The sequence below is a fragment of the Wolbachia endosymbiont of Trichogramma pretiosum genome (assembly GCF_001439985.1).
Classification (GTDB): Bacteria; Pseudomonadota; Alphaproteobacteria; order Rickettsiales; family Anaplasmataceae; genus Wolbachia.
The window spans coordinates 1-57,671 of record NZ_CM003641.1 but is presented as its reverse complement, the minus strand read 5'-3'; the positions used below and the strand labels follow the sequence as shown (position 1 = coordinate 57,671).

The following is a 57,671-nucleotide window of genomic DNA, read 5'->3' as shown; positions in this document are numbered from 1 at the left end:
GCGTGTAAAGTAATGGGATATGCAAGGGATACATTTTACCGCTTCAAAGAGCTATATGAAACAGGAGGGGAAAAGCATTATATGAGATAAACAAAAGCAAACCATTACTTACCAATAGAGTACCAAAGGATACAGAAGAAGCAGTAGTTAAAATAGCAGTAGAGTTTCCAGCATATGGACAAGAAAGAGCAGCTAATGAATTAAAGAAAAAAGGAATTCTAATATCTGCTAGTGGTATAAGGTCAATATGGCAAAGAAACGATCTCGAAAATTTTAAAAAGAGATTGAAAGCCCTGGAAGCAAAGGTGGTCCAAGACGGTATAATTTTAACAGAGGAGCAAGTTGCTGCTTTAGAAAAAAACTAAGGAACAAAAAGAAGCCAATGTTAGAAACAACACCCTGGATACTTAGGTAATCAAGATGCCTATTATGTAGGCAATATCAAAGGTATTGGAAGAATTTATCAACAAACTTTTATTGACACCTACTCTATAGTGGCCTTCGCTAAGCTTTATACGGAGAAAACTGCTATCACAGCTGCAGATCTTCTCAATGATAGAGTTATACCATTTTTTGATAAACAGAAAGTTCCATTGCTACGCATTTTAACTGATCTTGGTACATAGTATTGTGGTAAACTAGGGAATCATGCGTACCTGTTATGTTTGAGAGTAGAAAATATTGATCATTCTAGAACCAAAGCTTATTCTCCACAGACTAATGGTATATGTGAAAGGTTTCATAGAACTATGCAAGATGTAAGAATTCACCCCCTCAATCACATCATCTATATAAGTTTTGGTGATATTGCAATCAACCGCCCATAAATGAGCTCGAAGTAGACTATCGTTGATTAAATCTGCAGTCCTTCTCACTGACAAAAAGCCCATTTTGAATCATTTGAACATGTTCTATTTCCCCAAAGGCTATAGCCGTTTTGATGAATTATCGTTGTTACTTCATTTTCACTTAAGTGGTTTGCTCGAGAGCTTTTATCGCCAAGTGTAAAATCAATAGGCCTACTTATTCCAACAATACCATTTATCTCTTTATTTGAAGGTGAATGCCGAAATCCTTGTTAGCTATCTACTTTCGCTATTAAACCAGCTACAAATGGGCTTGCTGGCAAAATTTCTTCTTTTCTTTCAATAAGTACCTTTACCCATGGATCAACTACCTAAACTCTTAAGATGCCCACACTTTTTCTCCATTTTATTGCTTCTTCATCATTGGTATTTAGTGCATCTGCTACTATTATAGCTCTTAATTTTTCTACTATAGGAATTAATGCTGCAACCAATGGATTTTTGCCATCTTCTAGTAGTTGGTGAGTAAACTGAGGTGCAATTAGTATACTAGGTAGCACATGAACTATACTTTCACTGCTGAGGAATGCCTCTATCCCCTGATACTCTCCAGTCTCTTTATCAACACCGCCAATTATATTTTGGATAGTTTCACTTTTTTTTTAAGCTTTGAATCGCTGTTTTCACTTTCTTTAACTCGAATAACTACTACTGTTGCACCAATCTGGGAAAATATTCCATTTGCTACAGAAGGTAGTGTTCCACTCTTTCCAAGCTTTGCTGCTTCCTTTAAGCTTCCTGAAATTAACACTGGTTTATTTAGCGGAATTTTTTTCTCATCAGCTTCAAGTGCAGTACCAATTACACCTATCACTGATGATTTAGCTGTACGTACTGTCTTTGCTCCTGAGGTTACCTCAATAACATTTACTCCGTGTAAAAATTCTTCAGCCATTTCTTTATATTTTTTCCTAAAATCATCGAGCAAAGTCTTTAGCTCATTTTCACTCTTGACTTCTTCAATCTTTCTCTTGGCTAGATCTTCAAGCTCTTCACATTTCATTATTTCTTTTACTGCTTTTTCACTTTTGCTTCAATTATTCTTGCCATTTCAATAACCTTAATACCACGGACTTTTGCTAAAGGTTTTATAATTTCTTTATCCTTTTCATCTATAGATTCTGGTGCTGCTAGAACGCTTTTTGCGGCTTCCGCTTGAATCTCATAAGATTTAGCTTTTTGGTGAGAATGACCTTCATATTGGTGAGTATGATTATCATAATAGAAACGCATACTATCAAATGCACAAAGCTTCGCATTATCCAGTAACTCCTTTTGTATATCTTCTTTAGTACGCTGAGCAATTTTTCCTCCTTCTGTTAAACAATAGCTTTTTTTTTGCCAATAAAAATTCTTTGGCGCTTCATACCAATCATTTCCTGTTGGCTTATTTTCAAGTGTTGTTGTTTCAATCTGCTTGTGGTTTTCAAAACGTATATAAGTAGTCACAAATTCCTCCTCATTGCCATATTTGATCAGTTAGTTCTAATCCTGAACATTGCCAAGCCCTGAGCGTCCTTTCCACATCTACCTCAAGTCCTGTGGTGAGAACATTGCTACGTATGTTATAAAATCCCCCACTGAATAAATTGATCATAGTTGTGTACATAATTTGATGCAAGCATACCTTGACTAACTTGTGTTCTAGAATGATGATGTATGAAGTAATATTACAATTGTTTTTCTTGCTGGAATTTCTATATTCCCAAATCCGGCTAACTTGCTATCAGAACTCGTGTATTGGTAAACATTTTTCCATACTATTTTTAAAATACCTGATTTATTAGAATTAGTATTATCAGGAGTTCCCACAAATAATCCTACTCCACCATACTCCGTACTAGAGTATGGTGATCCAACAAATTCTATTGTTTTATTTATGTTCACATTGGTTGTATTTGTTACAAATACTACTCCAAGTGGAGCATAAGGATAATAGTATATCTCATCATAACTACCAGAAAAACTTTTTGTGCATAACTCTCCGTAAATAAATGTTCCTTTACTTCCCTCTATAAAACTTAGTTGTCTTGGCCGATAAAAACTAACGTAATCTGTATTGTATGTATGGCTACCTGCTAGTAGTTGTAACATATAGTCAGTTTTGTTATATCACTACTCCACTTTCCAAGCTCTGTCGTAAAAGTTACGTAGCCAAAGTAATTATTTTTTTCTGCCAAGTACACCAAAATAGTAATTAACAAACCAGATGATAAAGATTTAGAAAAAAATAAAGATGTAAAGATTGAAGTTCCTGTCCTTGGTTACCTCAGCCTTGCTGATGCAGTAAAAACGTGTAGAAAGCAAGGAGATCCAAGTAGCACAGTGAAGCAAGCATCAGCTAATGAGCATTGCCAGCCATTGGCAAGGACTTCAGCTTAATGTTTTTAGCAAAAAGAGATATAAATAATTGCTCTTGTAATACTTAAAATGTAAAATAGATTTACTTAAATAAGTAGATCTATGAACAATATAAGAAATTTTTCAATAATAGCACATATAGATCATGGGAAGTCGACTCTTGCTGATCGTTTGATAGAAGAATGTAACGGTCTTGAGACAAGGGAAATGACCAATCAGGTACTTGATTCAATGGATATAGAGCGTGAACGCGGAATCACAATCAAAGCACAAACGGTAAGACTCAATTACACTGCAAATAATGGTAATAAATATTGCTTCAACCTCATGGACACACCAGGTCATGTTGACTTTTCATATGAAGTCAGCCGAAGCTTAGCTGCATGTGAAGGCTCACTTTTGGTAGTAGATAGCGGCCAAGGAGTTGAAGCTCAGACTCTGGCAAATGTCTACAAGGCAATTGACAATAATCATGAGATAATAGTTGTGCTTAATAAAGTCGATCTTCCTGCTGCAGATCCAGAAAGGATAAAGCTTCAGATTGAAGAGGTAATCGGAATTGATGCAACTGAATCAATTTTGATATCGGCAAAAACTGGTCTTGGGGTAAAGGATGTACTTGAAGCTATAGTGACAAAATTTCCCGCTCCTCAAGGTGATACAAATGCTCCACTGCAAGCAATTTTAGTTGATAGTTGGTATGATCCTTACCTAGGAGTAGTAATTTTAGTACGAGTTAAAAATGGAGTACTAAAAAAAGGCATGAGAATCGTTATGATGTCTAATAATGCGACATATCAGGTCGATAATATCGGTATTTTCACTCCTAAAAAAGTTATGACTGGTGAACTTTCAGCAGGTGAAGTTGGTTTTATAACTGCTTCAATGAAAGAAGTAGCAGACTGCAAAGTAGGAGACACTATTACTGAAGAAAAAAGGCCGTGCAGCAAGGCATTACCTGGCTTTAAAGAAGTACATCCTGTAGTATTTTGCAGTATTTTTCCCAATAACACAGATGATTTTAAATATTTAAGGGAAGCACTAGAAAAATTACATTTAAATGATGCTAGTTTTACATTTGATGCTGAAACGTCAAATGCGCTAGGTTATGGATTTCGTTGCGGTTTCTTAGGAATGCTACATCTTGAAGTCATTCAAGAAAGACTCGAAAGAGAATTTGATTTAGATCTAACAGCAACTGCACCGAGTGTTATATATAAAGTTGCAACACAAAATGGTAAAGTTTTAAATATCCATAATCCAAGCGATATGCCAGACCCTACAAAGATTGAAATAGTGGAAGAACCGTGGATCACTGCAACTATAATGGTACCTGATCCATATTTAGGAGAGATTCTATCTCTGTGCGAAGAGAGGAGAGGAGAACAGCAGGATTTATCTTATGTTGGTAATACGACAACAGCACTACTGAAGTATAAATTACCGCTGTCTGAGGTTGTTTTTGATTTTTACGATAGACTAAAATCAATTTCCAAGGGATATGCAAGTTTAGATTGGGAAATATCCGATTATCAGGAAAGTCAGATAGATAAATTAAGTTTTTTAGTTAATGGAGAACCTGTGGATGCGTTAGCCTTCATTGTTCATAAAAGCAGGGCAGAAAAAAGAGGCCGTGAAATATGTGCACGTTTGAAAGACTTGATACCACGCCAGCAATATAAAATCGCGATTCAAGCGGCAGTAGGCGGAAAAATTATTGCTAGAGAAACGATTAACCCGTATAGAAAAGATGTAACAGCCAAGCTCTATGGTGGAGACGTTACACGAAGGATGAAGCTGCTTGAAAAGCAGAAGAAAGGTAAGAAAAGATTGCATTCTGTGGGAAACATAAACATCCCACAAAATGCTTTTATTGAGGCTTTAAAAATAAATGATTAGTATATATCCAAAAACATAAATTTAAGGAACTAAGTGATATTTCTCAATAAATTTACTGACATTGATATGGGTAAATTTGAAATAGCTATGTGAATCTGTAAGACACTATATAAGATACCATACAAAGAAATCATCCCAGTGTTAAACACTGGGATGACAGAGAGCAGCTCAATTGCTCCACTCAATCAGTAAAATCAGATATATGTAGACACTAGCTAAAACCATTCCAACAACATTTTAGTGAAACTTAACAAGCTTGTCTATAGTTTTGGTGATGATTCTTGGAGTATTTGGAGAGACTTCTGAGCCCAGTCTATTTAACCGCTCTATAGCAAACCCGCTGTTCTCATTTATTATGAAATCACATAAAATATTTTCTATATCTTTAATAACACTTTCATGCTTTCTCAGAGGATGGTTATTCGGATATCTATGAATGGTTTTGATGCTAGAATACTCAAGGAAAGCTTGATCTTTAAAAGCAAGTTGTCTCAATTTCTCTTTGAATTCTTTTTCTTTATCTCTTGCTAAAAGGCAAGACTTTACCAGTGATTTTATAATCGAGTTTATAGCCTGATGTATTTCAGAATGCACTACAACTTTGATGATATTTTCTTCCACTATGCAATCATAAGTGCTTTTTTCGCTCTTTAATGACTCTATAAGCATTTTGCTATTTTGCGAATTCAATTCCAGATTCTCTTCACTTATAGGAGTCATTATAAAGGTATTCTTATTCACCCTGACGTAAAATTGTGGCAACCCTTTAGAACAGGCAAATGCTACATCCTTAGACTCAAGTGCGTGATTGTATGAAGAAGAAAGGGTGCTTGCTATAATGCTACTTGGCACTGTCATTCCATGATTACTTAAGTGATTTAACACATTCTCAACATCATGATATGTAAAACCTGTATCTCTTATCAATTCAACAACTTCTACGCGATTGTGTTGTTTATACTCTATTGTCACTTCTTCTGTAAAAAGAGTTTTAGCTGCTATATGCTTATCAAGCACTGTGAAAATCTTGATGAAACTCTCTAAATCTTGTTTATTAATTAATTCAATACTAATTAAGTTCTTGCTAACGATTATAATATTTTTTATCATTTTTCCCCACTAAAAAACTCATCAGATGAATTATATTTTTAATTCATTAAAAATTGTTTAAAGTGGGTATGCCAACAACAGTAAGACAAAAATCACATAAAATCTTCATTATGTGCTACATTACATCCCTCGTGTTCATCACTGCCGCTTGTGTAAGCTGTTTCATTAATGCTATCTTCATTGTTATTCAACATATTATCCAACTTTCCTTCTTTTTCAAGATCCATCAATTTGTCACATCCAGCAATATGATGTACATAATCACCATTTTCATCAGTAATAAAAATTTGTGGAACTGTCCTGACGTTATATTTTGATTTTATACCGTCAAACAGATCCGAGTTTCTAAGTACATCAATTTCTTCGTATCTCACACCTTTTTCATCCAATAACTCTTTTGCTTTCTTGCAGAATAGGCAATACTTCTTCACATATATTACAACTTTTCCTTTAGGATTTTTCACGATTTATCTCCATAGTTTATAAAATAAAACTATTATATATAAAAATATATATAAAATATCAAATTGTATGAAAATTATTTACAACTGTGAGCAAGGGATAAAAGATAATGTGGCACTAACTTTCGGAAATTTCGATGGAGTTCATTTGGGACATAAATTTGCAATTTCCAATCTAAAGAAGGTAGCACAAGAAAGAGGATTACCCTCTGCAGTTTTAACTTTTGAGCCTCACCCATCAACTGTTTTATTTAGTAGGAACAATTTTAGGTTGATAGACCAAGAACAAAAAAAGGAACTAATCAGCAGCTATGGTATAGATTACTTGTATATTATTAATTTTAGTAGAGGTTTTTCTGAGGTTAGCTGCGATGACTTTATTGGTAAGATTTTGATAAAGAAGTATGGTGCTAAACATATAACTGTTGGAGAAAGTTGTACTTTTGGTCACAAACGATTGGGTAATATATTAACTCTAGAAAAATATTCTCAGATGTATGAATATACTTTAACTAAATTAGAGCCATTGATAATCGATAGAAAAATTTGCTCTTCTTCCTCAATTAGGGAGTGTTTACAAAAGGGCGAAATAGAAATTGCTAATAAATTACTTGGTAGGTCTTATCAAGTTTCTGGTATTGTAACAAAAGGTGCATGTAGAGGTAGAGAAATAGGGTTTCCAACCATAAATATTCCGATAGAAGATTACATGATAAAACCTAAGCTTGGTACATATTACGCCAAAGTTGCATTTTCTGAAAATAGTTCAAGTTGGCTATATGGAGTAGTCAACATTGGTATGAGACCTACATTTAAGGACTTAAAAAAACCTATAGTAGAAATGCATATATTTGACTTCAACGAAAATGTATACAATTTTAAGGTTGACATACAACTTTTAAAATTTATTAGGGAAGAAAAAAAATTCCGTAGTATTAATGAGTTAACAAAACAGATAGATCGTGATATAATGAAGGCTTACCAGTCAAAGATAAACTTATGAAAAGGATATGTTTAGTTATTATATTGATAATAGTATCATTCGATCAAATAAGTAAATTGTATATAAACTCATTGATTGATGAGGGGGAGTCAATCGAGATTACTAGTTTTATGAAATTAGTTGAAGTTTGGAATTCAGGAATTAGCTTTGGAATGTGTAGTACTCTGCGGCATGGCAGCTTCTTTTTTTCGTCATGTTCAATATTAATAATTAGTATACTTGCATACTTGATATATAAATCTAATGATAAGTCAATTTACCTTAGTTTTTCCCTGATAATTGGTGGAGCGATCGGAAATGTAATTGATAGAATCTATTGGGGCGCTGTATATGATTTCATATATTTTCATATCAATGATTGGTATTGGCCAGCCTTTAATTTAGCTGACCTATCTATAGTTTGTGGAATGTGTACATTGTTATATAAGTGGTATATATACGATAGGTCTATCCCTAAGAAAAATGAGGAATGAAATAATGCTGCGCAAATTCTTTAGTTTTTTTATACTATCTGTGTTTTTTTTTATTTGTCCAATTTCTTTGGAAGCTAAAATCATAAAGCATGCTAAGCTCAGTAACGGATTGGATGTTTATGTAGTACCTAATCACCTAATTCCAGCTGTTTTTCATGCAATAATATATAAAGTTGGGGGAATGGATGACCCGATTGGCAAAGCAGGATTGGCTCACTACTTTGAACACTTAATGTTTGAAACTACAGGAAAATTTAAAGACATAGAATCCACTTTGGGCAGCATTGGGGCCCAATTTAATGCTTTTACTACTAAAGAATACACCTGCTACTACGAATTAGTTCTGAAAAAAGATTTACCACTAGCAATGGAAATTGAAGCAGATAGAATGGGCAATTTTAATGTTACTCAAGACAAAATAGATAGAGAAAAAAATATCGTATTAGAAGAAAGAAAGATGAGATTTGATAATAATCCTGAAGCTTTACTCTGGGAAGAAATGAACAGTGCATTTTATCGTAATGGCTATGGTAGGTCTGTTATTGGTTGGGAGAGCGATATTAAAACTTACAATCAAGATGATATAACAAGGTTTCATGATAACTATTATCATCCAGGTAATGCTATACTGCTCGTTGTTGGTGATGTAGAATTTGAAGAAGTAGCGGGATTAGCAAAGGAAAAATATGGTGCAATTAAAGCTGAGCCTGTAGTCAAGCATTATCCGAACCAAGATTCAATACATAATGCAGATATATCGGTGATTTTAGAAAGCACTGAAGTAAAAGAGCCAGTTTTATACTTTCGCTATAGTGTTCCTTTATTTGAGCAAATAAGTGAAACTCTTTCTGTTGATTTGGCAGTCGATGTTTTAGGGAATGGCAAGTCTAGCAAGCTATATAAAGATTTAGTTCTAGATAAAAATGTAGCAGTAGAAGTGTTTGCTTGTTATAATAGCCTAGCTTTTAGTAATGGTTATATTGAGATTCGGGTAACCCCAAAAAGCGGGGTGAATTTGGATACTGTTGCAAGAGAGTTAGAAAATTCTATTAATCACTTTACCTATGAAGAAATGACAAGTGAAGAGTTGCAAAGCACAAAGTCTAAATACAAAGCAGCACAGTTCGATAATCTATCTGATTTAACTAGTATAGCAATGTTTTATATACCACGTCTAGCACTAGGTATCCCGCTTGATGAAATAGACATTTCATATAGCAAAATTAATGATGTCAATCTGAAAGATGTAAATCACAAAATTCGTACTATTTTTTCTACTAATAAATTAGTCGGCCGTTTGTTACCAAAAGGAGGTAATTATGATGAGAATAAGTAAACTTATATTTCTACTTTTTTTCTGTCCAGTCTTTAATTTGCAGGCAAGCAACTACCTAAATATAGAGGAGGTTACTACTAATAAAGGGCTTAAGTTTTTGTTTGTTGAAAACCGTGATCTACCAAAAGTTTCACTCAATATATCATTCAAAGATGCAGGTTACGTGTATGAAAGTGCAGAAAAGAATGGGCTTGCTTGGTTTACTTCTCTTGTAATTCAAGAAGGAGCAGGAAAAAATGATGCCAAAGATTTTGTAAAAAAGCTTGAGGATAAAGGAATTAGCTTAAATTTTACTGCTGGTTTAGAAGCATTTAGGGTTTCATTAAACACTTTATCTGAGAATTTAGAAGATGCAATTTCACTACTAAGTGATGCTATAATGCGTCCTAAAGTTGATCCTGAAGGATTGAATAGAGTTTTTGAAAAAGCCAAAGTAAACTTTAATAATTTTGAAAAAGATCCTTATTTTATTGCTGCAAAAGAGTTGGATACGTTGTTATTCAAAAAACATCCTTACTCAAGAAATCTATATGGAACTCTAGACACTATAATGAGCATTACTAGAGACGATGTTTTAACATACATAAAGCGTAGTTTTACTAAGGATAATATCGTTATTAGTATTGTTGGTTGTGCAGCAAAAGAAGAGGTTAGTATGCTGCTCGATAAATATTTATCTAAGTTACCATCGAAAAGATCTAAAGTTAGGAAGGTATCTGTAAAAAATGAATTTGGGCCTGCAGAAAGTAAGAGCGTTTTTATGGATATACCACAGAGTGTAATACTTTTTTCTCAAAAAGGCATAGCATATGAAGACCCTAATTACTATAATGCTAGTGTTTTGATTAATGCACTTGGTGGTATGAGTCTAAACTCAATACTGATGAAAGAATTGAGACAAAATCTAGGTATTACTTATGGTGTTAGTGTACGTAATGTTCCTAATAAGCATGGAAGTATTATATCTGGATTTATGAGTACTGATAGTTCCACTGCTAGAAAAGCTATATCAGCAGTAAGAGATACATTTAGCAGAATAAAAGAGGAAGGAATTGACGAACAATTATTCAAGGATGCAAAAACCAGTTTAGTAAATAACTTTATCTTCTCTTTTCTATCCAATAATGTGAATACAGCAACGTTACTGGATAGTATGCAGATAGATGATCTTGATATTAACCATATAAATAATTATGCAAATATCATTAATGATGTTCAATTGGAAAAAGTAAACAAGCTGGCAAGTTCTTTACTGAATCCTGAAAATTTATTTTTTGTTGAAGTTGGAAGAAACGCTCAAGGTCAGTAGTTAATACCTTCTGCTATTGATCTTACTGCTTTTGCATAACACTTATGCTCTTCAGCTAGAATGCGCTCTGAGAGACTGTGAACGTCATCATTTGGTAACACTGGAACAGTAGCTTGAGCGATTATGGCTCCAGCATCAATTTCAGGAGTAACATAATGCACAGTACATCCTGTAATTTTTACACCTGCTTTCAGAGCTTGCTCCTGAGCATTTAGGCCCTTAAATGACGGAAGTAAAGAGGGATGAATATTTATAACTTTGTTATGCCATTTATTAAGGAAATTGGCCTTTATAATTCTCATAAACCCTGCAAGGCAAATTAAATCAACCTTATCTTGAACAAGTATTTCATGAATTTTATCAGTATCAAGTGGCTTGTCTTCAATAACAAACGCTGAAACTCCTGCTTGCTTTGCTATTTTAAGGCCTCCAGCTTCACTATTATTTGTGATAACACACACAGTTTCAGCAGGGAAATTCTGATCTTGACATGCTTCTATTAAAGCCTGCATGTTTGATCCTCTACCTGAAATTAGTATTCCGAGTTTTATCTTTTTCATTTTAGTGCAGCCGTAAGAACGGATATTAATAAAATAGCTCAAAAGGCAAGTTTATTTTAGAACAAATACTATTGTGTAGCAATATTTTACACTGCTGGATAATATGGAATTAAAGAAATCATTCAGTTTGAAGTAACTTTAACATTTAATTTTAGGAAAATCATACAATTTATGGTAAATAAATGCATATTTTTATGGCTGCGTTATTATTTATTTAACAAAGTATTAGTACAATTTACTACACTGAATTAAATGGAGAAAATTCAATGAATAAATTACCAAGCAATGCAAAAACAAGAAAGTCTCAGGTTACTCAGTGGGAGGTAATAAAAAATTGTGAATATTCTGATAATTGTTTATCAAAAGTAGTAACTTTATACGTCATTAAAATGGCAGAATTATCAGATATTTATACGAGTAATGAACCTAAAATTAATACCATACTTACAAGAATAAGCATAACAAGTGAAAATGCATTTTTAAATAAGGTTATTGATATTGAAATTATGGAGGGCATTTTTCCGTACAAATTCAACAGCAAGAGGAAAAACAACATATCAAGGCTAGAAGATTTGTACAATTATTTATGTTCTACTATCACTGATAGCCTTCCAAAAGAAATGCTTGAGAGCTTAAGAAGAGAATACAGAGAGGCTGTTAACTTACTTAAAGCAATTACTTAACTAGGTGTAGCATCTTTAAGACTTTACCTTCTATTTCAGAAACGCCACTTTCAAGATCCTTATCTATCAAACATATGGTAGATAAATATGTTTTCTGCTTCTTTTCGACACTGATAGTTAAAGTTCCAGGAGTAATCGTAACCGAGTTAGCAAATAATGCAATAGTCTTATCATTATGTCCTATGCATTCTCTTACAATAACAATCGGTTCAACTGTAGATTTGAATTGTAGTACCTTTTTTGTTACATAAAGACTTGAAAAAATAATTTGGTAAATTAGCCAAGGTATATAACTTATAAGCTGATAAAGTGACAGCCTACCACTATCATTTAGAATTTGACTAAGGGCACTTTCAGCATCAATTAACCTTTTAAAGATAATCAATGTGAACACAGAAGAAAATACTCCACAGAGAATAAAAAAATGCTCAAAATAACCAGACAATGTAATCCATAGAGAAGATAAAATCACAAATGATAGAGAAAAAAACTTAATATTTTGCCTGACTTTCATGATTTGTAGTATAACTTAAATGATTTTTTAGGAAAATAAAAAGTTCTTGATTTTTGTGTAAAAGAACATAGTAACCAAGTTACTTTAATAAGTAGTGGAGATTATGACGCTTGATGATTTTCTAAAAATGCTTGAAGAAATAAATGATACTTCAGGTTTAAGCAAGAACAACATAGTTGAACGAATAAAAATAAAATTAGAAAGAATTGATTTACGAAGGTGGAAAGATAGTGGATTTAATATCAATCATATATTCACTACACATAGTGATCTAGATCCTGTAGAAACTACATTGTTGCATTTTGCTGCTGAGAGTGGCTATGAGAACATAGTAATAGCTCTCATTGAATATGGAGCATATGTTGATGCATGGGACAGCGATGGATGCACTCCTTTACATTTTGCTGCTGAATGGAACCACAAAGGCATATTAGATATATTAATTGAAAGTGGAGCAAATATTAATGCGTGGGAAAATGGTGTATGTACACCTTTACATCTTGCTGCCGAAGGTGAGAATGAAAGTGTAGTAAGAGCTCTAATTGCATGTGGAACAGATGTTAACGCGCAGAACAATGATGGACACACTCCTCTACATTTTGCTGCTAAGAGTGGCTATGAAAACATAGTAATAGCTCTAATTGAACACGGAACATATGTCGATGCGTGGGATAATCATAGAAGCACTCCCTTGCATTTTACTGCTGAAAATGATAATGAAAACATAGTAAGAACTCTGATTGAACATGGAGTATGTGTTAATGTGTGTGATAGTTGTGGACGCACTCCTTTGCATTTTGCTAGCGATCATGAAAGCATAAAAGATATTTTAATTGAAAGTGGGGCATATGTTAGTAAATAGAACAATAATAGATATGCTCCTTTACACTTTGCTATTGAATGGGGCTGAAAAGATGTGATAAGTTCTTTGTCAGGCAATGCTAGTCCTAGGGCTGAAATGGCAGTAGGAAGAGTGGAACAAATTACACTTGCAGAAAGATTGGAGCTTTTTTAACCAAAATTGCATTTAATGAGATAATTGTTTTATTATGAATTAAACCAAAAGTTCTGTAATATATTGAAGCTTAAAGATATCTTTAGATATGGAAGTTATTGCAGAAAATAGAAAAGCAAGGTTTGAATACTTTATCTTAGAAGAATTTGAAGCAGGTATGATCCTCTTAAGTAGTGAAGTGAAGTCACTAAGGGAAAGAAAAGCAAACATTTCTGATGCTTACGTTACTGAAAAAAAAGGTGAAATATGGCTAAACAATATGCATATCGCAGAGTATAAAGCTGCAAACCAAAAGAATCACAAGCCAAAAAGAGAACGAAAACTGCTTTTGCATAAAAAAGAGATAAATAAGCTAATTGGTCAAATTAAAACCTCTGGAATAACTATTGTGCCACTTTCTATCTATTTTAATGATAAAGGGTTGGCAAAAACTAAAATTGCCATTGTGAAAGGAAAAAAACTCTATGATAAAAGAGCAACCATAAAGCAGAGAGAGTGGGAACGTGAGAAAAGTAGATTGTATAAGAATAATTTGTAGTAAAATATGTCTTTAAATCCAGTTATTTTTAGCATCGGTCCTGTTTCTATATATTGGTACTCTTTAGCATATGTTCTGGGTATAGTTTTTGCTTATTGGTATTTACATAAGCTAGACAATCAAAAAATATTTACTGAGAATTTTTACGATTCGTTATTAACAGCCGTTATTATAGGCATTATCCTTGGAGGTAGGCTTGGGTATGTATTGATATATGATCCAGTTCTCTATATAAGCAATCCTATCGAAATACTAAAGACCTGGGAAGGAGGTATGTCATTTCATGGCGGTGCTATAGGAGTTTTGCTTGCAGTAATAATCTCCTGTAGAAGACATAACATTCCTATATTTTACACACTGGATCTAATTTCTTGTGGAGTTCCGATAGGTTTACTTCTAGGCCGCATAGGTAATTTTATAAATGGAGAGTTATTTGGCAGGGTTACAAATATGCCGTGGGGTATGGTATTTCCAGAAAATGGTGATAATTTATTGCGCCATCCAAGCCAACTTTATGAGGCATTTTTTGAAGGAGCGCTACTTTTTGTAGTTGCAAATTCACTTTTTTTCTTGACTAGAGTAAAACTATATTACGGTGCAACAACTGGTATTGCAGTTATGTGGTATGGAATAGCACGTTTTGTGGTTGAATTTTTCCGCGAGCCAGACTATCAAATTGGTTATTTATTGTTCAATTTTACTATGGGACAATTTCTTTCTATACCTATGATTTTGCTGGGAATGATTATATATTTAGGTGCGTTGAACTTAAGATTTAATACAAAATCTGTTCAGTAGAGAAAAGGTAAGTTTAATCAAAAAAATATAGTGGAAGTTTATTTGTTCCATACTGTGTACAATTATGTGAATTTCTTGTCTTGCAGAGAATAAATGTAAGACCAGCGAACCTTCGTTATATAGCTATAAGAAAAACTTAGTAGCTACTGACCAAATTCATTACTAAGTAGATATTCATTTTCCATCAGAATATTCCTGATTGAGAAGCTACTTTATTAAAACATATTTTTAAATTTTTGCCAAAACCCTGGTTGATTATCATTAACCTTTGTGAAGGCTATGTTTAAACTGTATCTCGGATCATTTGGTATATCATATCTAGTATTCAGTATTGAAAATTTGTTTTTACTATGAAAAGAAACATCGTCATATGATAACTTTGTCGTGTAGCACTTTATATGTTTTTGCTTATTGTATACTATATCACCTGATTCCCCTTCTAGTTCTACAAATTTAGTTTTTTTTCTGACATTCTTTTATTTTTATTAGATCCTCGTTTAGTGATATTGAAACCGGTAGTGTATTTCTAGCATACTCTTTAGCTAAAAGCTCACTTTGAGGATAAATTTTTATTTCCTTTCCAAAAGGTGAGTCTATAAAATAGTCGCTCCAAAATTTGTCTCCAGAATGTACATATTCGTCAGTAGCATACGGTACAGCACCATAATTGCATTCAACTTTGTAATCTCCAACACCATTATTTTGGAAAAAAAATTATGAATGGCAGTGTAACTATCAGCAGCATCATTTATGTAATCCATTACCTACCCCTTAAAACCTTTTAATTTATTATATCACAAAAAATTATATCTATTAATAAAAAGACTTTTTTTTGATATCAAGTATCTAGGGAGCATATTGATAGGATTGTGACATTCGTATTTCCCAGTTCTTCACATACTGCTGGACTAATTCAGGATAATTTTCAATAATTAATAAATTTTCAGCGTTTCCCTTTTTAGCTGTCCTACTGAGGTTAAACGATCCTGTAATGACTTTTTGATTATCGACAATTATTACCTTATTATGAGCAATTTTTGGCTTGTTATCGATCCAAATCGGTATTCCATTTGAAAACAATTCGCTTATGACACTATGTTTTGAATGGAGTTGTGATTTATCTAAGACGACTTTAACATCAACACCACGCTCTTTGGCGTTAATCAAAGATTTTGCAACTGTTCCAAGAGTAAATGTATATTCTTGAACTAAGATAGACTCTTTAGATTGGTCTATCTCGCTGATTATCGGTACAGCACAGTCTTCTTCAGGTGAGAAGCAAACTGTTGCTTTTGGGCAAGGCGAGAATGTAGGACCCACATAGTAATACAAAGAAAAACATGCTGACAAAAATAAAAGATATAAAAGCCTCACAAACCACACCTAAATACACGGCGGTAGTCTACATAATAGTTTAATCATCTGTCAACCCATATTCCTTCCACTTCTCCGTAACTTTCTTTATTATTTCCTCGCTCATTTCAATTTTTCTTCCCCATTCTCGTTTGGTTTCAGGTGGAAGTTTGTTTGTTGCATCAAACCCTATTTTACCTCCGAGACCACTTTCAGGGGAAGCAAAATCTAAATAATCAATTGGGGCATTCTCTATCGTAATTGTATCACGCACAGGATCCATTCTTGTTGACATTGCCCACATCACCTCTTTCCAATCACGTATATTGATATCATAATCAACAACTATAATAAATTTCGTGTATAAGAACTGTTTGAGACAAGATAGTGTGCCCATAACAATTCTTTTTGCGTGCCCTGGATAAGCCTTTTTTATCGACACTACCGCTATTCTATATGAACAACCTTCTGGGGGAAGATAAAAATCTACTATTTCCGGGAACTGATTAATGAGAATCGGCACAAAGATTTCGTTGAGTGCTTCACCAAGAATTGATGGTTCATCAGGTGGTTTGCCAGTAAAAGTGCTGAGATAAATTGGATCTTTGCGCATTGTAATTGCAGTGATGTTAAACTCAGGAAACTGTTCAACAGCATTATAGTAACCGGTATGATCTCCATATGGCCCTTCATCTTGGTAATTATCCAAACTTACATATCCTTCCAAAACAATTTCTCCATGAGCTGGAACCTGAAGAGGAATAGTTTTACAATTTACAAGCTCAAGTGGTTTTTTTCGCAGCAGCCCGGCAAATTGGTATTCTGATAAATTCTCCGGCACCGGAGTTACCGCAGCAATAATCGTTGCAGGATCGCTACCAATCACAGCAGCCGCAGGAAACTTCATATTTTGCCCCCTCTCCTTCCACCGTTTATGGTGACCTGCACCACCACGATGTGCAAGCCAGCGCATGAGAGTCGTTTTTTTATTCACAACCTGCATACGATATATTCCAAGATTAAAATTATCTTGCTTGTCTGCTGTTGGTCCTTTTGTTACCACAAGTGGCCAAGTGATAAGCGGTGCAGGCTCGTTTGGCCAGCATGTCTGAATAGGTAGCAAACTAAGATCCACCTTATCCCCAGTTAGCACCACCTCTTGACATGGGGCTTTACTCACAACTTTGCTCCGCATCGACAATACAACTTTTAGTAGAGGAAACATTTTCACAGCATCTTTGAAGGTTTTTGGCGGCTCAGGTGATCGCAAAAATGCCAGAAGTTTACCCATATCCCTTAATTCATCAGAATTTATACCAAGTCCGAATGCAATTCTCTCAATAGTACCAAATAAATTAACTAAAACGGGAATTGAATTTTTGCCATTTTCTGTGATAACATTTTCAAAGATGATAGCTGGTCCCTTGTTTGACAAAACTCTACGATGAATTTCTGTCATTTCAAGGATAGTTGAAACTTCTTTTTTAATTCTAATTAGATCTTTTTTTTCTTCTAATGCTCTGATGAAGTCACGTAAGTTATTGTACATATTTTAAAAATTTTAAGCCTTTTAAGAATTGCTTTTCCCAGCATAACTCATTCACTTATTATTATAGAGGCTCTAGAAAAATCATTCTCCAATTCGCCTTTTAAGTTTTTATATTCAGCAGTATTTAATTCTTCATTGGTAATAAATCTTTTCTTTATGGTTATTAAATTGCTAAATTCGGTTCCACCATTTTTATATTTACAGAACCTATTTACATATAACCAGGGAGAATCTGTTTCAAAATTCAAATTTTCACAGTTTTTAATTTTGATATCTTTTATTATCATATGCTTTCCTTAGTTTGAGGAACAACAATAAAAAGGTCTGACATTTGGTCAGGAGCTGTATTGACAGCATCATCAAGCCAATTATCTCCTAAATTCAAAGCAGGTCCTAGATTTGTCTTAAAAATCTTATTTTTTTGCTGAAACTCATATTTGATTGTAAGATCTTCTACATTACGTAAAGCAAGGTCAGGTAATTCTAAGAACTTCTTTTCTTCTTCATCAAGATATATACCACTAATCATATGAAAACAGAATCCCTTAGTTGCTCATTTGAATAATACAATCCAACCCCTATTAAACCTAAGGCTGCTTCCCCTTGTACTGTAAGCCAGCCATATTGATTTACAACATTATCTTCTATAGTTAATTCACTATGAGATATCACTTTTGAATTTTTATCTTGTACAGCAGGAATTTTTATGTAATCTGCTTCCTCATAATTGAGTGCTAGAGCGTTCCTATCAGCAATGTCTGGAAAAATACCCTGTGCCATACTGACGGTATTAGTTGGATCAATCCAATATATTTTTCCATCTTTATTTGTTACTTTGAGCATCACATGATTAAAATTACCCATATTAGGTAATGCTTCAGGATTAGAAGTGCTAGTAGTTCCTCTCATAACTAAAATAGGTTGAACTTTATAACCAAGTTCCTGTAAAACAGCAGCCGTGCTCGCAGAAAAGTCTTTGCAATCCCCGACTTGAGAATCAGCAATTTTCTCTAAATCTCGTGGAAAATATTTTCCTGAGACTGTGCGCCAATCTCCCATGTATTGAACTTTTTCATTCAATAAAGAAGTAACAGCATTGATCTTATCTTCATCAGTATTCTTATCAGCAGCAGATTTTGCTATGACTTCAAAAACTGCAGGAAGTGTCTGATTAATGACGATATGATACCCAGGAGCTAATTCTTTAGCCAAATCCTCCCATTTAGATAGACTCGACAGTAATACCCAAGTGTTGTGTTTAATATTCAATATTCCATTATGTGGTTCATTTATTGTGTTTTCATAAACTGCTTTCTTCAAAGCAATGCTTATAGAGTATATATCATCATTTTTTTCCTCAGCGATTTCTAATACTTCTCTTGGATCATTAACTTTAATCTCCAGGGGTAATTCAGAATTGATTTTAGTATTATCTGCTTGTAAATAATCCCCACAATAAGAAAGGCTCAAGCCATAAAAATTATCGATAGGAACCTTTTTGTTAACTTTTTTATACCTTAAATATACTTCTGTGCCAATTTCTATTTTAGGAAATGATATGGTTACTTGCCTTAGCTGATCGAAGCCTTTACTAGGACTAGCTAGCGGTTTATCCTCTATCATGTCTTCAGTGACTATATATTCCTCTCCGCTATAAGCTATTTTAGCTTCTAAAACAGTCAAATCTGCACTATCATCATAGTAGATTAAACTATAAAGAGAAAATCTATCACGCCCAGACTCGTTGAGTATTTTTGCTTGAAGTTCTACTTCAGTTTCGTAGGTAACATCTCTATTAACATTAATGTTAACATTAGAAAACTTAACCTCGACAGAAGCATCTTCGTACTTGCTCCACCTTGCTTCAGCTATAGCAGACATGAAAAATACTAACAATACTAAGTTAAGGATAGTTTTTAAAAACCTCATTATTATAACTAAATAAAATACCTATATACCTTTTATACGACATTATTACTGATTTTAACTTAAAATTTGCAATCGCACAAACATTGTAGATGTAATCTAAAATTACTCAAAACAAATCTTCTAGTGTAATAACATGATGTATCGTATCTTTTAGATATTGATTTTCAAGAGCTCCATTTGCAGCAATTAGTACCCAATTCTGTTTCCTTGACTTTGTTCTTTCTCTATAAACCGCCTCCTTTCCTTTTAATTGAAAATAAATTCCTTTGTTATTGGGTAAGGTTTATCGCTATATTTTATTTCACAGAGCATTGTACACCCATCTTCTCGATCAAAAACTAAGTCAATCTGAGCACCACTTTCTTTACTGTTCTTCTCTGGATGATGTTGACAATCTCCACATATGACTCCTACATGTTCTATATCTAATTTTCTTCTAATCTTATTGGCATTTTTAAAACACACCGCTTCAAATGTTTGCCCTATCCATGTTAGCCAAACTGGTTTCTTTATCGCGAATTCCCAGTAATGAACATCACTTATTATCGCTCTTCTTGTTACTTCTTTAAACGGCTCAATCCATATTAGATAAAATAATATATATTCATCAACTACCCTATAATATACTCCTCTTTTTCCCTTATTCAGTGGCAAAAAACCATCAATAAATCCTGCTTCTTCTAAACTCCTTAATTTAGCAGTTAAGCGTCCACCTTCCATTGTTTTAGTTGCTTTTATCAATTCTTTTATACTGATTCCTTTTGGCTTTTTTGCAATTGCGCGAATAATGCTTAGATACGCTTCTGGTTCTTCATATAAAGAATGAAATAGCATATCAAACTCGTCAAATAATAAACCATCCTTCTGAAAGCAGATCATATTAATGTTTTGTGTTGCTGATAGCCCCTTACTTACTTCTTTGAGATAATGTGTTATTCCTCCCATAGCCATACAGATCTGTAGTATTTGTTGGTGGTTAAGATTAACCCCTAAATATCTCAGATACTCTTTAGCTTCACGTAAGTTAAAAGTCTGCCAAGGTATCCTTGCAGTAATACGATTATGTAATCCCCCCCTTACTATAGATTAAGTTTTCCAATATCCAAGAAGCTGCTGAACCACGTACAACCAAGATAAGTTTCTTTCGATATGTCCAATGTGCATTCCAAAAAATATTCCAATGATTTGAGAAAACTAGATTTTCTTGCCTCGAGCCATAACAACTCATCAAAAAATAAAACAACTTGTTCATCTTTATACGTATTGTGATCAACAGCAAGTGTGAGTTGTTGTAGGTCATCCATCCATTTTTTAGGCAAAGCCATCCTTGCACCTTTATAAAAAGTATGTGATAACGACTATGTAAAAATTGCAAGCTGCTCCTGCAGAGTACCATCATTAAGACCAGTCTGTTCAAATACAATATCGGCATGCTTACTGAAAAATTGTTTTATTAGATATGTCTTACCCACACGACGCCGACCGTACATTGCAATAAACTCAGCAGATTGAGAAAGAAGCTTATTTCTAGAATGGCTATTTCTTTCTCTCTACCAATTATTGGTTCTCTCATATAATTTACCGCCGTGTTTGTCAGCATTACATGAGGCGGTTATAAAATAATCAACTTTTTACTTCCGCGGTTACAATTGTTATATGTGGCGGTAAGGATTGCTTAAATCTCAAATACCTTATTATACACAAGTTTTCGTTACTTAATATCACCAGATTCTCTGATATAACATATATAAAGTTTGCATTTTTTGATAAAAATGTTTTAATATTGACAATTTCTTTAGTATTTTTATACTTTAAGTAAGTGTATGTCTAAAATACTATTTTTATTGATTTTTATATTTGCAGTAGCAAGTTTACCAGTAATAAAAAATTGGCTTTCACACCCCAGTCCAATCTTAAACGATGACCATATAAGTGAGAGATTAGATAACTACATCAGTAAAAATTTTGATAAGATCATAAAAACTCTCCAGGAAGAGTCAGCTAAAAATAGTTATGCTAATGCAACTAAAAATAAAATTTCTCAGCATAAAAATGAAATATTCGACTCCACTTATCCTTACTCAGGAAATGAAAATAGCAATGTCATAGCTGTAGGGTTCTTTGACTATTCTTGTGGATATTGTAAGGCAATAAAGAATGACATAAAACAGTTGATCAATGATGGCAAAATTAAATATATCTTTAGGGATGCTCCAATACTTGGTAACAACTCCTTAAAGGCAGCAAAAGGTGCTTTAGCAACTTATTTTATCGATAAAGAAAAGTACTTAGATTTTCACTATGCTGCACTAGATCATAGAGGAGAATTTTCAGATAAAACTATATTAGGCATAGTGAAAAATATAGGGATTAACGAGAACGACTTTAATAACTCTATGAAAAATAATGCAGACAAAATTGAGCAAATGATAAACAACAGCAAACTTTTAGTAAGGAATTTAGGAGTAGGCGGCACACCTTTTTTGATAATTGGAGATAGTCTTCTTGTAGGAGCAACTGATTTAAATGTGCTACGCAAAAAAGTAGATGAGTTAAAAGATTAATAAATTACCTACTTGACAGCATAAGAGAGTTTGAGTATAGCTAAGATATACTAAGTAGCAATACGTATGTGCTACATATTAGTTCGAGAAGAATAGCTGGTGTTTGCTTGTAACATAGCACGATCTTAAGTAATTATCCTTCCTAGGATAGTTAATCTACTAAAATACAATCATTATTTTGGAGTTACAGCATGAGAGATTTTAACTACGTAAGAGAGCCAATTGCTCTTTTTCAACAAATCAAAGAAAATAAAAAAAATCAAGTGTTTTTTGCATGATCTAAAGAGCGCTCATCCTGAAAAGCTAAAAATAGGATCTGCTATAAAGACAGGAGATTGCTTTTTTGACTGTGTGGCTCAAGGATTGAACGAGTTAATACTCGGCCATCATTTTACTGCAAAATCATTAAGAAAAGATTGTGCAGATTATGCTAGCAAAAATAGAAGGCCAAGTTTGTGGGTTTATAAAGCAGTAACAAAAGATGCTGGAGAGTATTTTTTACCTAAAAAAGATCCTGATGGAGAAGTAATAAGTGAAAATGGACTTAATAAGCAAGACGACGCAAAGTCTTTCTACAAATATTTAGAGTGTATTACTAATACACATACAGCTGACGCACCTATATGAGTTCGTCCAAACATTGAAGGTAGAATGATATGCGACAAGTACAAAGTGGAACTTTATATTTATTCAATAGAGGAAGATAGTCAAAAAGTTACGGTAACTAAAATTACAGCACATGATGATGATCCAGAAGTTTTTATACAAGATATAAATCTCAATTAACTAGAGATAGATAGTAGCAAAAAAACTGTAGGAGTAGTGAATTACATGAGGCATTTTGTGCCACTCCTAAGTGAAATTTCTGAAGATATAACAGAAAGTCAACCAATGTCTAATGAAGAAATCTTTGGTGAGGTGACAGAAGTTCCTGCTTCTGATTAATCATAGCAAGAAGAACAATATAATATCAGAATTAGCAAATCAGCAATTGTGCAAGATCATGAAACACAAAAAGAGAGAATTAATACCAGTGCTAGTGAGCCAATTCATACAGATACAGTAATTACTTTTACTCATCAACAAGAGGAAATACAAAAGAAATTAATCAATAGTTACATGAAAGAGGCTATTTATAGAATAGATGCTGTAATAACAGCTATAGTATTCACAGCATCTGCTATAGCTGCTGTTTTTACTCAACCAATTCCTTTAGCATCTCTTGCTGGAATGACTTTAGTTGTTGCATGTATTTGTGTATATCAGTTAATGCAAAGTCATAACGACATTCATAAACTCAAATGTGAGCCAAAGGAAAATATTGCTCATACTTTTCTAGAAGAAACGGGATTTAAAATTTATAGCCTGATTGATAAAGTAGCTTCAAAAGCTTAAGCTCTTTCCTACATCAGCTCAACTTTATTTTTACAGGAGATAAAGATGGACGTTGAGTCAAAAGTAAAGGCTTTTTGAAATAATTAGTATATTAATTTATTTAACTCTTGGTATAATTTATTATATTTTCAATAAATTAACATTATTTAGGAGAGTCATATGACTAGTAACACAGATTTATATTTAATAACTCTTAAAATAAGAGATGGTCGAAAGACGATCGAGGATTTAAAGACCGCTCTTAAAGAAAATGAAGTGATTGTTAATACAGAAACATTTAGATATGCTTTACAATGCTCATAAGCTATAAAAAAGGTGGTAATACATGAAATTCTGCTTTATTTTGTAAAAAATTCTAATAAGCAATCACTAAAAGATGTAATAGAGCATTTAAATGAGACAATACGGATAAAGGGTCAATAGATCAATATGAAGAACTTGATACACTACTAAATTTTCAAGATAATGAAGGAAATACGTTGCTGCACTACGCGGATTTCCATAATAAAACTAACGATATACCGACTCTTATGCAGTGTGGTGCAAACTGTCTAATCAAAAATACAGATGGCAAGACTCCATTAGATTTAGCTCAAGGAGATACAAAAACAAAACTAATTAAAAGTATGAAAGATCAAGCTCAATTGAAAGAAGGAAGCTCTATATATGATGCTTTAGGGCGTACATTTGCTATCAGTCTTCTTGCTTTTATTGCATTTGGATTGTGTACATGCATTGCAGCAGAGTGTGATGTAGTAAGTTTTCCTAGTGCTATATTAGGTGCAATCATAGCATCTCCTCTTGTTGGCATAGCTGCTGGACTAATTATATATTTCTTAGATCATGATCGTAAACAAGCTGGAGCGATATCAACACTTCTTCAAGAAGTTGAAATGTCTGAAAAGACACCATTATTACAACCTTCTGTGTAGTAATAATATTACTGATTTCTTTTTTCACTAACCCTACATTTACTTCATCTTTTAATAGTATATAGATTTCTAGATACTATTACATGTTTGTTGTAACTTGCATAAATCACACTTTTTTTTAGCTAAAACATCTCAACTTTATTTTTACAAGAGGAAATATGTCATTCACAGAAATTAGATTTCCAGAAAATATATCTTATGGTTCCACTGGAGGACCAGAACTTTCCACTGACATTGTAACAACTCATAATGGCTGTGAGCAGCGCAATATTAATTGGTCTCGTGCACGTGCCAGGTATAACATAGCTTATGGAGTGAGGTCAAACGAGCAGCTAACAGAACTCATAACATTTTTTCAGGCACGAAAAGGTAAAGCTATAGGGTTTCGCTTTAAGGATTGGTCAGACTTTACAGTTATCAATCAAGAAATTGGCATAGGAGACGATAAAAAAAACAATCTTTCAACTGATGAAAACTTACATAAGTGGAAAAGACAAGCATACACGAATTATTAAAAAGCCAGTGCATGATACAATAAAATTTACCTAGATGGTGAAAAGACAGAAAAATATTCAGTGAATTATTCAACTGGAGAAATAGCATTTATGAAACCACCAGCAAAAGGTACAATAATCACCGCAAGCTTCGAATTTAATGTACCAGTACGATTTGATAAAGATTACCCAAACGCTTCTATTGATAACTATGGCAGCAATAGCTGGAACAATATTCCCTTGGTAGAAGTAAAATAAGTTAAAGTATGATCCATAAAAGTTAAGCGATACTGAGGCTCATATTTGAATAAGCCTCAGCATATTTTAAAATCTGTCGCCCATTACAATGTTCTACACCTGAATTTTGAGGAGATTCTAATTTAGTGCTTTCTTTTTCCTGTAAAACAGAAAGTTTTAATAACTCCTTTAGAGCTAATTTTTCAAGCGTTGTATCAACTTGATTTAATATTTTATCTAGCATGTTTTTTTCTGTAAGCGATTAACATAATTTCTAGTTTCCTCATTCAGCCCTTGTATTTTGTTAATACAAGACAACACTAAATCCGAATTCTTCATTGCTAAAATTCCATTTAGGAAAATATCTAATTTTGTTTTATCTTCAGTCAAGTCTTCAGCTAACCTATTTATGATATCATCATTGTCAAACAAAATATACTCTAGTACAAAGCAGACTCAATAAGTATAAAGTCTTCTAAAGGTACTGATTCTAGACATTCGTTAACACCAGTAAGTATTTTAAACTCAGTAATACACCCTTCTTTTCTCACAACATAGCAATCAGGAAGATTACGATACATTGATAGTAAAGAAAAAAGACGTATTATACTTGTACCTCTATCTTTCATTTCCTCTAGAAGCTTTTTATCATTTATTAGTTTGTGCAGAATGTAATCTGTAGCAGAACCTGGTTTGCGAAAACGAAACATATTATTTTCTGCAAAAATAGCCTTAGCCAATTAGATAGACTTTTTATCCTCATCTATAAAAGCTTTCTCGCTTCTATTTAATTGTATGATTTCAGCCTTACTATTGCTGCGTAGACTAGTTTGCCCTATTAACCTCTCAAATACTTCTGTATTCATATGTATCTTAATATAGTTAATATTAACTATATTAAGAACAATAGATAAAAATGTTAATAAATATTAAGCTTTTATTAAAAAAGTAAAGTCTTTTTATATTTGTATGAGTATACAATCAGTTTGATTGTTGTGATATATTTTCTATCGCACCCGGCTGCAGTGCCAAGTATTAAGAACAATGTTCGCTTGCTAGGTTTCGCTTCAATATCTGCAATATTGTGCTAGATACCCTGCACAACTTGCTTCAAAATTTCTGCTTGTTGTTGAGCATGGACATTAGCATAACCGCATGCAGGAGATGCAGCAGCTGGTCTTGCAACACACTTAGGCCTTTTTGCTTGAGTGCCTAAATTAGATAGAACCTCTTCTATTAACGGATTAACAAAAAACCATCCTCCCATATTTTTTGGTTCCTCTTGACACCATATAATTTCAGCGTTCTTATATTTTTCGAGTTCATTGTTTAGTTTATCGGCTGGGAATGGATAAAATTGTTCTAAACGCACTACTGCTATATCGTTTATTTTTTGTGCTTCAAGCATTTCAATTATGTCGTAATAAACTTTACCACTACATATTACAACTTTACGTATTTTATCACTTGCAACCAAACCTGTTCTACACTCTCGAATTACCGTAAGAAATTTTCCTTCAAAGTCAGAAAGGTTAGAAACTGCGCTTTTATGACGCAATAGTGATTTAGGTGTAAACACCACTAAAGGCTTACGAAAATCTCGATTAATTTGTCGGCGTAAAACATGAAAATAATTCGCAGGAGTAGAGCAATTAACCACCTGCATATTATCCTCTGCACAAAGTTGCAAAAACCTCTCTATACGAGCAGAACTATGCTCAGGCCCCTGCCCTTCATAACCATGAGGCAAAAGTAAAACTAGACCACTTGATCGCAACCACTTTGTTTCTGCTGATGCAATAAACTGGTCGATCATGATTTGCGCACCATTTGCAAAATCACCAAACTGCCCCTCCCAGAGCACCAGTGAATATGGAGAGTCAAGGCTATATCCATATTCAAAACCCATCACAGCATACTCAGATAGTGCGCTATCTATAACTTCAAAGCGAGCTTGCTTCTCACTTATGTTGTTTAGTGGAATAAAATCTTCCTCCGTTACTTGATCAACAAGCCTTGAATGACGGTGCGAGAAGGTACCACGACCAGAATCTTGTCCTGACAAGCGCACTCCTATTTCTTCTTCAAGCAATGACGCAAATGCAAGACTTTCACCAGTGGCCCAGTCTATGTTGCTACCGGAATTTATACTTTCTATTCTGCCATCAAGTATTTTCCTCACTTTATTATTGAGATTAAAACTACTTGGAATATTGCTATTTATGTGTACACCTAATTTTTTTAGCTCATCTGGTGAAACACCAGATTCCGTATAATATTCACTCAAATCGTTCAACTTTGCTCTTCTCAATTTCGACCACACTCCATCAAAGCAATCAGCTTTTTTTGGAGTGTAAGTCACTGACTCAGCAAGACTTTTATCCAACCTTACCCTAAATTCGCTGCGCAATTTACTTACTTCATCACTAATTATGACTTTCTCTGCAGCCAGCTTCTCTTCGTAAATTGTTCCCGGAGTTTTATGCCTTGATATTGCTTTATACATAAGTGGCTGAGTAAAATTTGGTTCATCACCTTCATTATGGCCATATTTGCGGTAGCATATTATGTCAACCACCACATCCTTTTTAAATTTCTGCACATACTCCATTGCCAAACTCGCGGCAAAACTCACGGCTTCTGGATTATCTCCATTAACATGAAATATTGGAGCTTCTATTGATTTTACTACGTCAGTACAATAAAAAGAAGAGCGTCCACAACGAGGATTCGCAGTAAAACCAATTTGGTTATTGATGACAATATGCACGATACCACCAACTTTATAACCTTCAATGTTGCTCAAAGTCAGGGTTTCAGCAACCACTCCCTGCCCGATAAAAGCTGCATCACCATGAATTGATATTCCAAGCACAGATCTCGTATTTTGTTTTGCCCTTACTCTTCCAGCTAGAACCGGATTTACCGCCTCAAGGTGAGATGGATTAGGACATAAACTTAAGTGTATTTTTTTACCACCAGCAAGTGCTCGATCAGAAGAGTAACCAAGGTGATATTTTACATCACCAGACACCTCAAGAACACTTGGATATGCAAGGTTGCCTTGAAATTCAGACAGCATTGCCGCATAATCTTTTCCCATCACTTTGGTTAGAACATTGAGCCGTCCTCGGTGGGCCATACCAAGAACTATTTCTTCAATACCAAAAGCTGCAGAATCACTAATAACTCTTTCAATTGCAATAATGGCTGACTCCCCACCTTCAATAGAAAAACGCTTATATCCAGGAAATTTCATATGGAGAAATTGCTCGAACATCTCAGATTCAATCAAGTGCCTCAGTATTTCTTTTTTATCCTGAGGGCTTAGCGTATAGACCTGATTTTCAATTTTTCCCTGCAGCCAAACTCTTTCCTCACAAGAGGAAATATGCATAAATTCAAAACCGATATTCTTGCAGTAAATATCTCTGTAGATTTTAGTGTCACTTGTAGGAGAAAGATTCAAGTATTTTTGATAATCTATTTCCTTATTTACATTCGGTGATAATGGATTTAAGTCTGCAAAAAAGTGACCATAAAATCTGAAAAAATTTGCTAAATCATCAGCATCTACCTTTGCTTCATTCTGTGCTCTGCAGGATTCTGCTTTATTAACTTCTAAATCGCTCGAAAAAATCCTGTACCAATCTTCTCCAATTGATTTATCGCCTTGCAAGCAACGGCTATAAATTTCTTCCACAAATTCAACATTATCGCCATAAAAACAGGAGTTATTTTTAAAACCAGACATAGTCACTACAAAAGTATCAAACACTTATAAGTATAACTTAAGTTTTTTAAAAAAGAACTCCTTTAGTTTCTAACTATTAAGTTATACAAACACTGTAATCCCACTTTTCCAGAAAGGGTGTCATTCTAGATTGACATCTAATCTTTCCATAAATGCTGTATTTCAACATAAAACAATTATACTCATCAACTTGTGCCCAATCATAATTCCTAGGTTCCAGTGTTAACTACTTGTTTTTTGGATTTCTATACTATTGCTGATTAAAGATTGTTGAATTTTTTTTGCACATTAAGGAACGCAAGGGTTTATGAGTCAGAAGATAAGTCATATAACATTTACTCGGTCTTAATACTTTGAATTTATATTTAAGTAAACGATAAACAGTAATTGGTATGAGTGATCTACTTAAAAGTGACAATTATGATAAAAATCTCAATTCTTTGATAAGAGTCATAAAGCTGAAGGATACAAAAAAAATTAATGAACAATATGATGAAACACTCAAAGATTTATCTCAAGCTCTGAAGAATTTTACAAACAACGCAAAAGATGTAGCAAAATTTGTTATATATAGCGACTTGAATAATTATGTAGAACCTTTGAGCACAAAGCCACTCGGTTTTATTGGAACATTAAAAGGGATATTAGATAGAGTCTTGGGAAAAGATATTCCAACTAATGATAATGACATAAAAAATTTTGTTGGTGATGAATTATTAGGTTTCACTATAGAAAAAGCAGCCGAATACACAAATATTTTAAGTACAATTAATCTATTCAAGAAAGGACTCAAAGAAATTTTAGATTCGAAGCAGAGTGGAAAAAGCAATAAAGAACATAAATCATACGAAGTAAGCACGGAAAATAAAACGACATCAAAGCGGAAGGAAGATACTCCTAAGCTACAAGAAGGAAAACAGCCGGTAGGAAAATTAGTTATGAAGAGAATAAAACGGCCAACAACAGCACCTCCGCTACCTCCTACTGCCTCAAAAGAAGATACTCCTAAGCTGCAAGAAGGAAAACAGCCGGTAGGAAAATTAGTTATGAAGAGAATAAAACGGCCAACAACAGCACCTCCGCTACCTCCTACTGCCTCAAAAAAGGTACACTTCAAACCAGAAATAGAGAATATATCTCCTGAAGATTCAGGCTATGAAAGTTCATTAAGTGAAGAGTCTGGACGTGAGGAAATATCAAATTCTCAAGAGAAAAGTAGTAAATCTTCAACAAAAGGTTCGGAAAACTCAAAGTTAGCTAAAAAGGAGCCAACTCACAAAACGAAACCTAAGAAAATGCAGGAGCAAGAAGAGGATATAAAAAGAGACAGGCTCCAGAGCCACCAGCGCTAAACGCTACCAATCAAGAAATTAGGCAAGAAACTAAAGAAGATAAATCTGAAATACTGTCAAATCCTAAAAGGCTAGATATTGTTGATCAACAAGTGAGCACGAAACCAATAATAGTAGAAGTGACTTCGCAAAAATCAACTGACAGTAAACCAATCCTGAAAAAATCTACTGGTAAAGCAGCATCAGAAGTAAAAGCGGTTATTATAAAAGAAAAAGTAAATAGCAAGAAGGACGGTATAGTAAAGTTAATAGTAGGAAAATTTGAGCAAAACCAAGTTGCTAAGAGCAAAGCCACCCCTACAACACAAGCAGATATCGGTATGAAGAAAAGATCTAAAATGAACCCCATAACAGCAAGGTCCAACTCTAAACTTCCAGTTAGCAAAAAACCTCTTCTCACTCATGTTAGTGTAAAGAAAATAGCTGCACGCTTTGAAAGCCATGGGAAGAAATAGTTGTAACCTATTGAACAAACCCTATAATATCCTTGATCTTTTTTATATTGTTATTTGCAATCTCTGCTGCTTTTTCTGTACCTTCTTTTAGTATTTTATGTAAATGGATCTTATCCTTCAAAAGACCGTTCAACTTCTCACGTATGGGTGATATAACACTGATGATTAAGCCAACTAACTCCTTTTTAAAGCGTTTCATATCATGATCATTCACTCCTTCACACACTTTTTCCACATTTAAATCACTAAGCACTGAATAAATGTTTACCAAATTATTTACTTCTGGACGGCACTTTAAAGTAGCAAAATCAAAGCCTAGAATTGAATCTGTTTTTGCTTTTTCTATTTTCTTGACAATCAAGTCATCTGTATCGTCAAGGTTAATGCATGAGTATTCTGAAGAATCAGATTTGCTCATCTTGCTTGCTCCATCTCTTAAGCTCATTATCCTTGATGTACAATCCAAAGTTAAGATTTCAGGTATGACAAAATGACTACATTTACAATGATTGTTAAAAGCTGATGCAATATCACGTGCAAGTTCTAAATGCTGTTTTTGATCATCGCCAACAGGAACATATTTAGTTTGATACAGCAATATATCAGCAGCCATAAGTACTGGGTAGCTATACAACCCAAGAGAAGCTTTTTGTCTATCGCTTCCAGCCTTATCTTTAAATTGAGTCATACGATTAAGCCAACCAATTGGTGTATAGCACCCTAGCAGCCAGGCCAATTCTGCATGACCACTAACTGCGGATTGATTGAAAATAATCGACTTTTCCGGATCTATTCCACATGCAATATAAGTTGCTGCTGCTTTAAAAATATTATTTTTTAATTCATTTGCGGGAAGCTTATTTGCTGTGACTGCATGCAGATCAACAACACAAAAAAGAGATCTATATTTATCCTGCAAGCCTATCCACTGCTTAATCGCACCAAGATAATTGCCCAAGTGTAATACTCCACTTGGCTGAATACCTGAGAAGACAACTTCTTCCATACCCTGAGTGTTTTATTAGTTACTTTCGCAGTCAGCAGATTTTTTAGAAAGAACAACCATTGCAGGACGAAGCAACCTATTTTTAATTGTATAACCAGTTTGTAGTACTTCTACAATAGTGCCAGGCTCTTTTTCATTATCTTCTCTTTCCACAATAGCTTGATGTAAATTGCTGTCAAAAGAGTTACCTATTGGATCTATTTCTTCTATTCCATGTTTTTTTAGATCACTCACAATCTTTTGGTGCGCCACTTTTATTCCTTTATGAATAGGATCATCATCTTTCAAGTTTTCCATTGCTTTTTTTAAATTGTCACAAGAGTCGATTATATCACGTGCAAATTTTGTGACTGCATAATCACTCGCATCGCTAATTTGCTTTTGCATTATACGTTTAACGTTTTCATTATCCGCAACAGCGCGACGTAAATGATCTTCAAGCTGAACTGCACGCTCTTTTAACATATTAAGCTCTTCACTTAAATCACCTGTTTGCTGATCTTCTTGATCATCCCCTTTTCGTTTACTGACCATATCTGCAAATTTCTTTTTTTTCCCTTTATTACTATCTAACATATCATTCACCCTTACAAAATTAATAGATATATAACAATCAATCCAAAAATATCAAGCGTTAGCTATCCTTGTCTTTCTATGCTTGCATTTAAAAAGTCAATCAAAGTGGTTTTATAAAGAGAATCAGAAAAAGTATCAATATTACTTTGCGCCATATTAATATAGTGTTTAGCTTCTTCCATAGAAACATGAATGGCATTATGATGATTAATATATTGTAATGCTTGGTCAAAATTGTGTCTAGCTGAAGAAAAAGATTTCTCCCAGAATTTTTGTTCTGATGGGCTACCTTTTTCATATGCTATAATAGAAGGTAAAGTAACTTTACCTTCAAAGAAATCTTTTCCAAGTTGCTTTCCTAAAGTGCCTTGATTAGCAGTATAATCTAGTACGTCATCAATTATTTGGAATGCCATACCAAAATTAAACCCGAAATTCCTTAGCCTCTCTGTTTCATCACTTGTGGCTCCAGAGACTACTGATGCAGCCTCGCAGCATGCAGAAAATAAAGATGCTGTCTTTTCTCCAATGATATTAAAATAATTTTTCCTAATTGTATTGGGGTCAAAACGCGTTGTCATCTGCTTTATCTCACCCTTAACAAGCAAATTAGATGCCTTAGATAAAATAGAGATAACACTTAATTTCCCACATTCTATAAGCCATCTAAATGCTAAGGTCAATAATAGATCACCAACTAAAATGCTTGATTTATTCCCCCAAATTTTATTTGCTGTTGCAACTCCATGGCGTGCCTTACTTTCATCAAGCACATCATCATGAAGTAAAGTAGCGTTGTGTATAAATTCTACCGATGCAGCAATGTTGACCCTACTCTCTCCAGAGTAATTCAGCATTTTACATATAATAAAAATGAGCTTAGGCCTTATCTTTTTCCCTCCTGAATTAATAAGATGAGATGTAATATCGGTAGCAAGCTTAGTACCTTCACCATTGACATTTTTAAAGATAAAGTCATTCATAGCCAATAAATCAGAAGATACAATATCATCTAATTTACTACTTTTTGTTAAATAAGTGTTTAGCATTTAAGAGGACCTATGCTTCTTGCCCTTGTACTTTCTCAACTTTTTTCTTTTCTATTTTTTTTCGATTCCGTTTCTAAATCTACTATGTCTTTTTTGATGAACCACATTACCCTTTCAGTCGCTTGCGCTCCTACACTTAGCCAATGTTTTAATCTATCAGCTTTTACCACAACACGATTTTTATTGTCTTTTGGCAACATTGGATCATATTGTCCTATTCTCTCAATAAAGCGCCCATCTCTTGGTGCTCGTGAGTCGGCTATAACTATCCTATAAAAAGGACGTTTCTTTGCCCCAAACCTTGCTAACCTTATTTTAACTGCCATGTCAACCTTTATTCATATATTAATTACAATTTAAATACAATAAACAGCCCAAGTCAAACTAATTGTACCTCTTTTACCTAAAAATACAATATAGCCACCTCCAATCACTCATAAAAGGAAGATAATAAACTTTTTTATATATCATCAATCATAGCATAATTAACTTCTACTCTATACTTTGATTTTAGATAGCTAATTAACTGTTCCTTTAGTGATATCATCACACGTTTTCCGGTGTCAAGCATATTTAATTTACCATTTGATGAATGCATTTGTTTTAGAACACCTATTATAATTTCATTATTGTATTGAATAGGATCTGTTACCGAATTAGTTGTTTTCATATTGAAAATCTCTTCTATGAAAGAAAAAGGGTAATTTTGTTCATTGCGTTGTATTTGCTGGCCTTCAACCAATTTTATACCTTGCATTTCTTCCAAATCTGTCTTTTCTCTTAGTTGAACTACTACTTCTTGTCCCATTTTAAACATTCTTTCTTTTATAAATTCACTACGCCAAAGCTTTATGGATAATTCCCTGCTTTCTTCAAAATTTTGTAATTTAGGAGGAACGATATCACTTATTTTTACACCAACAACAGCATCTCCAACACCCTTAAAATAACTCTTCTGATCTTTCTCGCGTGAAAAAATGAAAGAAATGAGATCACTGGAATTTCCTACTTCATTACCACTTTGGTCTTTTCCACTAGCATCTACTGGACCAATGGTTTGTATAGGTAAATTATAATTATTGGAGATTTCTTCAATCGTTGCACCATTGTATATCTTATAATTCACTTGGTTTATGAAATCATTGACTTTTTCAAAAGACTTTTGATTGGTTAAAACTGACCTTATGTCTTTTTTTAAATCAACCAAGTCTTCATCAGAGATTTGATGTATGCTTTCTACCTTTATTACGTGCCATCCAAAATTGCTTGTTAAAACTTCACTTACTTCACCTGTTTTGAGAGCAAATACCTTTTCTCTCATATTTTTAGGTAAGAAATCCTTAGTTATATTATTTACTCTGGTTTCATCGAGTTTCACTTTATTAAACTCTTCTATTATTTGTTCAAAGCTTGCTTTACTTTCTTCAAGTGCTCTTCTTGCCATTTCAGCTTTTTCTTTGGTAGGAAAGATCACATTGAATATGTCTCTTTGATTTTTAAGTTCCTGATGTTCTACTATACTATCAACCTCTTCATCTGAAATTCTGATTTGATCTTCAAAATATTTTTGATCCAGAGAAATGTATTGCGCAGTTCGATACTCAGGGTAATAAAAATTGGACTTATTTCTTTCATACAAATCAAGTAAGGCTTGATCACCAGGTTCAGGAACGTCTGTAATTGCATCCTCAGTTATTTTAACAATGTCAACTACTCTAGTTTGGTAGCGATTTTTGTATATCTGCTCATCAACACTCTCACCAAAAGTTACCGGATAATTATCTTTAAATAACGAAGTCATGAACATCGTTGCAGGGAGGATTTTCTCTAGTTTTGCTATATATTCCTTTTCTGTTATATGCAGGCTATTTAGAGTTTGATGGAATTTATTATGGTCAAATTCTCCTTTATCGTCCTGAAAGTACTTGGTATTTTTTATATGGCTTTTGATAGATTCTTCTCCAACTTTTAATCCAAGTTCGCTAACTAGGTTAAACAATAGTTTTTGCTCTATAAGTGCGTTAAGTAAATCATATTTCATCTTTTTTACTTGTTCTTTACTTACATCAGATCCAGAAATTTGCTTTTCATAATTTTGATATAGTAATTTATATTCATCTGATGTTATAACTTCCTTTCCTACTTGAGCTAATTCTTTCCTTTCATCATCATTTGATAAAAGATTGTCAATCCCCATAAAGATTAATAAGCAAACTAAAAGGAGAACGATTACCTTGGTAAAAAAATTTCTAATACTCATTGTAAACTCAGTTAACTAACACTTAAATTTAGAATAGCAATAATTTAATCTTTGTAAATCTTTTAACAAATTAGCTAATATATGTAATATTGTAGTGTATTAAATTGAATGGAAGCTTATATTAAGCTAAGAGCCTGTAAGTGATCTCTGAATATGGTAAGATGAGGTATAGTTGACATGGGGTAAAGTATGAGGAATACATATCCAAGTGACATAAGTTGTGAAAAATTTGAAAAGATTAGACTAATTTTAGAAAGCGTGGGAAAGAAAACAAAGCCAAGAAGATTAGGTTTATACGAGTTATTTTATGGTGTGCTTTACGTACTAAAAAGTGGCTGTCAGTGGCGAATACTTCCAAAATAGTTTCCAAGATGGCGAAATTGTTACGATTACCTCAAGAAATGGAGTAAAAAAACGAATGAAGATGGAGAAAGTGTTTTAGAAATTGTCTTAAAAAATTGATTGGAGAGAACAGTGGTAGGAATACCAAAACAAGCTTCTGCATCATTGATGCCCAAAGTGTAAAAATACCGGTACTGCTGAAGAAAAAGGTTATGATGCTGGCAAAAAAAATTCAGTAATAAAGCGTCATATCGCAGTTGATACACAAGGTTTGACACACGCAATTCATATAACAACGTCAGAAATAACTGATCGTAGCAGTGCTTTAACAATGGTTAAAAATGCTAAAAAGTCTCTCTGAAGTTAAAAACATACTGGTTGATGCATGCTACACTGGAGAAAATTTTGCAACACAGATGAAAGTAACTATTGGTGCAACTGTCGAGGTGAAGCGAATTACACACCTTTGCTGTATTGCCAAAAAGATGGGTTGTTGAGAGATCTTCTTTTCCTGGTCGGAAAAATGTAGGCGACTTTGGAAAAATTGCGAGCGTAAACTTAATACTAGCCTACAAATTTGCTTTTACTTCTTTCCTCCTCAAAAGATTATGAACAGATTCTTTGATGATAGATGGTTTATTTCTAATAGAATTTATGTTGATGTGACAATATTTGGTACTTTGTCATTGTTAGCACTGCTAGCTACTCAGATATTTAGTCCTATATTTTCAAAAGGTTGTGAAATATACACTGAAAAACACATGAAAGATTTACTTGAGGAAAATCCAAGAGATAGAGTACAAAAGAAAAACAATCTGTTAGGACGGTATGATCCACTAAGGCTATTGATTCCGATAATTATACCTCTTGTTAGAAAGTGTTTTACAGAAGTGGCAAGCGAGTTTGCCGAAAGGAATTTTGATGAGGTAAAAACTGATATGTCTGATATTAATACTGAAGGACCACCTCATCCTCGAGCAATTGAATTTGCACAGCAAACAGTATAGTATAAGCTTTTAGCTCTATGCATGGACTCAAAAAAAAGTAGAGTAATATTTGAAAAATTTCAACAGTCAAATCCTATGCCAAAAATAGAGCTAAATTATACCAATCATTTTACGTTATTAATTGCAATAGTTCTGTCAGCGCGGACGACAGATATAAGTGTTAATAAAATTACAAAGGAGCTATTTAGTATCGCTGATACGCCAGAAAAAATTTTGAATCTTGGGCAAAGTGAGCTGAGAAAATGCATAAGCAGTATTGGTTTATATAATTCCAAAGCAAAAAATATAATCGGGCTCAGTAAAATATTGATTGAGCGGTACAATAGCAAAGTGCCTACTAATTTCGATGATTTGGTATCTTTACCAGGGGTTGGGAGAAAGAGCGCTAATGTGTTCTTAAATTCAGGGCTTGGTATTCCAACATTGGCAATTGATACTCATGTTTTTAGAGTAAGTAATAGAGTTGGGCTTGTGAAAGAAAAAGATATATTTAAAACAGAGCAATCTCTTTTGAATGTGGTTCCAAAAAAATACCTGCTTTATGCTCATCATTGGCTAGTTTTACACGGTAGATACATTTGCAAAGCGCAAAAACCTTTGTGTGAAACATGCATAATTCATGATTTATGTGAGTTTGAATACAAGAGGTATAAAGTCTAGCACAACACTTCGATATTTTTTACTTTTATCATCCAAGTAGCTGATCTCTATGATGGTGTCAACCGAGTAGATGACACTGGTATGGCTTTGTTACATCGCTTATCGGACAGTGGGTAAAGCATAAAAAATTCATGAAACTACCTCAAACTTAGCCATTCCAATATCAGTAAATTTATTGAGTAAGTAACATTTTATTAGTAACTCTTTTTATCGATTTACCTCAGATCTATTTCTAAAACCAAACCCAAATATTTGCTTTAATCTTGAAAAAAAATCCTTCAATATATGAACTTTTTCCATAAAACGCTTCCTCCTTCCACTCTTTCACAACGTCTTTACCACATAATCTAATGGCAACATTCCTTTCAGCCATATAATCCAATTATGGATGCTCCGCTGCAAGATTTTTCGGTAAAAATTTTGTCTTTATATCATGTTTTTTGCACAATTTATAAAGCTTGATAGGCTCTGTCTGCATATAATTCTTTTATAGAATGCTGAAAGCTGAGCAAGTCACAAGCACCATAATGGTCGGAGTAGGAACCATTGCTATATCGTGCAGCTATAGCTTTTTTTATTTATACTCAATATTACGTGTAGCTTTCTTACCTGTTTATAACTGCGATACTTCGCTATTTTCCTTACTTTGACCAGTGGTATTATCTGATACTTGTACTGTCTATAGCAATTTCAATATCTTCCATATTGTTTTTATCAACTCTGCAATCATTGATCTTAATATTGCCTCATTAATAAAATGAAAAATATTTTCTCTTTCTTGTAGAAATCTGTTATATCCATGGCAGTTACTGATCTTCATTTTAGTTGGCATGTTTTTCTTTCGTAGGTTAAATGCCTTTTTTATAGTGAATTTCGTTAGTAACTTTCAATTCTTTTTATCTTAGCTATGCAACAAAGCATACTGTAATCCAGTCTTTCTTACCAAAAGAAACTTAAAATAACTTTTGTTCTTTAAAAAAATTTCTAGATTCCAGACTCATGTTTCAATGTTAAACAAGGTACAATAGAATTGAGTAGGGTGATTTCTAGGGAATTATTATATTCTATAAAAAGTAAAATATCATCCAGATAGACTAATATACAATGTAAGCTGAATGTCTATAAAGAAAAACAGCAAGGCATTTAGGATTTCCTATAATCGCATCATGAGCTCAAGAGTACAGCTTACAATTACAGATAGGTATAGTTGAGTTTAAATTAACTACATCAATTTACTACAATTTTCAAACCTATAAGCTGCTATGCAACAAAGCCCTGTGTGGGTATAATTTTGACAGGATACAGAGTTTAATGGAGAAAGTTACGAACATCAGTGAAAAACATGGCAATTTTATTCTCATTTGCAGCTGCTATCACGTCTTGATCTTTCAATGAGCCACCTGGCTGAATTATAGCTGTAATTCCATGCTTTGCACTCTCTACTATACTATCCGGAAATGGAAAAAATGCATCTGAAGCAAGCGCTGCGCCTTTACATTTTTCACCTGCTTTTTTTACTGCAATATTCACACTATCTATTCTGCTTGTTTGTCCTGCACCGATGCCAATAGCACAACCGTCTTTTGCTATCACTATTGAATTGGATTTTACATGTTTACATATTTTCCAAGCAAAAATAAGATCTTCCTTCTCTTTTTTTGTTGTAGTCCATTCTGTCACTCGGTTTATTTCTTCTACTTTTACTGTATGGTTATTATTTTCTTGCACTAAGAACCCGCCAACAACATTTTTGATTTGATATTTTGCATTTTGCTGAAGAGATTGATGAATAATCACTCTTAAATTTTTCTTTTTTTGTAAAATTTTTAGTGCCTCATTGTTTACCGATGGTGCTATCACCACTTCCAAAAATATCTCGTTTAATTTCTCTGCTAGCTTTAAATCCATCTCCCGATTGAAAGCAACTATTCCACCAAAACTGCTTATTTCATCACATGATAGAGCTTTTTCATATGCTTTTAAAGCACTATAACTAATAGCAGCGCCACATGGATTATTGTGCTTTATTATCACTGCTGCAGGTTCTTGAAACTCAGAAATTATATTAAGTGCAGACTCTATGTCGACTATATTATTATAGCTCAACTCTTTTCCATGTATTTTCTCCAGTGGATATGTGCTAAATTGATTGCTATAAAATGCAGCTTTTTGATGAGGATTTTCACCATATCTGAGTCCTTGTGCTTTACATCCATATAAAGTAAAAAACTCTGGTAACTCATTGCTTTTACCCTGTGATAGAAACCAATTGTAAATATTAGAATCATAATGTGCAGTCAGAGCAAATGCTTTAGTTGCTAGATGTTTTCTATATTCTAATGTTGTCTGATTGTTATTTTTGATCATCTCAGCTTTCAGTGTTTCGTAATCTTGAATGCTAGAAATCACTGAAGTGAAATGAAAGTTTTTTGCTGTAGCTCTAATTAATGCTACTCCACCTATGTCTATTTGTTCTATGATTTGCTTCTCACTTGAGTTACTATTAACCGTTTTCCAAAATGGATATAAGTTAGTTATAAGCAGATCTATCGGCTTAATTTCTAGATTCTGCATTTCCTTTTCATTCCTTTTTCGATCACAGAGTATTCCTCCATGAATTTTAGGATGTAAAGTTTTCACTCTGCCATCTAGTATTTCTGGAAATTGTGTGTAATCTGAAACTTCTTGCGTTTTTATTCCCGCACCTGATAGCACTTTATAAGTATTGCCGGTTGAGAGAATTTCTATTTGTTGCTGCATTAAAAACGATGCAAGTTCAACTATATTTGTCTTATCGTATACTGATATTAAAGCTCTTTTAATTTTCATATAGAAGGTTTCTTAAATTCTATCTAAGAAAAGAAAATTTGTCTACATATAGCTACTACGTCATATCGCCACGTTATCGACAACTGTACGAACATTGTGATACAAGAGACCAAGAAAGATGTCATCCCAGTGTCCAGACACTAGGATCCAGAAAACTTCATTTTAAATGAGCACACCAGGTGGCTGTACAATAGAAAATGGATTCCATTTCAAGCACTGGAATAACAACATCTACTACTCAAATTACCTGCAAATTGCAATGTTCGTACACCAAAACGCGTTATCTTGTTGTAGACTACGCTAATAAGCAGAGGAATACCAAATTGTAGAAGTTGCTTTAGCTCTCCTCAACCTCCCTTCAAAGGGGTCTATTCTATAAATTTTTTTGTTAAACTTGATTTTAAGCCACGAACAAAATCTTTAATATCGCAAGGATTTCTTCCTTCCATTTGTATAACTTTAGGAATTAAAGTACCACCTTTTAAACTTATATGCATATTATCATTAATGATCTCACCTTGTCCTAAAGTGAAGGCTTCAAATTCAGCATCAAGTATCTTGATACGTTTGTTCTCTACCTTAATGAATGCTTTTGGATAAAATGCTTTAACCTTTCTATAAGCAATTTCACAGGCGTCACTTGCGTAAATTTTATAGTCTTTTACTTTGTCAGCATAGCACGCATCGTTATCGCTCTGTTTTAAGGGAACTTGCTTTTCAATTTCGTTTAGTACTTTCAGCAGTAAATCACCACCTAATTCAGACAATTTATCATACAAAGTCTTATAATTATCGCTTTTTTCAATAAGAAATTTTTTCTGTTTTAAAATAGGACCAGAATCTAATCCTTCATTTAGCTGCATAATGCTAACTCCGGTTTCTTGATCTCCGGCTAAAATTGTGTGCTGTATCGGAGCTGCACCGCGCCACCTGGGCAGCAATGATGGATGAATATTAATACAACCATATTTGGGAATATTTAAAATTTCTTTTGGAAGTATCAATCCATACGCAGCAACAACTGCAACATCTGGCTTAAAATTTCCAAACCTTTCTTGCTCTATCGAAGATTTTAAGGAAGTAGGAGTACATACCTCTATGTCACTTTTTTCAGCAAGGATGTGCACTGGGGATTTTGTTAACCTCTGCCCACGTCCAGAAGGTTTTGGAGCTTTGGTATATACTGCTACTATTTCACTCTGTAATTTCAATAGTAAGTTTAACGCATCAACAGCGAACTCCGGTGACCCCATGAAAATAATTCTCATGTTTTTAGGTGTTCTCGCTTTAGGAATTTTCTGCTAACTTACTATTTACAGTTTCTATTAATTTAGCAAAATCATCCTTACAATTAACAGCCATCTCAGCGAGAATTTTTCTATTCAAATCAACTCCAACAAGCTTAAGACCATACATAAACCTACCATAAGTAAGTCCATGTTCTCTTGCCGCTGCATTAATACGTATTATCCACAAACCACGAAAATCACGTTTGCGATTTCTTCTGTCTCTGTAAGCATACTGTAGTGCTTTTTCAACCCTTTGCAATGCAATTCTATAACAATTCTTTGCCCGTCCTCTGTAACCCTTTGCTAATTTTAATACCTTTTTATGACGAGCATGAGTGGCGACTCCACGCTTTATCCTAGACATTTTTATCTTACCTCCATTTTATTAAATTCCATAAGGCATATAAAGTTTAACTATACGCGAGTCAGATTTATTGAGAATCGTTGTACCGCGTTGATTACGAATATTAGATTTACTTCTCTTTACCATACCATGTCTCTTACCTGACTGAGTAGAGATGACTTTACCCTTAGCTGTAAGGTGAAAGCGCTTTTTGACAGAAGATTTGGTTTTTAATTTTATTTTCGTCATATTCTAAACAAATTTACAAACACCACTATTTAGTTCTTTACTAGTAATTAAGCATGAGTATAGATAATTTTATTAAAGAATCAAATTAAAATTGTATTTTAAAACAGCTTGAATGTAATCACGCCCAGTATATGTGTTATACCTCCTTCGTTCCCAATTGGTAGCAATACTTGCCTCATTCTAACACTTTCACTTTCTTCCCCTTCGTTAATTGAGCATTTACTCTCTATTACAGTATCAAGTTTATCAATAACTGCATCTATTTTATATAGCCGCAAAAATGGCGCATCAATTGCATACTTATCATCGATGTACATCTTTTTTTTAAAACCGTAGAATTCAATAGCTTTTTCTCCTGCATTTTCACAAATATAACCTTGATCTTTAACTTCAATGATAAAACAATGCTGCCATGACTCCATGATTTCTGCAGTGTCTATTTCATGTCTTTCTGGCCATTCTCTATCTGATCCTTTTATATCACTCCAATGTTGAGTAACTATATTCACTATTCTTCTTTCTTTGCCTACATAATTTTCCATTCGAAATTCCACATATAAAACACAGATACGAGGTAAATTTATCGTGAATGTATTGATTTTTTCTTACTAAAGGATGTAGATTATTGAAAATTCTCATCATGTTTACACAACAGGTAGTGATAAATTAAGCATAACAATTAGAGCATAAAAATCATTAAATGAGAAAACTATAAAAAAACAATAAAAAAAATTCTATTTTTGCAATATTTTGACTAAATAATACCATTACCTCTACTTTCCAAGGTTATTGCATTTAATAAATTACTAGATGAAGTTTCTTCCTTAGAACTACTATGGCTTTTATTTTTTCTATTATAAAACTAACATTTTAAATGGTACAGCTGCTGAGATAGCTGCTAACAAGACTACTCCCATTGCTAACATATCTACTGTTAATGCTCCCATATTTTCCTTATTTGATCGAGATATTTTCAATAATTTAAATCTTCTCAAGTTCGTATCATGAATCATAGGATTACCCAAAATATTTGTCGTATTTTTAACATTTCCTATATTTTGAATTGTAATTCCATTGCTAGAGTTTGATTTTTTCATTTCTTCCATTACTTGTTTTAAGTTTGGTAGTTCTGTTGTTGTACTTTCAATATCCACAGCTTCCAGCTTTTGCAAATTCTCATTACTCAAAAACTCTTTGAGATACTTTTTACAAAACTCTTTGGCATTATATCTTTTATAACTTCGTATTTTTCCACTCTTGAGATCAGAAACAATATCATCAATCATCACTTTTGGATTTTCTGCATGCACTATTTCTCCTTCAGCAACAAGAATACGATAAGATGTATCGTCAAGCATACATACATACTTAAGTTTTAAATCACCTCCTCCCAATAGAAAATATATTGTTCTGTTTTGTTCTACATCTCGCAATTCTGATTCAATACCAATCCATTTATTCCTTTTTTTTCCTTATTGATTGATATTTTTTTCCCACAGTATTTTTAAATCTTCTTGACATATGTGACCCCCAAGCTGACCAATATTTCCTTATGTACAAAAGATAAATTATTTAAGTCCACATCTTTTCACTAAGATTTTTATATTTTTATTATACTAAATGATAAATATATTAATATCTGAATTTGTCATTGCAATTTATTATACCTTAGTAAAAACGATATAAAATTAGAGAAAGAGTTATAAAATTTTTTGTAAGACAGGAAAATTTCTTCTCCTTTGGTTCCAAAGCATATAAGTGCTGTAAGAGCTAAGTTGATGGCACTGTTGTGCCATCAAACTCTGGAATCTTACTCGACACTAATCTGAGAAGATAGATGTACTACCGATGTAGCATTGCTGAGCAAAGATTCTATTTCTGATGTAGATCCGGAATGCTCAAGTTAAGCTTGTTCAGGAAGGTTTTTTATCGCTTTTTCAATATCGTAGCTACCTTCCCTATTTTTCTATGCTATACAAAGCATCCTAATCCTGCAAAAGCTACTTCTAGCACTCCACCCAATATACCACCAGCAATCCCTGCTATTCCTATATATTGTCCTCCATTTATTTCAGGTAATTTAGACCCTTCCACATCTGTGCTATTAAATATAGAATGATCTAACACTTCTTGTGAATTACTATCAAAACGGGAAACACTACTTATATCTTCAGGAGTAATTCCATAACTAGCATTTGATTCTTCTATTTCATTTATTACGTCATTAATCTCTTTAGTAGTTACTTTGCTTGATGCAAAATTGAATTCTTGTTTTGTTAAAGAAGCTGATTCGATAGTTACATCTTCCTGCATCTGATAATCAATTTCTTCAGTAGTAGATTCTCTCAATTGGCTATTTTTATCAGTTCTTTCTTTTATCTTTTTTGAACTATCCTTACCCAATTCATCTACAAGGTTTTTTAGATATATTTTCTTAAATTCTCTATAATTATATTCTTTACCTTTTTCTATTTCTCCACTCTTAAGACCTAAAATAATTCCATCTATTGTCGATTCACGAATTGCTTGAGGAATGTCTACTGAATTTACTATTCCTGTAACCAAACCTATCTCAGCTGATCTAGAAGATATAGAGAGGTCTTTTACTGTTAAATTCTCTCCTTTAATTAAAAATTCTACTCTCCTATTTTGTTTTATACTTTCCAAGCAAGATACAATTCCAACTGTTGGACCATTCATCTCCTACTTATTTGTTGTTTCTCTTTTTCGCATGCTATTCTTAGTGTTTTGGAATTTTTTTTTTGGCATTTCACACTTCTTAAATTAATTAACAAAAGTATTATTTGAATTAACAAATACTTCTCTATGTTAGTGGATAAAATACTTAAACCTATATCTTTTTATTAATATTTTTATATAAAAGTTACTTTTATTATACTAAGTAATGTATATATTAGTATTCAGATTGATAAATTGATTTTACTTCTATTACAACTTATTATGCATAGATAACCTCAGTAAAAACGATGAAGCTAAACGAAATTAGAGAAAGATTTATAAAATTTTTTGTAAATAATAATCATGAGCAAGTCCCTTCTTCTCCTTTAATTCCAGAGCATGATCCAACACTCATGTTTACAAATGCTGGTATGGTACAGTTCAAAAACATCTTTACCGGCACGCAAAAAACTGAAATGAAACGTGCAGTCTCAAGTCAAAAGTGTCTCAGAGCAGGTGGTAAACACAATGATCTTGAAAATGTTGGCTATACATCTCGGCATCACACATTTTTTGAAATGCTAGGAAATTTTAGCTTTGGTGATTACTTTAAAGAAACTGCGATAGAATTTGCGTGGAAATTTATTACTGAAGAATTGTCTCTTGATAAAAACAGACTATCCATAACTGTTTACCACACTGATGATGAAGCATATGAAATTTGGCGTAAGATAAGTGGATTTTCAGATAATAAAATCATAAGAATTACAACAGATGATAACTTTTGGAGCATGGGCAATACTGGTCCATGTGGACCATGTTCTGAGATCTTTTACGATCATGCAAATCCTGATTTGCATGAAGACGACAGAATTGTTGAAATTTGGAACCTGGTGTTCATGGAATTTAATAAAGATGAAGAAGGTGATTTACAAAAATTACCAAAAAAATGCATCGATACCGGAATGGGTCTTGAAAGAATAGTAGCTGTTATGCAAAACGTTCATGATAACTATGATATTGACCTATTTTCTGCTCTGGTAGGTAAATCACAAGAGTACTGTGGAAATACGGAAAATAAAGTAGCTCATAAGATTATCGCAGATCACCTTCGTGCAGCTGCATTTCTCATCGCAGAAGGAGTACTTCCTGGAAATGAAGGAAGAAATTATGTACTACGCAGATTGATCAGGAGAGCAGTACGTTATATCCACCTATTTGGATATAATGATTCTCTATTGAACCTTGTTTTTCCTGCACTCATAGATGGCAAAAGTTTGGCTTATATGGGAGATGCTTATCCAGAGCTAATCAGAGCGAAAAGCTTAATAGAAACAACGTTAAAATCAGAGGAAGAAAACTTTAAAGACACTTTAATGAAAGGCATTAATCTCTTGGACAAATTCACTGCAGATTTAAAATCAGGTGACACTCTATCTGGAGAATCAGCATTCAAACTATATGACACTTATGGATTTCCTTTGGATATCACACTTGATATTTTGAAAGAAAGGAAAATAAATTTTGACCAAAAAGGTTTTGATAATGCAATGAAAGAGCAAAAAGAAAGAGCACGTGCTAATTGGACTGGATCTGGTGAAAAGTCTGTTGAACAAGTATGGTTTAATTTAATCGATCAGTTTGGCAAAACAGAATTTGTTGGTTATGAACATGATGAAGTAAAAGATGCAACAGTACTAGCAATAATTTCCTCTAAAAATGAAGTAATTGATTCTGCAAAAGAAGGAGAAAAGATAACTATTATACTTGATAAAACACCTTTTTATGGAGAGTCAGGTGGACAAGTGGGAGATGTTGGAAATCTTATACAGTCTGATGGAAGTATGGTAACAGTCGAAAATACCAACAAGATTAATGACTTGTATTTGCACAGGTGCGTAGGCTCAATTTGTAAAGGTAACACAGTTACAGCTAGTATTAACAAAAAAAGAAGACAAGACTTAAGAAGAAATCATTCAGCTACACATCTTCTACACTTTGCACTCAGAAAAATCTTAGGTGATCACGTTACTCAAAAAGGTTCTCTAGTCGCACCAAATAGACTAAGATTTGACTTTAGTCACAATAAGCCAGTCACTCAGGATCAGCTGTCTTTAGTAGAAGATACAGTAAACTCTCTAATCAGAGAAAATCTTTCTACGTCCACAAAAGCTCAAGGTATGGATGAGGCAATAGACGAAGGAGCGATAGCCTTATTTGGTGAAAAATATGGTGATAATGTTAGGGTTGTAAAGATTGGAGATTCAAAAGAACTATGTGGTGGTACACACGTAGAGCGTACCGGAGAAATTGGTTTGTTTAAGATAGCAGCAGAATGTTCCGTTGCATCTCGAGTGAGAAGAATTGAAGCTTTAACCGGTCAAGAAGCAATTAATTATGTACGCAATAACGAAATTAGCTTAAAAAAAGTTGCAGAATGCGTAAAAGCACCAGTAAATGAAATAATAAGTCGACTCAGTATTTTAAGCCAGGAGCGCAAAGAATCTGAAGTCAAAATAAAAAATCTTTATAAAAAGCTTATCAGTGTAGAAACTGTAAAAAGCACCGAAATAAATGGAATAAATTTCGTAAGCCACGCTTTCAATAACGTTCCAGGGAGGATAATAAGGGAATTTGCTCTACAGCAACAAAAACCGAAAACTATAATAGCCTTCATGGTAACAGAAAAAGATAAAGCAGTTTTGATTGTCAAAGTAAGTAAAGATTTAACTAATAAGATCAATGCAAAAGAGCTAGTATCTACTGTAACTAGAAGGGATTGCGGTGGAAATGCCGAACTTGCCCAAACAGGCTATGATAACAATAAAATAGATGATGCTATTACAGCAATCCATAGCAAAATAACAGCTTGCAAAAACTAATACACCCTACTACCTTGGTATCTTTTAACCGTGAACGGAATCGTCAAGATATTATGCAAATAGGGGTAGAGAAGACTTAACTGTCAAATGAGCATATCAGGTAATAAGAACTGGATTACAGCTTCATGCTCTGGAATGATATCTAGGTTTAAAGTCTACATAAAAATCATTTACAATCTACGTTCAATATGATAAGTTAAAAACAGTTTATTCCTCGGTAGCTCAGTGGTAGAGCAGTTGGCTGTTAACCAATTGGTCGCTGGTTCGAATCCGGCCCGGGGAGCATTGTTTTATACGATCTGTACATTTCATTTTTAGCCCAGAATTCACTAACTTTTCTCTGTCTGTTAAACAGACAAAACTGTGGAGTTATATGGCTTTAAAACCTTTACTTTCAAAATGCAAAGATGCCTGTACCTCACTCAGCTTACCACCTGATTCTTCCCCTATTTTTCTTTTATTACACCTACTTTGCAGTGAAGGCAGGATATTTTTAGGGAACGTGCTATTAATATAACAATAATTAAAATAATTGAAGTAAGACGCACCAAACTTCCACTCGCCAAAGTCTGTGAACCTATGTAATTAATGCTGTTATCATATACTTTAAATCTAATAAGATTTATAAGATTCCCGCTTGCTAAAATCTTTGCACCTTCTGTACCAACATAACCGCAACTTAGATCAAGTAAAGTAAGATGAGAAAGCTGAGCTAATTCTTTATATAACCTCATAATTAATTTTTTGAACATCGTAAAATAAGTCTTGTAATCTTTGTATTGCTTTTTAAAAAGTTTACTAATCTATCAACATTAACTACAGGACCTGATATTGATAAAGTATTATCCTTTATATATTGGCTATAACTCGTTTGACCTCACTATTAAAGCTATTCAAGTGTTTTAGTAAACACTTCAGCAACTGTCAATCACTTTAATAAAATATTTTATGAAAAAACTCATATACTATTGCCTCTAAACAGCTTTTTTTATCTCCTACTTTAACACAAAAGTTGTGAGAAGAGTTTATTTTTGGTATCATTAGGAGTTTTCGATATCAATTTTTATATGAACTTTAAATCAGTCGTTTTATGTATATTAGATGGCTGGGGTAATGGAATAGAAAATAGTAAATACAACGCTATTAGCAATGCAAATCTCCCTTGCTGGCAATATATTAGCTCTAATTATCCAAAATGTAGTCTATCTGCCTGTGGCACTGATGTTGGATTACCAGATGGTCAAATAGGCAATTCAGAAGTTGGACATATGAATATTGGCAGTGGTAGAGTGGTAATGCAAAGCCTTCAGCGTATCAATCAAGAAATCGAAACGATAGAAAATAATGCAAATCTACAGAATTTGATTAATGATCTAAAAAGTAAGAATTGCATATGCCATATAATGGGATTGATATCAGATGGCGGTGTTCATTCTCATCAAAAGCACATTTCATCTTTAGCAAAAAAAATATCACAGCGCGGAATTAAAGTTGTAATACACGCATTTTTAGATGGCAGAGACACATTTCCAAATTCAGGGAAAGGATGCGTTCAAGAATTTACAGAGAGTATAAAAGACAATGATATAAAAATTGCCACTGTCTCTGGACGTTATTATGCTATGGACCGTGATAGTAGGTGGGAAAGAACAATTGAAGCTTATGAAGCCATCGCATTTGCAAAGGCTCCTCGTTATGAGGATGTAGTATCGCTTATTGATGAAAATTATCAAAATAATATAACAGATGAATTTATCAGGCCCGCAGTAATAGGCGATTATCAAGGTATAAAACCAGAAGATGGATTGCTATTGGCTAACTTTCGTGCTGATCGAATGATACAATTGGCAAGTATTTGTCTTGGTAAAGTAGGATATACTGAAGTGGCAAAATTCTCTTCAATTCTAAGTATTATGCAATATAAAGCGGACTTAAAAATCCCTTATCTCTTTCCTCCTGAATCTTTTACCAACACTTTGGGACAGATAATAGAAGACAATAAATTACGGCAACTGCGCATTGCAGAAACTGAGAAATATGCGCATGTGACTTTCTTTTTTAATTGTGGAAGAGAAGAACCTTTTTCTGGTGAAGAAAGAATACTAATTCCTTCACCAAAAGTTAAAACTTATGATTTGCAGCCTAAAATGTCAGCCTTTGAGCTCACAGAAGAACTTGTAAAAAAAATTCATTCTCAAGAATTTGCGCTGATAGTCGTAAACTATGCTAATCCTGATATGATAGGACACACAGGTGATATAAAAGCAGCTGAGAAAGCAGTACTTGCTGTAGACGATTGCCTTGCAAAAGTGTTGAGTGCTGCTGAAGAAGTTGGTAACACCGCACTCATTATTACAGCAGACCATGGTAATGTGGAATGTATGTTCGATGAAGAAAATAATATACCTCACACAGCTCACACTTTAAATAAAGTGCCATTTATTATATCTTGTGACAATTTAAAACTAAGAGATGGAAAATTATCTGATATTGCTCCTACTATTTTACAGCTACTTAGACTCAAAAAGCCAAATGAAATGACAGGTAGTGCGTTGATTGTATAATTTTTCGCATTACTCTCTATGCACAGCTGTTGTAGTTTGAAACATCGTAAAGGTGTCACTCAAAGTAGTCCCGGCATTATTTCAGTAGCCCCTTCAGTGTAATCGCAGTACCAAGCACCGGGATCCATATTGGTCATTAAGTTGGTAAACACTTTACAACCTTTTTTGTATAAAAGGACTGGATGCCAGTACTTGGCACTGGGATTACACCATCATAAAGGAACTAGTGTTAGCTACTTGAATGATATTAAATAGATATGCTTTAACTTAACCCAACTTTTAAATTTTTCGCTGTTAGTACTAATGACTCATCAAAGAAGTTATTAATATCACCAATACTATCTATATTTTTCACACTAATAGATTGGTCAATTCTTTTAACTAGATTAGATAAAACTTTGTTAGGGCCAACTTCAACAAACCTATTAATGCCATGGCTTGTCGTATATAAAACCATCTCTCTCCATCTTACTCTACTTACAACTTGCTTAGCGAGCAAAGCTCTTATGATCTCTGGATCACTTTCTTCCTTAGCTGTAACGTTTGATACAAAAGGGATCGAAGGGCGAGTTATGTTGATGCTTTTTAAAAATTCCAGAAGTTTTTCATCAGCAGGTTTCATAAAAGATGAATGAAAAGGCCCACTAACTTGTAATTTTATCATTTTCTTGACACTTGAGTTTTTGAATAAATCAGGTAAGATCTCAAGAGCCTCTGCAGTGCCACTCACCACTACCTGCCTACCACCATTATCGTTTGCAATTTCACAATCAATTTGAGCTGATTTTAATATACCTTCTACTTCACTTATTTCTGCTCCAAGTAGAGCAAACATTCCACCTTTGCATTTTAGTGAAGCTTCATGCATTGATTCGCTACGAACTTTTAGCAACTTGACTGCAGACTCAAGCGTCAATGCTCCTGCAGCACATAGAGCTGTATACTCGCCAACTGAGTGCCCACAAACATACTGAACATTGTGAAGAGATTTACCAAGCACATACTCCATAACACGTAGCATTGCAATTGATACTGCCATTATAGCTGGCTGAGCGTTTTCCGTGATGGTTAATTTCTCAATAGGACCATTGAAAATCAAATGAGACAGCTTTCTACCCAATACGTCATCTACTTCATTAAACACTTGCCTTGCAACTGAAAATTCATCATATAAGCTCTTTCCCATTCCTACAAATTGAGAGCCCTGACCAGGAAAAGCAAAAACCATAAAAAATTTTTCGTTCTTCATTGAGAATACTACTTTATTTATTTTTTGTCAATATTTCACAATAATGATTGACCAAATGAACCATATTCACTAGAATCTTAGATGGTAAGAAACTTGTAAGAACAATGGCAGAAATCGATTATCACAAAGTTACTATAGTTATGACAGATGGTCAAGAGTTTGAAACTTATTCCACTTATGGAAAAGAAGGTCAAAAAATAAAGCTTGATAGAGATCCTCTTACTCATCCTGCATGGACTGGAAGTTTAACAAGTGGTTCAGGGGAGAAGGATAGTAAAATAGCTAAGTTTAATGATAAATACGGGAGTCTTTTTTAGTTCCCCCCCTCTTTGTTTAACATGTATAAATATAAAAATGTAGGCTATATTGCTTCTTCGTTACCCAAGACTCAGGAAGTATCTGAACTACTAAAGAAACTCAATTTTATCAATATAGCAGAAGCAGGTAAGCATGAAGTTGATCTGCTGATAGTTGTTGGCGGAGATGGTTTTATGCTACGCACCCTGCACGGCTACGTCATAGGAAATAAAGATAAACATGTGTATGGAATAAATACCGGCAACGTCGGTTTTTTAATGAATAAGTGTTTTAAAGATCCAATTGATCATATAGAACGTTCAGTCCCTACTCAGCTAACTTTACTAAAAATGGAAGCCACAGACATAAGTGGCAAAAAATACCATTACATAGCAGTAAATGAAGTGTATGTCTTTAGAAAAGCAAATCAAATAGTGGAAATGAATATTACCATTAATGATAAGCTAAAAGTAGAAAAATTTAGAGGAGATGGAATTATATTGTCTACCCCAACAGGTAGTACTGCATATAACTTCTCTGCCGGTGGGCCAGTATTACCACTTAATTCAAATTTATTTGCACTTACTTCCATAAATAGTTACCACCCAAGGCATTGGAATGGAGCGCTAATCTCAAATGATACAATAGTGCAAATTGATATCAATGATGTAAAAAATCGTCCAGCACTTGTAGTATCAGATTACAAGGAATTTCACGACATATCGCAGGTAAAAATACAGAAAGATCATGAAAATACAGTCACCCTACTTTTTGACAAAGATTTCCCTTTAAATGAAAGGATCTTTGATCAGCAGTTCTTATACTAATATTTATTCTTAAATAAGTATTTACTATATCTTAATAACTATAGCGTAATCAACATAACATTGTAATTAACTTTGGAGCGAATATGCCTGGATCAGAAAACGTACGAAGCGTCAGAATAACTAAAAAAGATGAAAGAGAAAAAACAAGTCTACCAGAACCAGAACGCATAATAAAAGTACCAAAAACAAATCGTAAAAATGAAATTTTACAACGTACAAGTTCGGCTAGCGAATCAGATTCTTATGAAGAAGAGCAAAAAGCACCGAATGCGAAAAGTCCAGAACCTCTTTATGCATACATAGATAGAAGTAAAAAAACTTCGAGAAAGAGTTTAGATAGTGAAGCAGGTAATACGAACATAAGCAAATCATCTTCTCAAGAGGTAGTATATAGCGAACCTTGTAATATTGGCAAAACATCAGAAACTTTAGAAAAATCAATAAAGGCACATATAACTCCTCCACCACCATATCCAACAGATGGCTCTGAAAAATCTTTGCTTGGAGATAATAAGAAGACAAACAGATTTTTACAGAAAGTAAAGTATACGATGCAAAAGAAGAAAGTTACAATGCCTTTCGTAGGTCTTATTGCGGCATGTTGTATTACGTCAACCATTTTAGCTGTGAATGAAAGAGAATTCATTGGATTCATCGGCAGCATAAATCCTGTTACTATATTTGTCGGGGTATTAGCGTCTTGTTTAGTCTTTGGAATTATATGGGAATTTATGCAAGCAGTACGTACTAAGGAGCACAAGATCACAAAAAGAGATACTCAAGAAGTTTTAGATGAGATATTAGGTACATTAAAGAAAGATGAGAAATGCATCAAATCTTTGGTATTAAAATATAGCAACGGTAATCGTGTTTACTTTACGTTTCACTCTCTTCCAGAAAAAGCAAAAAGTAATCCGAACATCGTAGAATTTACAGGCCAGCCAATCTATTACAAAAGTAAAGTAAATTCATTAATCAATGATAGAATATGGCTTCCTATCTTAGGAACAGTTCTTATTACTGGAAACATAACCTTCCCTTTAGCACTTTATTCAACAGGTGGTTTGAGCAATATAGTAAGTTCATACACAAATCCTACTATTTACTTGCCAAACGTTGCAATTTCAGGCACTCTACTGCTTTTCACTTTAGCTTGCACAATTCATCATTGGAGCAAAACTAATTTTAAAGATTACTTGTTATTAGATACAAAAGATGCTAGTAGTGAAAACCCCAATGAAACAGCTATTAGAACTGTCAAAAAGAGTGAAGAAGAGATTGGTTCAAAATTGTTACAAGTAGTTGCTGAACGATGTGGCCATCCAGATATTACTTATATTATTAATTAAATCTGTCTCGTACTTCTTTTTATCGCTATTCCAGTACTATAACTGCAACGTTTTGAAGATTTACACTTGCTAAGACTTTGCTATTTTGATAGCTTGAGATGATGACGATAAAGGAATTTGTTTATGAAAAAAGGTTTAATATTTATACCTTTAGTAGCGGCTATATTGATAGCCGTTAATTTTTTATATAAAAATAGCGTAATTGATGATTCACAAGTAGTAAACGTTTATTCATCACGCAAAGAAGAATTAGTACATAGTTTGTTTGATGATTTTACAAAAACCACTGGCATCAAGGTACGTTATATCATTGACGATTATTCCCAATTGCTTTCACGTATGGAAAATGGCGGTGAAGCTGATTTGTTTTTAACTGCAGATGCGGTGAATTTGATTTTAGCGAAAAAAAGAGGGCTCTTATCTCGAGTGGATTCAGAGACTCTAAAAAATGCCATACCTGCAAAATTTAGAGATAATGAAGATTATTGGTTCGGTCTAACAAAAAGAGCTAGAATATTGGTTTATAATAAAGAATTAGTAGATCCCAAGGAATTAAGCACCTATGAAGATTTGGCGAATGAAAAATGGAAGGGGAAAATATTAGTACGCTCTTCCACAAGTCCATATAACCGATCGTTGATCGCTTTTATGATTGCAAAAAATGGTTTTGAAAAAACAAAAGAATGGGTGAGTGGAATTGTAAGCAATATGGCAAGAAAACCAAGCGGTGGTGACACAGATCAAATTTATGCTGTAGCCGCTGGTGAAGGCAATGTTGCAATAGTAAATAGCTACTACTTTGCAAGAATCCTTTCATCAGAAAATAAAAAGAATATTACAGAAAAGTTAGGAGCTTTCTTCCCGATTGATGGTACAATGGTGAATATTAGTGGTGCAGCAGTAACAAAAAACGCAAAACATAGAGAAAATGCAATATCTTTATTGGAGTTTTTTGTAAGCAAACAGGCTCAAGAGCTATATGCTAAAAAAAATCAAGAATATCCTATTGTTGAAGGTATTGAAACTTCTGATGTATTAAAATCTTGGGGGAATTATCCACAAAATGATCTACCTATAAGTGAACTTGAAAAGCACCTCTTTGAGGCTGTTATGATAGCAGATGAATGTAAGTGGAAATAAAATTTCATAGCTTCCTTCTACTTTACTTTACAGTTGTATAATTGAAATTAAGAAAGTAGAATAAGCTCAAAAAGAGAGCTATGGACAAGAGAAGAAATTTATTAAATATCTCAGACCTCACAATCGGTGATATAGAAAATATAACTAAATTGGCCAACCAATACCTTGAAGAAAAAGTTAAAAATAGTCATATTCTAAAAAATAAAATAGTCATAAACCTATTCTTTGAAGATTCAACGCGTACGCTCGCATCTTTTGAAATAGCAGCAAAAAACCTTGGAGCAAATGTTATAACTTTACCAATAAAATCTTCTTCTATTAACAAAGGGGAAGATCTAAAAGATATGATAAAAACACTAAATGCAATGAATCCTGACTATATGATAATCAGGCATAGAAGTAGTGGTATCATTAATACACTGGCAAAGTATGTTAACTGCTCGTCAATCAATGCAGGCGATGGAAGTAGTGAACATCCAACTCAAGCTCTTGCAGATTATCTTGTAATTATCAATTATAAAAAGCAAATAAAAAACCTCAAAATCGTGATATGTGGAGATATTTTGCACAGTAGAGTTGCAAGATCAAATATAAGATTGCTAAAAATGTTTGGAGCAAAAATAAGATTAGTTGCACCACCAGCTTTAATGTGTAAGCATTTTTCTGAAGTAGATTCACTTCACTATTCGTTAACTGAAGGTATAAAGGATGCTGATGTAATTATGCTCTTGAGGTTGCAGAAAGAGCGCATGAATAATAATTCTTCAGAAAAAGAATATTTTTATTTGTATGGACTTGATGAACAAAAACTATCGCATGCAAAGCCCGATGCAATTGTTATGCACCCAGGACCAATAAACAGAGGTATTGAGATTAGCAATGATGTAGCAGATTGTGTTATTTTACAGCAAGTAAAGTTTGGATTAGCAACGCGTAAGGCAGTACTGCACTATTTAATTAATGTTTAACCTTAATTAATTTTAAGGAATTTTAGACATAATGATCCTCCTATAAAAAACGATTTAGAAAAGTATAACACACCTGATGACAGAAATTAAGTATGTACTGAAGTAGACTGTACTATATTCTCTTATTAAGAGATTAGTTGAAAAGTCTGCAGAATTGAATAAGGTGAATTTCGAGCTCTAAAATACCCTCTTCTTCACTAGCGATAATCAAACTACCAAATTGTGTCAAGTAATTTATATCCGTTCAGGAGAGTGATAGAATCAGGTAGACGAGAAAAGAAAACTATAGGGTCAATGCGTGACACTAAAGTCCAGAAAATTTAATTTCAAACCAGCACTTCCTCCTTTATCATTCCAGCGCGTGAACAGTTCTTATTATCTGGTCAGTCCTCTGGATCCCAGTATCAAGTACTGGGGTAAAAAGAGAAATGGAATAACATTATGAAGGTATCGTTCCAGCGCGTGACGCTGGAATCGAGAAAAAAACAGTGTCAGCTACTCCAATGAAAATTCAAGGTAAAACCTAAATAAATGGGAAAAATTTTGATATTAAGTCTTTGCAAAATTCTACTCGTATAGAAAAGGTAATACAAATTATTTTTATAAATAAAACCTTAAGGCATTTTTTACTGTAGATTAATCATTTGATTATAGTATCATTCTAATTAAGCCTATGACTGCAATATCTATGAAGAACACTTTATATTTCATACTATTAGTTGCTATATTTTTATCATCCAACTTGTTTGCTGTAGAGCAGTCTGAAGAAAATATAAATCAAGAAGACGTATCGAAAAGCAATACTGATGCTGAAAAAACTTCTCCGCTTCTGAGCGAACTAAAAGAAAGCACAGACTCAACAAATGTAGTCGAAATACCTTCCAGCGAGCCAAAAGAAAGCACAACCCAAAATGTAATCAATGAAGAAGTACCTTCAAGTAATGAAAATATACAAACAAACCTACAGCCTGAAGAAGGGAATAATATAAAAGATACCAAAGCTCTAACAAGTCCTTTATCAGAAGAAAAAAAAGAACCTGAAGAGAAGAAAATCAGTCACAATAATCAAACAAACCTACAGCCTGAAGAGGGGAATAATATAAAAGATACCAAAGCTCTAACAAGTCCTTTATCAGAAGAAAAAAAAGAACCTGAAGAGAAGAAAA

The 57,671-nt window shown here is 33.6% G+C and carries 58 protein-coding genes, 1 tRNA gene and 8 pseudogenes (1 of these 67 running past the window's edge); 33 read left to right on the top strand and 34 right to left on the bottom strand.

The annotated features are described in order from the left end of the window. Positions 1 to 752, top strand: a pseudogene (locus tag wTpre_RS05955) (helix-turn-helix domain-containing protein); its annotated part reaches 93 nt to the left of the window's first position; the annotation flags it as partial. Between the two features lie 3 nt (positions 753 to 755). On the opposite strand, the pseudogene wTpre_RS00290 reads toward wTpre_RS05955, so the two are convergent. The 3 genes and pseudogenes from wTpre_RS00290 to wTpre_RS07340 all read right to left on the bottom strand — a co-directional run. Continuing rightward, a pseudogene (locus wTpre_RS00290) lies at positions 756 to 1,761 on the bottom strand (phage tail sheath subtilisin-like domain-containing protein); the annotation flags it as partial. A gap of 9 nt (positions 1,762 to 1,770) precedes the next feature. Then, a pseudogene (locus wTpre_RS00285) lies at positions 1,771 to 2,315 on the bottom strand (hypothetical protein); the annotation flags it as partial. Positions 2,316 to 2,510: 195 nt separating this feature from the next. After that, positions 2,511 to 2,960: a hypothetical protein gene (locus tag wTpre_RS07340; RefSeq protein WP_410543216.1), complete on the bottom strand. Its 450-nt coding sequence runs from the start codon at positions 2,958 to 2,960 to the stop codon at positions 2,511 to 2,513. A 369-nt stretch (positions 2,961 to 3,329) separates the two neighbouring features. On the opposite strand from wTpre_RS07340, the gene lepA reads away from it, so the two are divergent. Further along, positions 3,330 to 5,126: a translation elongation factor 4 gene (gene lepA, locus wTpre_RS00270; protein WP_068651120.1), complete on the top strand. Its 1,797-nt coding sequence runs from the start codon at positions 3,330 to 3,332 to the stop codon at positions 5,124 to 5,126. Between the two features lie 237 nt (positions 5,127 to 5,363). Here the strand turns inward: lepA and wTpre_RS00265 are convergent, their stop codons facing one another. Beyond that, positions 5,364 to 6,236, bottom strand: coding sequence for a hypothetical protein (locus tag wTpre_RS00265; RefSeq protein WP_068651117.1), 873 nt, complete (start codon positions 6,234 to 6,236; stop codon positions 5,364 to 5,366). A 92-nt stretch (positions 6,237 to 6,328) separates the two neighbouring features. Continuing rightward, positions 6,329 to 6,700 carry a glutaredoxin domain-containing protein gene (locus wTpre_RS00260; RefSeq protein ID WP_068651115.1) on the bottom strand — a complete coding sequence of 124 codons (372 nt, stop codon included), beginning with the start codon at positions 6,698 to 6,700 and terminating at the stop codon, positions 6,329 to 6,331. Positions 6,701 to 6,767: 67 nt separating this feature from the next. Between wTpre_RS00260 and ribF the strand changes: the two genes are divergently transcribed. The 4 genes from ribF to wTpre_RS00240 are packed head-to-tail and all read left to right on the top strand — an operon-like array spanning position 6,768 to position 10,818. Further along, positions 6,768 to 7,700 (top strand): riboflavin biosynthesis protein RibF, encoded by a 933-nt coding sequence (ribF, locus tag wTpre_RS00255; RefSeq protein ID WP_068651113.1) that lies wholly within the window; start codon positions 6,768 to 6,770, stop codon positions 7,698 to 7,700. Next, the gene (lspA, locus tag wTpre_RS00250; RefSeq protein ID WP_068651111.1) at positions 7,697 to 8,173 is read left to right on the top strand and encodes a signal peptidase II; all 477 of its coding nucleotides are present in this window, start codon (positions 7,697 to 7,699) and stop codon (positions 8,171 to 8,173) included. Before ribF ends, lspA begins: the two co-directional genes overlap by 4 nt. A 4-nt stretch (positions 8,174 to 8,177) precedes the next feature. After that, positions 8,178 to 9,509, top strand: coding sequence for a M16 family metallopeptidase (locus wTpre_RS00245; protein WP_068652556.1), 1,332 nt, complete (start codon positions 8,178 to 8,180; stop codon positions 9,507 to 9,509). Then, the gene (locus tag wTpre_RS00240; RefSeq protein WP_068652558.1) at positions 9,496 to 10,818 is read left to right on the top strand and encodes a M16 family metallopeptidase; all 1,323 of its coding nucleotides are present in this window, start codon (positions 9,496 to 9,498) and stop codon (positions 10,816 to 10,818) included. The genes wTpre_RS00245 and wTpre_RS00240 overlap by 14 nt, the downstream gene beginning before the upstream one ends. On the opposite strand, the gene purN is transcribed toward wTpre_RS00240, so the two are convergent. Continuing rightward, positions 10,812 to 11,378: a phosphoribosylglycinamide formyltransferase gene (gene purN / locus wTpre_RS00235; RefSeq protein ID WP_068651109.1), complete on the bottom strand. Its 567-nt coding sequence runs from the start codon at positions 11,376 to 11,378 to the stop codon at positions 10,812 to 10,814. The genes wTpre_RS00240 and purN overlap by 7 nt on opposite strands. 266 nt (positions 11,379 to 11,644) lie before the next feature. Between purN and wTpre_RS00230 the strand changes: the two genes are divergently transcribed. Continuing rightward, the gene (locus wTpre_RS00230; RefSeq protein WP_068651107.1) at positions 11,645 to 12,061 is read left to right on the top strand and encodes a hypothetical protein; all 417 of its coding nucleotides are present in this window, start codon (positions 11,645 to 11,647) and stop codon (positions 12,059 to 12,061) included. Here the strand turns inward: wTpre_RS00230 and wTpre_RS00225 are convergent. Further along, positions 12,054 to 12,575, bottom strand: a complete 522-nt coding sequence (locus wTpre_RS00225) for a Na+/H+ antiporter subunit E (RefSeq protein WP_068651106.1) — start codon at positions 12,573 to 12,575, stop codon at positions 12,054 to 12,056. The genes wTpre_RS00230 and wTpre_RS00225 overlap by 8 nt on opposite strands. A 103-nt stretch (positions 12,576 to 12,678) precedes the next feature. Between wTpre_RS00225 and wTpre_RS00220 the strand changes: the two genes are divergently transcribed. From wTpre_RS00220 to lgt, 3 genes are all read left to right on the top strand, one after another. Beyond that, positions 12,679 to 13,437, top strand: a complete 759-nt coding sequence (locus tag wTpre_RS00220; protein WP_245609445.1) for an ankyrin repeat domain-containing protein — start codon at positions 12,679 to 12,681, stop codon at positions 13,435 to 13,437. Between the two features lie 241 nt (positions 13,438 to 13,678). Next, complete coding sequence (gene smpB, locus wTpre_RS00215; protein WP_068651105.1) at positions 13,679 to 14,128, top strand: SsrA-binding protein SmpB; 450 nt, start codon at positions 13,679 to 13,681, stop codon at positions 14,126 to 14,128. 6 nt (positions 14,129 to 14,134) lie between these two features. Further along, on the top strand, positions 14,135 to 14,926 hold the full coding sequence (lgt, locus tag wTpre_RS00210; RefSeq protein ID WP_068651104.1) for a prolipoprotein diacylglyceryl transferase: 792 nt from the start codon (positions 14,135 to 14,137) through the stop codon (positions 14,924 to 14,926). A gap of 846 nt (positions 14,927 to 15,772) precedes the next feature. Here the strand turns inward: lgt and wTpre_RS00200 are convergent. The 7 genes from wTpre_RS00200 to wTpre_RS05935 form a co-directional block, all read right to left on the bottom strand. Beyond that, positions 15,773 to 16,300 carry a phospholipase D family nuclease gene (locus tag wTpre_RS00200; RefSeq protein WP_068651103.1) on the bottom strand — a complete coding sequence of 176 codons (528 nt, stop codon included), beginning with the start codon at positions 16,298 to 16,300 and terminating at the stop codon, positions 15,773 to 15,775. Positions 16,301 to 16,340: 40 nt separating this feature from the next. Then, the gene (locus tag wTpre_RS00195; RefSeq protein WP_068651101.1) at positions 16,341 to 17,828 is read right to left on the bottom strand and encodes a UbiD family decarboxylase; all 1,488 of its coding nucleotides are present in this window, start codon (positions 17,826 to 17,828) and stop codon (positions 16,341 to 16,343) included. Positions 17,829 to 17,875: 47 nt separating this feature from the next. Beyond that, complete coding sequence (locus wTpre_RS05950) at positions 17,876 to 18,115, bottom strand: hypothetical protein (protein WP_245609444.1); 240 nt, start codon at positions 18,113 to 18,115, stop codon at positions 17,876 to 17,878. Next, complete coding sequence (locus wTpre_RS05945) at positions 18,112 to 18,357, bottom strand: hypothetical protein (RefSeq protein ID WP_245609443.1); 246 nt, start codon at positions 18,355 to 18,357, stop codon at positions 18,112 to 18,114. The genes wTpre_RS05950 and wTpre_RS05945 overlap by 4 nt, the downstream gene beginning before the upstream one ends. Further along, entirely contained in the window at positions 18,354 to 19,709 is a 1,356-nt protein-coding gene (locus wTpre_RS00190) for a DUF3857 domain-containing protein (RefSeq protein WP_245609442.1), read from the bottom strand. Before wTpre_RS00190 ends, wTpre_RS05945 begins: the two co-directional genes overlap by 4 nt. Before the next feature lie 294 nt (positions 19,710 to 20,003). Next, a complete protein-coding gene (locus wTpre_RS05940) occupies positions 20,004 to 20,702 on the bottom strand; it encodes an ATP-binding protein (protein WP_245609441.1) in 699 nt (232 codons plus the stop codon). A 134-nt stretch (positions 20,703 to 20,836) separates the two neighbouring features. Beyond that, positions 20,837 to 21,061 carry a hypothetical protein gene (locus tag wTpre_RS05935; protein ID WP_245609440.1) on the bottom strand — a complete coding sequence of 75 codons (225 nt, stop codon included), beginning with the start codon at positions 21,059 to 21,061 and terminating at the stop codon, positions 20,837 to 20,839. 519 nt (positions 21,062 to 21,580) lie between these two features. Between wTpre_RS05935 and wTpre_RS00180 the strand changes: the two genes are divergently transcribed. The 8 genes and pseudogenes from wTpre_RS00180 (at position 21,581) to wTpre_RS00165 (ending at position 25,400) form a co-directional block, all read left to right on the top strand. Next, entirely contained in the window at positions 21,581 to 22,321 is a 741-nt protein-coding gene (locus wTpre_RS00180; RefSeq protein WP_068651100.1) for a DsbA family protein, read from the top strand. Positions 22,322 to 22,543: 222 nt separating this feature from the next. Then, a complete protein-coding gene (locus tag wTpre_RS05930) occupies positions 22,544 to 22,948 on the top strand; it encodes an OTU domain-containing protein (protein WP_245609439.1) in 405 nt (134 codons plus the stop codon). A 24-nt stretch (positions 22,949 to 22,972) separates the two neighbouring features. Next, the gene (locus wTpre_RS07120) at positions 22,973 to 23,107 is read left to right on the top strand and encodes a hypothetical protein (RefSeq protein WP_256359287.1); all 135 of its coding nucleotides are present in this window, start codon (positions 22,973 to 22,975) and stop codon (positions 23,105 to 23,107) included. Positions 23,108 to 23,143: 36 nt separating this feature from the next. After that, positions 23,144 to 23,266 carry a hypothetical protein gene (locus wTpre_RS07115; RefSeq protein WP_256359286.1) on the top strand — a complete coding sequence of 41 codons (123 nt, stop codon included), beginning with the start codon at positions 23,144 to 23,146 and terminating at the stop codon, positions 23,264 to 23,266. A 48-nt stretch (positions 23,267 to 23,314) separates the two neighbouring features. Beyond that, entirely contained in the window at positions 23,315 to 23,716 is a 402-nt protein-coding gene (locus wTpre_RS05925; RefSeq protein WP_245609438.1) for a hypothetical protein, read from the top strand. Between the two features lie 159 nt (positions 23,717 to 23,875). Beyond that, positions 23,876 to 24,019, top strand: a complete 144-nt coding sequence (locus tag wTpre_RS05755) for a hypothetical protein (protein WP_179945514.1) — start codon at positions 23,876 to 23,878, stop codon at positions 24,017 to 24,019. A 176-nt stretch (positions 24,020 to 24,195) separates the two neighbouring features. Further along, a complete protein-coding gene (locus wTpre_RS00170) occupies positions 24,196 to 24,648 on the top strand; it encodes a hypothetical protein (RefSeq protein WP_157054993.1) in 453 nt (150 codons plus the stop codon). A gap of 158 nt (positions 24,649 to 24,806) precedes the next feature. Further along, positions 24,807 to 25,400 (top strand): annotated as a pseudogene (locus wTpre_RS00165) (phage distal tail protein, Rcc01695 family). Positions 25,401 to 25,422: 22 nt separating this feature from the next. Here wTpre_RS00165 and wTpre_RS05920 read toward each other — a convergent pair. The 5 genes from wTpre_RS05920 to wTpre_RS00155 form a co-directional block, all read right to left on the bottom strand. Continuing rightward, the gene (locus tag wTpre_RS05920) at positions 25,423 to 25,623 is read right to left on the bottom strand and encodes a hypothetical protein (RefSeq protein ID WP_245609437.1); all 201 of its coding nucleotides are present in this window, start codon (positions 25,621 to 25,623) and stop codon (positions 25,423 to 25,425) included. Then, on the bottom strand, positions 25,617 to 25,811 hold the full coding sequence (locus wTpre_RS05915) for a hypothetical protein (protein ID WP_245609436.1): 195 nt from the start codon (positions 25,809 to 25,811) through the stop codon (positions 25,617 to 25,619). The genes wTpre_RS05920 and wTpre_RS05915 overlap by 7 nt, the downstream gene beginning before the upstream one ends. Positions 25,812 to 25,819: 8 nt before the next feature. Next, entirely contained in the window at positions 25,820 to 26,089 is a 270-nt protein-coding gene (locus wTpre_RS05910; RefSeq protein WP_245609435.1) for a hypothetical protein, read from the bottom strand. Between the two features lie 30 nt (positions 26,090 to 26,119). Further along, positions 26,120 to 26,245: a hypothetical protein gene (locus tag wTpre_RS07110; protein ID WP_256359285.1), complete on the bottom strand. Its 126-nt coding sequence runs from the start codon at positions 26,243 to 26,245 to the stop codon at positions 26,120 to 26,122. A 221-nt stretch (positions 26,246 to 26,466) separates the two neighbouring features. After that, positions 26,467 to 29,133 carry a 2-oxoglutarate dehydrogenase E1 component gene (locus wTpre_RS00155; protein WP_068652554.1) on the bottom strand — a complete coding sequence of 889 codons (2,667 nt, stop codon included), beginning with the start codon at positions 29,131 to 29,133 and terminating at the stop codon, positions 26,467 to 26,469. Between the two features lie 392 nt (positions 29,134 to 29,525). Between wTpre_RS00155 and wTpre_RS00150 the strand changes: the two genes are divergently transcribed. After that, a complete protein-coding gene (locus tag wTpre_RS00150) occupies positions 29,526 to 30,485 on the top strand; it encodes a hypothetical protein (RefSeq protein WP_245609434.1) in 960 nt (319 codons plus the stop codon). 92 nt (positions 30,486 to 30,577) lie between these two features. Next, positions 30,578 to 30,940, top strand: coding sequence for a hypothetical protein (locus wTpre_RS05905; protein WP_245609433.1), 363 nt, complete (start codon positions 30,578 to 30,580; stop codon positions 30,938 to 30,940). Positions 30,941 to 30,947: 7 nt separating this feature from the next. Here the strand turns inward: wTpre_RS05905 and trpS are convergent, their stop codons facing one another. From trpS to wTpre_RS00125, 5 genes are all read right to left on the bottom strand, one after another. Continuing rightward, positions 30,948 to 31,946, bottom strand: a complete 999-nt coding sequence (trpS, locus tag wTpre_RS00145; RefSeq protein WP_068651095.1) for a tryptophan--tRNA ligase — start codon at positions 31,944 to 31,946, stop codon at positions 30,948 to 30,950. A gap of 15 nt (positions 31,947 to 31,961) precedes the next feature. Further along, positions 31,962 to 32,522 (bottom strand): nucleotide exchange factor GrpE, encoded by a 561-nt coding sequence (locus tag wTpre_RS00140; RefSeq protein ID WP_068651093.1) that lies wholly within the window; start codon positions 32,520 to 32,522, stop codon positions 31,962 to 31,964. Between the two features lie 62 nt (positions 32,523 to 32,584). Then, positions 32,585 to 33,571: a polyprenyl synthetase family protein gene (locus tag wTpre_RS00135; protein ID WP_068651091.1), complete on the bottom strand. Its 987-nt coding sequence runs from the start codon at positions 33,569 to 33,571 to the stop codon at positions 32,585 to 32,587. Between the two features lie 35 nt (positions 33,572 to 33,606). Beyond that, complete coding sequence (gene rpsP / locus wTpre_RS00130; RefSeq protein ID WP_068651089.1) at positions 33,607 to 33,897, bottom strand: 30S ribosomal protein S16; 291 nt, start codon at positions 33,895 to 33,897, stop codon at positions 33,607 to 33,609. A gap of 134 nt (positions 33,898 to 34,031) precedes the next feature. Beyond that, positions 34,032 to 35,831 carry a peptidylprolyl isomerase gene (locus wTpre_RS00125; protein WP_068651088.1) on the bottom strand — a complete coding sequence of 600 codons (1,800 nt, stop codon included), beginning with the start codon at positions 35,829 to 35,831 and terminating at the stop codon, positions 34,032 to 34,034. Between the two features lie 189 nt (positions 35,832 to 36,020). On the opposite strand from wTpre_RS00125, the pseudogene wTpre_RS00120 reads away from it, so the two are divergent. From wTpre_RS00120 to nth, 3 genes and pseudogenes are all read left to right on the top strand, one after another. Next, positions 36,021 to 36,785: pseudogene (locus tag wTpre_RS00120) on the top strand (IS5 family transposase). Continuing rightward, the gene (locus wTpre_RS00115; RefSeq protein WP_083495746.1) at positions 36,782 to 37,180 is read left to right on the top strand and encodes a hypothetical protein; all 399 of its coding nucleotides are present in this window, start codon (positions 36,782 to 36,784) and stop codon (positions 37,178 to 37,180) included. The pseudogene wTpre_RS00120 and the gene wTpre_RS00115 overlap by 4 nt, the downstream one beginning before the upstream one ends. A gap of 21 nt (positions 37,181 to 37,201) precedes the next feature. Beyond that, a complete protein-coding gene (nth, locus tag wTpre_RS00110) occupies positions 37,202 to 37,840 on the top strand; it encodes an endonuclease III (RefSeq protein ID WP_068651087.1) in 639 nt (212 codons plus the stop codon). A gap of 129 nt (positions 37,841 to 37,969) precedes the next feature. Here the strand turns inward: nth and wTpre_RS07430 are convergent. Beyond that, positions 37,970 to 38,672: pseudogene (locus wTpre_RS07430) on the bottom strand (transposase). 476 nt (positions 38,673 to 39,148) lie between these two features. Then, positions 39,149 to 40,669: a bifunctional phosphoribosylaminoimidazolecarboxamide formyltransferase/IMP cyclohydrolase gene (purH, locus tag wTpre_RS00095; RefSeq protein WP_068651086.1), complete on the bottom strand. Its 1,521-nt coding sequence runs from the start codon at positions 40,667 to 40,669 to the stop codon at positions 39,149 to 39,151. A 144-nt stretch (positions 40,670 to 40,813) separates the two neighbouring features. On the opposite strand from purH, the pseudogene wTpre_RS07425 reads away from it, so the two are divergent. Beyond that, a pseudogene (locus wTpre_RS07425) lies at positions 40,814 to 40,950 on the top strand (WPE palindromic element domain-containing protein); the annotation flags it as partial. A gap of 87 nt (positions 40,951 to 41,037) precedes the next feature. On the opposite strand, the gene fmt reads toward wTpre_RS07425, so the two are convergent. The 6 genes from fmt to wTpre_RS00060 all read right to left on the bottom strand — a co-directional run bounded on the left by fmt (position 41,038) and on the right by wTpre_RS00060 (position 45,250). Further along, a complete protein-coding gene (gene fmt, locus wTpre_RS00085) occupies positions 41,038 to 41,937 on the bottom strand; it encodes a methionyl-tRNA formyltransferase (protein ID WP_068651085.1) in 900 nt (299 codons plus the stop codon). A gap of 19 nt (positions 41,938 to 41,956) precedes the next feature. Continuing rightward, positions 41,957 to 42,322, bottom strand: coding sequence for a 50S ribosomal protein L20 (gene rplT, locus wTpre_RS00080; protein WP_068651083.1), 366 nt, complete (start codon positions 42,320 to 42,322; stop codon positions 41,957 to 41,959). A 21-nt stretch (positions 42,323 to 42,343) separates the two neighbouring features. Beyond that, positions 42,344 to 42,550 (bottom strand): 50S ribosomal protein L35, encoded by a 207-nt coding sequence (gene rpmI, locus wTpre_RS00075; protein WP_006013548.1) that lies wholly within the window; start codon positions 42,548 to 42,550, stop codon positions 42,344 to 42,346. A gap of 98 nt (positions 42,551 to 42,648) precedes the next feature. Then, the gene (locus wTpre_RS00070; protein ID WP_068651081.1) at positions 42,649 to 43,092 is read right to left on the bottom strand and encodes a PAS domain-containing protein; all 444 of its coding nucleotides are present in this window, start codon (positions 43,090 to 43,092) and stop codon (positions 42,649 to 42,651) included. A gap of 312 nt (positions 43,093 to 43,404) precedes the next feature. Then, the gene (locus wTpre_RS00065) at positions 43,405 to 43,983 is read right to left on the bottom strand and encodes a hypothetical protein (RefSeq protein ID WP_245609431.1); all 579 of its coding nucleotides are present in this window, start codon (positions 43,981 to 43,983) and stop codon (positions 43,405 to 43,407) included. 538 nt (positions 43,984 to 44,521) lie between these two features. Beyond that, on the bottom strand, positions 44,522 to 45,250 hold the full coding sequence (locus tag wTpre_RS00060; RefSeq protein ID WP_245609430.1) for a hypothetical protein: 729 nt from the start codon (positions 45,248 to 45,250) through the stop codon (positions 44,522 to 44,524). A gap of 287 nt (positions 45,251 to 45,537) precedes the next feature. Between wTpre_RS00060 and alaS the strand changes: the two genes are divergently transcribed. Both alaS and wTpre_RS00050 read left to right on the top strand, forming a co-directional pair. After that, on the top strand, positions 45,538 to 48,111 hold the full coding sequence (alaS, locus tag wTpre_RS00055) for an alanine--tRNA ligase (RefSeq protein ID WP_068651080.1): 2,574 nt from the start codon (positions 45,538 to 45,540) through the stop codon (positions 48,109 to 48,111). A 211-nt stretch (positions 48,112 to 48,322) separates the two neighbouring features. Further along, positions 48,323 to 48,394: transfer RNA gene (locus tag wTpre_RS00050), tRNA-Asn, on the top strand. 163 nt (positions 48,395 to 48,557) lie between these two features. Here wTpre_RS00050 and wTpre_RS05890 read toward each other — a convergent pair. Beyond that, on the bottom strand, positions 48,558 to 48,863 hold the full coding sequence (locus wTpre_RS05890; RefSeq protein ID WP_245609429.1) for a hypothetical protein: 306 nt from the start codon (positions 48,861 to 48,863) through the stop codon (positions 48,558 to 48,560). 315 nt (positions 48,864 to 49,178) lie between these two features. On the opposite strand from wTpre_RS05890, the gene gpmI reads away from it, so the two are divergent. Continuing rightward, positions 49,179 to 50,675: a 2,3-bisphosphoglycerate-independent phosphoglycerate mutase gene (gpmI, locus tag wTpre_RS00040; protein ID WP_068651078.1), complete on the top strand. Its 1,497-nt coding sequence runs from the start codon at positions 49,179 to 49,181 to the stop codon at positions 50,673 to 50,675. A gap of 262 nt (positions 50,676 to 50,937) precedes the next feature. On the opposite strand, the gene fabD is transcribed toward gpmI, so the two are convergent. Then, positions 50,938 to 51,903, bottom strand: a complete 966-nt coding sequence (gene fabD / locus wTpre_RS00035) for an ACP S-malonyltransferase (RefSeq protein WP_179945527.1) — start codon at positions 51,901 to 51,903, stop codon at positions 50,938 to 50,940. 125 nt (positions 51,904 to 52,028) lie between these two features. Here fabD and rpmE point away from each other — a divergent pair, with 125 nt between their 5' ends. The 6 genes and pseudogenes from rpmE to wTpre_RS00005 form a co-directional block, all read left to right on the top strand. After that, the gene (gene rpmE, locus wTpre_RS00030) at positions 52,029 to 52,241 is read left to right on the top strand and encodes a 50S ribosomal protein L31 (protein ID WP_068651074.1); all 213 of its coding nucleotides are present in this window, start codon (positions 52,029 to 52,031) and stop codon (positions 52,239 to 52,241) included. 21 nt (positions 52,242 to 52,262) lie between these two features. Then, positions 52,263 to 53,048, top strand: a complete 786-nt coding sequence (locus wTpre_RS00025; RefSeq protein WP_068651072.1) for an NAD kinase — start codon at positions 52,263 to 52,265, stop codon at positions 53,046 to 53,048. Between the two features lie 83 nt (positions 53,049 to 53,131). Then, a complete protein-coding gene (locus tag wTpre_RS00020; RefSeq protein WP_083495745.1) occupies positions 53,132 to 54,397 on the top strand; it encodes a hypothetical protein in 1,266 nt (421 codons plus the stop codon). Positions 54,398 to 54,520: 123 nt separating this feature from the next. Further along, positions 54,521 to 55,537 carry an extracellular solute-binding protein gene (locus wTpre_RS00015; RefSeq protein WP_068651071.1) on the top strand — a complete coding sequence of 339 codons (1,017 nt, stop codon included), beginning with the start codon at positions 54,521 to 54,523 and terminating at the stop codon, positions 55,535 to 55,537. A gap of 80 nt (positions 55,538 to 55,617) precedes the next feature. After that, positions 55,618 to 56,505: an aspartate carbamoyltransferase catalytic subunit gene (locus tag wTpre_RS00010; RefSeq protein ID WP_068651070.1), complete on the top strand. Its 888-nt coding sequence runs from the start codon at positions 55,618 to 55,620 to the stop codon at positions 56,503 to 56,505. Between the two features lie 688 nt (positions 56,506 to 57,193). Next, positions 57,194 to 57,661 (top strand): annotated as a pseudogene (locus wTpre_RS00005) (ankyrin repeat domain-containing protein); the annotation flags it as partial. Positions 57,662 to 57,671: the final 10 nt, after the last annotated feature.

Excerpts from the sequence above, each read along its gene's own strand:
- wTpre_RS00150 (WP_245609434.1), top strand. The coding sequence starts at position 29,526 with ATGAGTGATCTACTTAAAAGTGACAATTATGATAAAAATCTCAATTCT.
- wTpre_RS05890 (WP_245609429.1), bottom strand. The coding sequence starts at position 48,863 with ATGTTCAAAAAATTAATTATGAGGTTATATAAAGAATTAGCTCAGCTT.
- wTpre_RS05950 (WP_245609444.1), bottom strand. The coding sequence starts at position 18,115 with ATGATAATAAAAGATATCAAAATTAAAAACTGTGAAAATTTGAATTTT.
- wTpre_RS00010 (WP_068651070.1), top strand. The coding sequence starts at position 55,618 with ATGGACAAGAGAAGAAATTTATTAAATATCTCAGACCTCACAATCGGT.
- alaS (WP_068651080.1), top strand. The coding sequence starts at position 45,538 with ATGAAGCTAAACGAAATTAGAGAAAGATTTATAAAATTTTTTGTAAAT.
- smpB (WP_068651105.1), top strand. The coding sequence starts at position 13,679 with ATGGAAGTTATTGCAGAAAATAGAAAAGCAAGGTTTGAATACTTTATC.
- wTpre_RS05755 (WP_179945514.1), top strand. The coding sequence starts at position 23,876 with ATGACTAGTAACACAGATTTATATTTAATAACTCTTAAAATAAGAGAT.
- wTpre_RS00180 (WP_068651100.1), top strand. The coding sequence starts at position 21,581 with ATGTCTAAAATACTATTTTTATTGATTTTTATATTTGCAGTAGCAAGT.
- rplT (WP_068651083.1), bottom strand. The coding sequence starts at position 42,322 with ATGTCTAGGATAAAGCGTGGAGTCGCCACTCATGCTCGTCATAAAAAG.
- ribF (WP_068651113.1), top strand. The coding sequence starts at position 6,768 with ATGAAAATTATTTACAACTGTGAGCAAGGGATAAAAGATAATGTGGCA.
- wTpre_RS00015 (WP_068651071.1), top strand. The coding sequence starts at position 54,521 with ATGAAAAAAGGTTTAATATTTATACCTTTAGTAGCGGCTATATTGATA.
- nth (WP_068651087.1), top strand. The coding sequence starts at position 37,202 with ATGGACTCAAAAAAAAGTAGAGTAATATTTGAAAAATTTCAACAGTCA.
- wTpre_RS00020 (WP_083495745.1), top strand. The coding sequence starts at position 53,132 with ATGCCTGGATCAGAAAACGTACGAAGCGTCAGAATAACTAAAAAAGAT.
- fmt (WP_068651085.1), bottom strand. The coding sequence starts at position 41,937 with ATGAGAATTATTTTCATGGGGTCACCGGAGTTCGCTGTTGATGCGTTA.
- wTpre_RS00195 (WP_068651101.1), bottom strand. The coding sequence starts at position 17,828 with ATGTACAATAACTTACGTGACTTCATCAGAGCATTAGAAGAAAAAAAA.
- rpmI (WP_006013548.1), bottom strand. The coding sequence starts at position 42,550 with ATGACGAAAATAAAATTAAAAACCAAATCTTCTGTCAAAAAGCGCTTT.
- wTpre_RS00245 (WP_068652556.1), top strand. The coding sequence starts at position 8,178 with ATGCTGCGCAAATTCTTTAGTTTTTTTATACTATCTGTGTTTTTTTTT.
- wTpre_RS00135 (WP_068651091.1), bottom strand. The coding sequence starts at position 33,571 with ATGCTAAACACTTATTTAACAAAAAGTAGTAAATTAGATGATATTGTA.
- lgt (WP_068651104.1), top strand. The coding sequence starts at position 14,135 with ATGTCTTTAAATCCAGTTATTTTTAGCATCGGTCCTGTTTCTATATAT.
- wTpre_RS00140 (WP_068651093.1), bottom strand. The coding sequence starts at position 32,522 with ATGTTAGATAGTAATAAAGGGAAAAAAAAGAAATTTGCAGATATGGTC.
- wTpre_RS00230 (WP_068651107.1), top strand. The coding sequence starts at position 11,645 with ATGAATAAATTACCAAGCAATGCAAAAACAAGAAAGTCTCAGGTTACT.
- purH (WP_068651086.1), bottom strand. The coding sequence starts at position 40,669 with ATGAAAATTAAAAGAGCTTTAATATCAGTATACGATAAGACAAATATA.
- wTpre_RS05910 (WP_245609435.1), bottom strand. The coding sequence starts at position 26,089 with ATGTTTCGTTTTCGCAAACCAGGTTCTGCTACAGATTACATTCTGCAC.
- wTpre_RS00060 (WP_245609430.1), bottom strand. The coding sequence starts at position 45,250 with ATGAATGGTCCAACAGTTGGAATTGTATCTTGCTTGGAAAGTATAAAA.
- gpmI (WP_068651078.1), top strand. The coding sequence starts at position 49,179 with ATGAACTTTAAATCAGTCGTTTTATGTATATTAGATGGCTGGGGTAAT.
- wTpre_RS05935 (WP_245609440.1), bottom strand. The coding sequence starts at position 21,061 with ATGGATGACCTACAACAACTCACACTTGCTGTTGATCACAATACGTAT.
- wTpre_RS07340 (WP_410543216.1), bottom strand. The coding sequence starts at position 2,960 with ATGTTACAACTACTAGCAGGTAGCCATACATACAATACAGATTACGTT.
- lspA (WP_068651111.1), top strand. The coding sequence starts at position 7,697 with ATGAAAAGGATATGTTTAGTTATTATATTGATAATAGTATCATTCGAT.
- wTpre_RS07120 (WP_256359287.1), top strand. The coding sequence starts at position 22,973 with ATGATATGCGACAAGTACAAAGTGGAACTTTATATTTATTCAATAGAG.
- wTpre_RS05940 (WP_245609441.1), bottom strand. The coding sequence starts at position 20,702 with ATGGGAGGAATAACACATTATCTCAAAGAAGTAAGTAAGGGGCTATCA.
- rpsP (WP_068651089.1), bottom strand. The coding sequence starts at position 33,897 with ATGGCAGTTAAAATAAGGTTAGCAAGGTTTGGGGCAAAGAAACGTCCT.
- wTpre_RS00115 (WP_083495746.1), top strand. The coding sequence starts at position 36,782 with ATGAACAGATTCTTTGATGATAGATGGTTTATTTCTAATAGAATTTAT.
- wTpre_RS00220 (WP_245609445.1), top strand. The coding sequence starts at position 12,679 with ATGACGCTTGATGATTTTCTAAAAATGCTTGAAGAAATAAATGATACT.
- lepA (WP_068651120.1), top strand. The coding sequence starts at position 3,330 with ATGAACAATATAAGAAATTTTTCAATAATAGCACATATAGATCATGGG.
- trpS (WP_068651095.1), bottom strand. The coding sequence starts at position 31,946 with ATGGAAGAAGTTGTCTTCTCAGGTATTCAGCCAAGTGGAGTATTACAC.
- purN (WP_068651109.1), bottom strand. The coding sequence starts at position 11,378 with ATGAAAAAGATAAAACTCGGAATACTAATTTCAGGTAGAGGATCAAAC.
- wTpre_RS00125 (WP_068651088.1), bottom strand. The coding sequence starts at position 35,831 with ATGAGTATTAGAAATTTTTTTACCAAGGTAATCGTTCTCCTTTTAGTT.
- wTpre_RS07110 (WP_256359285.1), bottom strand. The coding sequence starts at position 26,245 with ATGAATACAGAAGTATTTGAGAGGTTAATAGGGCAAACTAGTCTACGC.
- wTpre_RS00240 (WP_068652558.1), top strand. The coding sequence starts at position 9,496 with ATGAGAATAAGTAAACTTATATTTCTACTTTTTTTCTGTCCAGTCTTT.
- wTpre_RS00225 (WP_068651106.1), bottom strand. The coding sequence starts at position 12,575 with ATGAAAGTCAGGCAAAATATTAAGTTTTTTTCTCTATCATTTGTGATT.
- rpmE (WP_068651074.1), top strand. The coding sequence starts at position 52,029 with ATGGCAGAAATCGATTATCACAAAGTTACTATAGTTATGACAGATGGT.
- wTpre_RS05920 (WP_245609437.1), bottom strand. The coding sequence starts at position 25,623 with ATGCTAGATAAAATATTAAATCAAGTTGATACAACGCTTGAAAAATTA.
- wTpre_RS00155 (WP_068652554.1), bottom strand. The coding sequence starts at position 29,133 with ATGTCTGGTTTTAAAAATAACTCCTGTTTTTATGGCGATAATGTTGAA.
- wTpre_RS00190 (WP_245609442.1), bottom strand. The coding sequence starts at position 19,709 with ATGTCTGCTATAGCTGAAGCAAGGTGGAGCAAGTACGAAGATGCTTCT.
- wTpre_RS00070 (WP_068651081.1), bottom strand. The coding sequence starts at position 43,092 with ATGGAAAATTATGTAGGCAAAGAAAGAAGAATAGTGAATATAGTTACT.
- wTpre_RS00265 (WP_068651117.1), bottom strand. The coding sequence starts at position 6,236 with ATGATAAAAAATATTATAATCGTTAGCAAGAACTTAATTAGTATTGAA.
- wTpre_RS05945 (WP_245609443.1), bottom strand. The coding sequence starts at position 18,357 with ATGATTAGTGGTATATATCTTGATGAAGAAGAAAAGAAGTTCTTAGAA.
- wTpre_RS00025 (WP_068651072.1), top strand. The coding sequence starts at position 52,263 with ATGTATAAATATAAAAATGTAGGCTATATTGCTTCTTCGTTACCCAAG.
- fabD (WP_179945527.1), bottom strand. The coding sequence starts at position 51,903 with ATGGTTTTTGCTTTTCCTGGTCAGGGCTCTCAATTTGTAGGAATGGGA.